A 57,671-nucleotide genomic window follows, 5' to 3' on the forward strand; every position below is an offset into this window, starting at 1 on the left:
AACTGTTCATTTATTGGTTTGGCCAACTTCATTAACTTAATCGCGGTGTTAATGCCTTTGAATAAACTTCCCATGCTTTCAACACTGCCATCTTCCATTAGCTTAAACAGATCATTACTAAGGTATTGGTAACTTAGTCCATGGGCTTCAACTATTGATTGAAATCGTTCATGAGTACAAACAACAACCTGATGACTGTGCGCCTGTAAGCTTACTCCCAGCGCAATAAAAGGCTCAATATCTCCACGAGAACCAATCGTCAGCAGCAAAATGTTCATCTCGATATCCTTAGAATTTTTTAGATTTGCACCATATAAGCGTCATCACTAGGTCTAAATAGCATAGATAACTTAAGCAAAAACAACCTCTTTCCTGTCATTTTTAAAGTGATTGTCATCACATTGGCCACATGATTGTGCTAAGCTGAACCAGACAACAACACTGTCACATTGAACGCAAACATTTAACATATCACGTTAATATCTAAGCAGATGTAAAAACCAATGCAAGGTATTGGTAAAACCTAGGGCAAGTTACTCGTCAAACCTTAAGCAAGTATCCCGTTTATGCAGGAGGCATTAAATGCAAGACTACGTAGAACAAATCGATATTAATCAATACCTACCGTTAGTAATTGATGTAGGGATCAATGTGTTATTAGCTGCGCTAATTTTAATCGTTGGTCTTTATATTGCTAATAAAGCGAGCTCTATCATCAATAAAATTGGTGAAAGTTACGATAAGCTCGACAACACCTTATTCCGCTTTTTAGGCAGTGTTGCTAAATACATTATTCTCGCATTTGTTGCGATTGCGGTGTTAAATCGGTTTGGTGTGCAAACCGCTTCAATCGTTGCATTATTAGGTGCTGCCGGCTTAGCGGTAGGTTTAGCATTACAAGGTACATTATCTAACCTTGCTGCTGGCGTTATGCTGCTATTATTCCGCCCTTATAAAGTGGGCGACTTTATTAGCGCTGCTGATCGCTTCGGTAACGTGCAAGAAATCGACCTATTCACCACCATTCTTAAAACTTTTGATAATCAGCACATTATCGTGCCGAACAGTCAAATTTGGGGTGCACAAATCGTCAACCATTCATTCCATGACATCCGTGGTGTGGATATGCATTTTGGCGTAGCTTACAAAGAAAATACCGATGAAGTACGCAAAGTCATTGATGCGGTATTGGCCGCTCACCCTCATATTTTAAAAGACCCTGCGCCATTTGTTGAAGTTGAAACCTTAAACGACAGTTCAGTGGATTTCTTAGTGCGTCCTTTCTGTCATGGCGAGCTTTACTTCGCTATTTTGTATTCAGTCCCAGAGCAAATCAAAAAAGCCCTAGATGAAGCAGGTATTGAAATTCCGTTCCCACACAGAAAATTGATTATCGAGAAAGAGTCGTAATCTTTCTCAATTCATAATCAATGCGAGCAAGCGCCTCTGGCCTTGCTCGTTTTTATTTACAAAGCCAAGCAAGTTCTCCTCAATCCCTCTTAGACATAAGCATCGAATTTATACCTCGTATTACGCTATAATCCCCGCAAAAATCTCTGTTCGCTTCGAACAGTCTGAACGAAATAAACAGCATCGTTAGTTCACCGTAAAGTAAGCCAAGTTAGATTATTAAATTTTTTAAAATAAGTAGAGCCAACCCATGACTCCAGAACGTTTAGCCCGCATCAATGAAATGCTTGATAATCGCCAAGTAGACTTAACTGTTTGCCTCGATAAAGTGCATAAAACCAATAATATTGCCGCGACAGTTCGCACCGCAGACAGTGTTGGGGTACATCAAATTCATGCGGTTATGCCTGAAGATAGTTTGTGGGTGTCAGGTAATACTTCATCGGGTAGTCATCGTTGGGTAAACACCGTTAAACATGTGACTTATCAAGAAGCGTATGAACAGTTTAGATCCCAAGGTATGCAGGTTTTAGCCACCACCTTTTCTGATACTGCGGTAGATTTCCGTGAAGTGGATTACACCAAACCAACGGTTATCGTGCTGGGTAACGAGCGAGATGGCGTTAGCCCTGAAGCGATTGAATCAGCAGATCAACACATCATTATTCCTATGGTAGGCATGGTGCAGTCACTGAATGTCTCTGTGGCTGGGGCATTAATCCTCTATGAAGCCCAAAGACAACGCCAAGAAGCTGGCATGTACAACAACAGACGACTTGATCATCAATATTGCCAAACAAAACTGTTTGAACAAGGCCACCCTATTTACGCTAAAGCCTGTAGAAGAAAAAACATTCCTTACCCTGCAATTGATGAACAAGGCCAGATTGACGCTGATGAACAGTGGTGGGATCGTATGCGAGCGCCAGATCCAGAAGCGCTTGATTCTGATGAGCAGAATTCGAATGAGCAGGATTCAAATGACCTTCGCTCTTGAATAAGTTGGCGCAGTAAACACTTGATCGTTTAGTCTCTAATAAGTGTTTAATCCAGTTAACTTACCGACTGATTTAAGCACTTATTATATGAACCATGCCGTAACACTTTATTTTTTATCACCTTATCCAGCCACTCTTTTCCTTATCAACACCACTTTCCAAGTCTGAGTTACTCTTTAGATTATAACCTTCTTACGGCCTGCTTAACTTTGCTAATTGAATATCTCTCGAGTTTAAAGCGGGTGAATTGCAACTAATCAAGCAAGCCAAATTGATCGCAAAACCTAACTTTGCGATCCCTTTAATTGTGAGGGCGATCAAAAAAGCAGCAGCACTTATTGATAGCAATACAAGTGTACTGCAAAATAACAATACAGTCGTATCGCTATTATTGAAAGAGAGAATGAATTACATGTTAATGTCACTTGGGATAATTGGTTTTATCATCGCAGTATTTGGATTTAACCCGTGGGCAACCAGAAATAAAAGTGCAAGCGTACTATCTGATACTTTCACTTCGCTAGAAACAGGTACAGAACGCAAAGCGAACGGTATTTATGAAGTTAGAGCACTGACCAGAATGCCAAATGTCACTGCTGAAATGGTCCGTTGGTGGTTTGCTGATTATCTGCAAACAACAGAGCAATATAAGAAATGGAACCCAAAAGCGCATGTGTGGATGGATTGGGAAAACAAAGTGCCAGGGGAAGTGATTGGCGCAAGTCATTTAGTCCATGAATATACTGGTACTACATTACAGAAATTACGTATTCAATTTGTCGAGCCTAAAGAAATACTCGATGATTATGAACCTAAAGACGATCGTTTTGTTATTTGTGCCCGTGCAGGATTACTTGATAAGCCCTTAAATGTGACTCACATGTGTCATATCGTGGAAAATACTGAGTATGGTGCCCAAATGCGATCAGCTTTTTGGATGGGTTATGTTGAAAAACGTGATGGCAATAAACAAGTCGCATCAATTGAAGGTCTATTAGGTAACACGGCATTGGCGCGTATGTTACTGATCAGCAAACAAGACTCAATTGATTTAATGAGTCATGCCATTGAAGAAATGAATGTTCTTGCGAGTTTTCTGCCTGAGCTATATGAGCAAGAAGTTATCGCAAAGCAAAAAACGACAGTTAAATAATATTAGTAATGTGAGTTAAGCACTAAAACAAGCATTAAACTCTAAACTGACGCTAGGGAATACAGTGTAATTCACTTATTATTGTGCCCCTAGCGTCATCGCTAATGAAATAGTAAAAGCCAATAAAAAACACGGTCAGCGAGGTCAATAAATTTGAAAGCTAACTTAGCCAACAGCGGACGTAAAAATGCCGAGGAAGCTGAAAGAACCCGCGGACAAATACTTACCAGTGCATCGACCTTATTTTCGACAAAAGGGTTTGATGCCACGTCTTTGCGTGAAATAGCCAATACGGCCCAAGTCACTCACAGCACAATAACTCATCACTTCGGTGCCAAACTCGATATTTGGTATGCCATTGCTAATCGTAATATCGACGCCTATAAAGGCCAACTCGAAACCAAATTAAGCCAAGCTATTGTTCGTGAAGTAGGCACACTTTGTATTTTTAAAACTGCCGTTGAAGTGTTAATTGATACCTTATTGCGCCATCCACAATTAGTGCGCTTAATGAGTATGGAGCATGATATAGAAAATGAACGAGCGGTATTTTTGGCGGGTAAGTTAACCGAGTCCCATCATTTGGTTTCAGGTCTATTTGAGGCAGCACGAGAGCAAGAGCCTAAACTACAGCAATATAACGCTGACACATTTTTGATTGTGTTGCTGGGGCTGATTTCAGCGCCGTCATTATTTCCGATTTTACAGAACACTTTAACGCAAACTGATATCACTGGTGATGATTTTAAATCTCACTATAAAGCACTGATATTATCTACTTTATTTCACAATGATTAACCTGTTTGATGTGCTCAGTTTGTTGCGCTTAGTCGGTTTTAAAAACTATCATATCTTTACGAATTAGCCACTGCAGTAAGAATTAGCCACCGCAGTGACTAACTCTTACAACGGCGTTTAAATACCTAACCTAACCTAACCTAACTCTTTACCTTACCTAGTACTGTACCTAACCCTAGCCTTAGCCCTGACTCTAGCACTAGCCAACACTGGAATATGAATCTTCAATAATATTTAAGGCATGGTCAATTTGCGTATTCGTCACATAAGGCGCAGCGCCTAATCGCAACTGACTACCTCGACTATCACAAAGCACATTATTGTTAGTTAACAGTTGCACCCAATTAGCTGCATGCGGTGTCGTCAATGATAAGAAACCGCCATTGGCCGATAATTCATGTTGAGGCAGAGCAAGGCCAGCTTTATCAGCCCCAATAGCCTCAATCCCTTGCCATAAGCGAGCGATTTGAGCTTGATTGATATCACGAAGCACAATATCGGTTAATTGTTGCTGCTTAAAAAAATCAAATACGGCACATGCACGATAATGACTTGTGGGATCATAAGTTGATCCCGCAAAAGCAGATTGTCCATGACCATAACCTACCTTTCCAGGCACTTGATCTAATACGTCAAATTCCGCATACCAACCCGTGATAATGGGGTTACCATGATAACCAGCTGGAATACGCATCATGCAATTCCCCTCGCCGGCCTGACAATACTTATAGCCGCCCGCAACGATAAAGGCTGATTCTAATTGCCACTCAGCCAAATTAAACGGCACCACATTTAGCGCATGATAAGCATCAACTAAACAAGGTACATTTAGTGACTTGGCCGCTTTAGCGACAAGGCCAACATCATAAAATATCTCACTGGTATTAAAGAACACCGCAGACAACATCACCGCATCTGTCTCTGCATCAATCTTATCGATAACTCTTTGGGCAAGGGTGTCACTTGGAAATACAGGCACGACTTCAATAGCGCAATTAAGCTCTTGCAGGCGTTGTAACTGCCGTCTTAAAGAATGAAACTCACCATCGGTAGTGACTATTTTTAACGGTCTTTTGGGCTGAGTTTTTAAACTATTATCTGAGCTGCTATTTGAATGAGTATCTGAGCTGCTATTTGAATGAGCAGCTGAAGCGCTTGATGAAGCTGTGGTGAAATAATCCAAGTCAGAAATAAAGCGCAAAATCAGTTCATGAGTTGAAGAGCCAAGCGCGATTTGACCATTGGCTTCTCCCATCAATTGACGATAGAAATCTCGCACTTTATCGGCTTTAGCGAGTGCAAGTCCCCATTTATCATCGATATGAAGTGCTGCATCGTTATAACAATCTAAAACACCTTGCTTAGCCACATCTGGCCAAGCTTGATGAGAGTGACCAGAAAGTAATATCCGTTCACTGACATTAAAGTCGCTATAGTATTGTTGTAATTGGCCCGCGTCATGAGTATTCATTTTTATCTCTTCAAAAGTACGTTTTTATCTCTTCAAAGTGCGCTTATTAGTTCTTTAAAAGTGCGCTTATTAGCTCTTTAAAAGTGCGCTTATTAGCTCTTTAAAAGTGCGCTTATTAGCTCTTTAAAAGTGCGCTTACTAATTCTTTAAAAATGCGCTTACTCGCTCTGGCTTTTATAGTTTGGGTTACAGGTGAGTTCTTAGCTCAAATAGCTCAGGGAAAAAGCTAATATCTAACGACTTTTTCAAAAACTCCACCCCAGATGAACCACCCGTTCCCGCTTTATTACCAATGATCCGTTGTACGGTATACATATGCTTAAAGCGCCATTGCTGAAAACTATCTTCTATATCGACTAGTTTTTCTGCCAACTCATACAGCTCAAAGTGTTGATCCGCTTGCTGGTATACATTAATCCAAGCCTTTAACACTGCCTGATGGCTTTGATAAGGTTGACTGACATCTCGACTTAATACTGACTCATCGTCCAGCAAGCCTTTGTGCTGCAAAACCTTGATGCTGACATCGTATAAACTCGGCGCATGCAGTAAATCATTTAACTCCTGATAAACCTCAGGGTTACTTTTGTGCACCTCGAGTAAGTCGGCATTTTTATTACCTAATAAAAATTCAATTTTGCGATAACCATAGGACTGAAAGCCCGATGAATGACCTAACGCATCACGAAACTTGAGGTAGTCGACAGGGGTCAGTGTGGCGAGAATATTCCATGACTGAGTCAGCTGATTCAAAATCTGTTTAACCCGAGAGATGACTTTAAAGGCATGACCAAAATCGCCAGTGTTAATATTATCAATAGCGCAACTTAACTCATGCCCCGCAAGCTTAAGCCAAAGCTCACTGGCTTGATGAATGACAATAAACAGCATTTCGTCATGTTGATCTGACAAAGGTTGCTGCGCCGATAAAATTTTCTCAAGATTGAGATAATCGCCATAGGACATATCATCTTTAAAATCAGTATGAATGCTATCTTCTAGCTCTCTAAAATTAGCTTTGGTCTCATTGTTATTATCCGCCTGACTAGCAGACTTATGACCAAGTGGGCACCCCATGTAAAACTCCTTCGGTGAGTGACTTGTGTTTAATATCAGTGAAATGCCGCAAAAGTGGCTAAACTAAGCGACAGATAAATAACCTATCACGTAGGTTAAAAACTGACTAACAAGGCCACAATGATGGCGTCAGTTTTAATTTACATTTGAGTTAGATTTTACATTACCCTCGGGTTTATTCTTAATCCGCCTCCGACGACTAATATCAAAAATGAAGCCAGAGAGTTGACTACCATAGCTAAAAACTTCTTTGAGGAAATAGAGGTCTGAAGAGTAAACCCAATTATGGAATATCGAAATGTCATTGATGCTCTCCCGCTAATATTGGCTTTAGCATAACGATGGGAGGGTTAAGATAGGGTTAAGGCTTGTAAAAGGCGCGAATACAGCTGACAAAGATTGAATATTACCCACAAACTATTTAGGATCAGTTCATAAACACCCAATTAAGAAGTAATACATGAACACCGAGCTATATTTTATCTACGACTCACATTGCCCTTGGAGCTATGCTGTCACTCCGTTAGTGAATGCACTACAAGAAGCTTATCCATCAATGAAGGTACATCTTTTGCACACAGCGCTTTACGAAGGTAAAACCAGTGCAGGCGAAGAACAAATGGAAGCGGCAGCGAGAGCAAGTGGTCTTAAATTTGGCCGTGATCATATTCGTTACGTTAACAGCCCTAAAAATTCGACCAAAACGGCAAACCTTATGGGCTGGCTTCAGAGCAAGCAAGCTGATAAGCAGTTACCTGTACTTAATGCACTGCAAAGAGCGCACTTTATCGAAGGCAACCCATTAGATACTAAGCATGATTTTATGGATATCGTCAGCGACTTTAAGCTATCACCATCGAATAAAATATTTCGAGATGAGCTCAGTATGGATGCCGAATATGTTCTTGAAGGCATTGCAGAAATTCAACAAATGATTGGTACTACAAACTTTCCTGCATTGGTGATGACGGTGGATGATAACGCTATTTTTATCGACCATTCAAAGTACATCAGCAGTCCACATGCTGTCGTCGATGCGGTTGAAAAAGAAATAGCTTCATTTAAGTAACCTATCAAACTGTATTGCTAAACCACGGTAACTCATTTTTATGTTTACCGTGGCTGTTACTCACTTAAGTTACTCACTCAAGTTCAACCGAACAATATTTCCTTCATAAACTCAATTACTGCTCATTTAGCTTAGTGTCTTTAGATTCGATAGTCGTCATGACGAGGTTAAGTATGATCCCACCAATCAGAATCGCTATTATAATTGACAATAACCGCAACAATTCAGCAGATACCGAATCAGCCCCCTGATGCTTAAGGACCTGATAAATAAGCACAATAAAGTTAGTAAATAGTAATTGATATATCGAAAAGCGACAGTGTCGTCTTATGGCGTAACAAGCCAATTGCATTGCACAAAAAATACTTACACCAATTAACACCCATGTTGTTGTTCCTACGGTATAAAGGAACAACACTGGAAGTGTAAAAAGTATCCCTGTCACTGTTGTCACTAATTTATTACGAATAAATACCTTATGCGCTGGAGAAGTAGGAATTTTAATTAGGTTACTGATGGTGATCGCTATCAAGATTGTTTGCGACGAATTAAAACCAATTAACGCCTGTAAGATCAACCACATTGCCGTTGCTTTAAAGATAACAATAGCCAGCGCCACTTCACCAGTTTGATGGACAGTATCATCTGGCAAAATATCTTTTTCATCTCCAGGGAAAATGATAAAAAATACAGAAGTCACTACAATTGCGATGAATAAACTCTCACACATTAACCAAGGAAAGCCGTCAATGGAGGTGTGAAACTGTTCTGTCATCACTGTAATAATAATCACCACCATGAGTATTAGAGTAGATAAAATATCTTTTGAATCAATGTGGCTACGAAAGTATCCCCAAAAAAGCAATGACCAACAAAATAAACCGAATCCTGTTGGGGTATCCGCTAATACACTGGCAAAAAAAACGATGACAAAGCTAATAAAAAATAAAGCAATGAGTAACTTCAGCATCAAGCTTAAAGGTGGTTTCGAAGGCATCATGGTTAAAAATATCACCACAAAAATTGGCGCTAGAAAAGGCAGGGCTGCACCACTATATTGCATATAAAACAGCAATAAAGTTGGCGCTAAAGCCAGCCTAATAATAGGGTTCATGACACTACGAAACATAAGTCCACACGCTTAAAATACGCATCCAAATACCCGCAAGCCATTCTCCAAATGCGCTTTGTTCAGTTAATACTGCCACGGTAGCTTGTGACCCATAACGAATATTTTCCGGCAAGTGCCCGCTCTCAAAAACAATATTAATAGGGTAGCGCTGAGCACTTAATGTTGAGGTATCTGCTGTTAAGAACCCCGTAGACTGATCAATATTATTACTGCCTCCAGTTCCCCAACCTAAACTGCTGACCTTAGCGTGCAATACTCTTCCAGGTAATGCATCAAGAACCACTTCAACTTTATGGCCCACTTTAATGTGCTCCAGCGAGTTCTCTCTCATTAATGCTGTAATCCATACTTCCCTAGGATCAATAAAAGTCATCATTGGAGTTCCAACGGTGGCTCTTTGACCTAAAGTGAGCTGTAGATTTGTGACAATACCATTCGATGGGGCTTTGACTTCTGTTCGCAGTAAGTCTAATTGAGCTTGGTTCAAATTAGCCATAGCAGAAAGAATTTGTGGATTATTCTCCCTTTCAGGGCCTAGATTCTGTTTGGCTTGAGACAGTGACGCTTCAGCAGCTTTAAGACTTGCTTGGGTTCTTTGTTTAGACTCAATTGCATTATCCAAATCAGACTGACTTAACACCCCTTGTTTGGCGAGTTCTGTAATTCGGCTCGCTTGAGCTTCGGCGTTATTTCGCGCCGCAATCGCATCAGTAACTTGTGCTTGTGCTACTTCAACTGCTGCCGTATTGGCCCCCAAATTTTGCCCTGCCTGCGCTAAACTTGCCTTAGCTGCATTAAGGTTAATTTCGTAACTGCGTGGGTCAATCTGAAACAGTAATTCGCCTGCTTCTACAATTTGATTATCAGTGACATTAACTTTAGTAATATTTCCAGCAACCTCAGGGGCTACCCGAACAAGATAGGAGTGAACTCTGGCATCTCCAGTCATTGGCGTAACACGATCAGCCCAGAGGCTATATAGCCAAACAAATAACACAAGCCCTATAATTATAAAGCTCAGTTTTCGGGATGATTTTTCAGCAGCAGACATCTTCGATGCTCCATATTTTAATTAGTGATATTCAGGGCTAAGATAGAGCCAGTCGATTTTAATCGCTTGAGTGTTATTTGAAAAACAAAACTTTTTAGTCACCCAATGAAGGCCTAAGCTATTTATTACAAATACTTTAACCAGCTTGTTAACTATAAAGTATATCGTAATTTTAATTTTAGCCCTTGAATAAGTTTACTTTCCTCGCAAAAATGACTCATCCGTTGCTTTCCTTACATAACAACGAATAGCATCCTACTAACAATAGCGTTAATTCCATTAAATAAAACTATCAAGATCAACTAAAACACTCATGCAATAAAACTTTTTTTAATAATCTCAATGGCCATATTATTAATGCCAATATCATAAAGTTTACAGTCATCCATCGAACCAATTTTTAAAGCAGCCTTTCAAACCCTGCGCCTCTGTTACAATAGCGCGCAAGAATAATACTAATAACATATCTGGATTTCATGAAAGACTTTATTATCATCGGCGCTGGCCTGTCTATGGCCTATAACTTGGCCCAAACTAATTCAAATTATCTCGTCCTAGATGCCAATGAACACATTGGTGCTCCATGGTTAAAACGTTGGGATTCATTAACCTTATTTACTCCTACTGAATATAATCATCTACCTGGGATGAAATTCCCTTTTCCAAAGGGTTATTATCCGAATAAATATGAAGTGGCCGATTACTTAAAAAGTTATGTCGAGCACTTCAGTATCCCAATTGAGTTCTACCAAAAAGTCACCTCTGTCACTAAAGTTGATGGTGTATTTGAAGTGATTACTGCGACAAAGCAGTTAAAAGCCAAGCAAGTCATTATTGCCACAGGGCCATTTCATACGCCATATACGCCGCCTTGCCACATCGATATTGCCGAAGATGTGACTCAATTACATAGTGAGAATTATAAGAACCCAAATCAGCTTCAAGACGGTGATTGTTTAGTGGTTGGAGCCGGTGATTCAGGAGTACAAATCCTATCGGAAATTGCTGATACTGGCCGCACGGTTCACTTTTCTGGCACTGATAACATTAAAGCCATCCCTCAGACCTTTTTAGGCAAAACATTATGGTGGTGGTTTACTAAAATCGGTTTCTTATCCGTTAATCGTTATAGCAAGATTGGTCAATGGCTCAGTAAAGGCGTACAGCCTGTTATTGGCACTGATGTAAAATCATTGCTAGCTAAAGATAACGTCATCCATATGGGTCGTACCTTATCAGCAGATGAAAATAGCATTACCTTCCAAAAAGGCAGTGTTAGTAGTATTAAAAACATCATCTGGGCGACGGGTTTTAAACCTAACTTCTTTTGGATTGACGGCATCTCATTTGATGAAATGAATTACCCGAGTAATTATCGCGGTGTGAGTAACGATGTTGAAGGCTTGTACTTCATTGGCCTGCCATGGCTTTACACCCGAGGTTCAGCAACCCTTGGCGGAGTTTGGAAAGACGCCGATTATTTAATGAATTACATTTCAAAAAACCAACAAGCCGCCTAAGTAAAAGCGCCTACGTATTGAAACAAAAAAGCGGAATGAGCATAGACTCATTCCGCTTTTTGTTTATATGGTGTTGGCTTAACTAACCTGAGCTCGGGATAATAACTTGCTTTCTAGAGGTTCTTTTTACTGATAACTGCGTTAAATTTGTTTGCAATAGGCCAGCTATTGACGCACAAATTTGCCTTGTTCTAAGCAAAAATATCTCTCTAGAATAAGGTTGAAAGCAAACATATAATAATTCAACAGGTTTAACTAACTTTTTATCCCGAGTTCAGGTTAACTAATATTTTGCACTTGGGATGCTAATAACCAAATGGCCAACGCAAAAAATATCACGCCCATAAACTTGTTTTGATAGGTGCGAAACTTATCATTTTTAAGTAATGGCTTACCTAAACTGCCCACTAATGCCACCAGCAATAAGTTGAACAGTAGTCCCATCACATTCAGTAATAGACCCAAAGCCAGCATTTGCTCACCTGAACTTGCTGTTAATTGGGTTGAGACAAACTGCGGCAAAAACAGCACAAAGAATATCAGTGCTTTTGGATTCAGTAAGTTACTGAAAACTGCGCGGCGATACAGAAGCTTTGCTAAATTATTTTGTTGTTCAATTTCAGGCGCGTCGGCTGCGCAGCTGCGCATACAATCCCAACCCATTTTCAATAAATAGGCGCCGCCTAACACTCTAAGCACTTCAAGTGCCATTGGGTTCATTGCCACTAAAGCCGACACACCCATCGCAGCCAGCAAAGTTAAAATTAATCCTGATGTGGCATTACCAAAACTGGCATATACGCCAACCTTCCGGCCATAGCTCAAACTTGAACTGGCGATCAGCAACATGTCAGGCCCTGGGATCAACAATAAGGCGACCACAGTGGTTAAATAAACAGGGAGTAAAGCCAGATCGATCATGATAAATAAGATAAGTGATTAAACAAGGCGCGGATTTTACAGCTATCCAACATGAATAAAAGTCATGTTGCGCTTAAATGAGAGCTGAAGATGGCAAAGTTTGTTTACGAAATGTATTTTCACTTTTAAAACCGCAGACAGAGAAAGCATCATCGCTAACCGAAACACGGATGCGCGCCCCATTAAAGCGCTTATCGATACCAACTTTCTGTTCTGTTTTTGATTTTTTTACGCTATAAATCCCACTTTTATGATCTGAGTTAAGCTTTTCAACGCATTATTTTCAGAAAAAATTGTTGTCCCCCTCCCTCCAAAAATGATAATAAACATCTGATATATAAACATATAAATATATAAAACAGACACCTTCACTGACAGTAGAGGGTTGAATCCTACCTAGGGTATTTATCAAAAAATGACTTATTGGCTAAATTTGCTCTCAACGAAACGTACCAGTAAATACATCGAGGGCATTATGATTACATCAACAACTAACCTAAGAGCTGAATTCAACAGCGGCAAAATGTTTGAAACCAATGAAGAGATGCTGTTTGTATTACAACTATCAGGAAGTTGGTACGAAATGGGCCAACAATACGGTAAATTCGCCCAACAGCATTTACAACCAATGTGGGACAAAACAGTACAGCCCCTCTTTGATAAAGGTTTAACGACTGCTGAAGAAGCATATGACCTCTTTGGTAAGCGTGTTTATGATGCATTATCACTTCGCCGTAAACAGTATTTCCAAGGTGTTGCTGACAGCATAGGCTGGACAGTTGAAGAAGTTATCGTACTTGACCAAAGTGGCCCACTCGCCATTTATCTCGGCAAGCTAAATTCTTTTTCAGGTTGTAGCTCATTATCGACTTGGGGTGAAAACACCATTGATGGCAGAACATTAGTTGGCCGTAACATGGACTGGAGCGAATTATTTATGGAGTTTCCAGTATATTTAACGGTATTTAACCCAACTGACGGGTCAAACAAAATAGCAAACGTTTGTTGGCCTGGATGGCACTGGCTTGCGACAGGTGTCAATGATAAAGGTGTTTATACGGATTTACACGACGGCACTTCAATGGGTGGTAACGTACTTTCAACCGAAAAACCTTCTTTCTTACATTCAGTTTTTGATTACTTAGCTGAAAGTGACAACATTGAAGCCCTAAGTGCTCGTTTTCAAGCATCACGCACAGATATTCCGACTATTTGGATGTTGGCTGATAAAAGCGGTCAGGCTAAATCTTATGAAAATACGATTCAAGAAAATCGCAAACGTGTACCAGAAGAAGGTGCGCAATCATTTATCACCGTTAATACATTCTTGAATCCAGACTGGGGCCTTGGCCGTCGCGAAACATTAAGTTTGTCTTTACGTCGTTTAGAAAACTTAACTGATCGTCACAACGAAGTGACAGCTAAAATTGATGCTGCCAAAATGCGCGATATTTTCGACATGAGACTTTATAACGAAGACGGCACATTAAAAGAAAAAGGCGGCGTCACTAAGCCTAAAAACCAAGATGTGGATTTAACAAACTACCAAACCATTACCGACCTAACTGAATTAGAAATGTGGATAAAATTACCTGTACTCGGCGATGACTGGTGCCATATTGACCTAAAAGAAATGTTCAATATTAACTAAATCAGATATTGCTATTTTACGTGCTTGGTAACCAAGCACGTAATAAAAACAAAAAAGGCTTAGCAATCATTGCTAAGCCTTTTCTTTAAAACCAACAGATTAACGGTAAAACGCTTCGACAGTTCCTTTAATCGTCATCAATAAAGGTTGGCCACGGCGGTCTAATGCCTTACCCGCAGGTACTTTTACCCAACCTTCACTGATACAGTATTCTTCAACATCAAAACGCTCTTTGCCATTAACTTTAATGCCAATGTCATGCTCAAACACAGCTTCAACATGGTGTGGACTGCGTGGGTTAACTGAAAGGCGATCGGGTAAAGCGGGTTGCGACGTAGTATCGTTCATGAGCATGCTCTGTAGTAATAGAATCTAGCGCTATTGTAGGCAATACAAGCGCTTTGCTCAAGTGCAGCCATCATATACTCGCCAATAAATGCAGTCGCAACAATGTTTGATGAGCAACAGCTACACGACTGAGTTCTTCAGTTAGCGTTTAAAACAGGGTTTTCCACAAAAGTAACCATAGAATGGTCGACAAAATACAGATAAAGTCAGCAGCTGAACTATAAAAAACCATAAAAATAACCTTCAAACAACACCATAAAATCAAATCTAAAAACCGAACTTTCAAGTCAGCCTAACCTGCAATTTAAAGCTGCTATCTAAAAGCACGTGAATGAGCACCCACAAAGGTTAACACCTAGTTAAATTCGTTAAAAAACTTTACATCATTTTAGCTAAATGTGTATTGACACAGAAGTGCTAGATGAAGGATATTCACACCTAGAATTATTGAAGGTAAATCACACTTTATAAACTAAGAATAAATAATGTTTCAGTAGCGTATTGAAACAGCACTCAACTGCTGTTATCGGACAACTATAATAATAATTATTGAAATAATGTTAATTGTCGATGACGCAAAATTTACTCATGTTTGGGGACAAGCACATGCTATTTGAAGGTAAGTTAATTTCTGACTGTCCAATTCGTCAAAAAATTCGCGATTTTTATCGTATAGATGAAAACATCGCAGTGGATCATATTCTCCCTCTAGCAGAAATTAACGTTAGCGCCCGAAGTAAGGCTTGGGAACGAGCACGCCAAATGGTCTTGAAAATTCGTCAAGATCAATCAGGTAATGGTGCAATCGATGCCTTACTTAATGAATATTCACTTTCAAGTGAAGAAGGCGTGGTATTAATGTGCTTGGCAGAAGCACTTTTACGCGTACCAGATAAACATACCCAAGATATGCTTATTCGCGACAAAATATCTCAAGGCCATTGGAGCAACCATTTAGGTAGCAGTGACTCATTATTTGTCAATGCTTCTTCGTGGGGCTTATTAATCACAGGCTCAGTAGTAGATTATGCCGATAGACGTACTAAAGATCGCTTTGGCCTATTAAAGAAAACCATTGGCCGACTAGGCGAACCCGTTATTCGAACATCGATGAACTACGCCATGAAGATCATGGGTAAGCAGTTTGTGATGGGGGAAACTATCGTCGCTGCAACTGAACGTGCTGCGACAAAAGAGCAACAAGGCTATGTATATTCCTATGACATGCTGGGTGAAGGTGCACGTACGATGGACGATGCTCGCCGCTATTTAGCATCGTACCAAGACGCTATCGAAACCATTGGTAAAGTCGCTCTAGCCTCTGGTAAAAATGATCCAAGAAAAGTCCCTGGCATTTCAGTGAAACTTTCCGCTATTCATCCTCGATATGAATTTACCCATAAATCACGCGTGATGAACGAAATAGTGCCAAAGCTTAAGGCGCTATGTTTACAGGCCAAAAAATATAACATTGGCTTGACTGTTGATGCTGAAGAATCAGAGCGATTAGATATCTCACTTGATGTTATCGAAGCCGTGTTTAGCGACGACGATTTAGCAGGTTGGAATGGCTTTGGTATTGCCTTACAGGCTTACCAAAAGCGCGCTATTTTTGTGGTTGATTGGCTACGCGAGTTAACCGTGCGTGTTGGCCGCAGAATGATGGTCCGTTTAGTAAAAGGTGCCTATTGGGATACCGAAATTAAGAATGCCCAAAAGGACGGTCATAATCACTTCCCTGTATTTACGCGTAAATCATCAACCGATGTGTCATTCCACGCCTGTGCCAATAAGTTATTAGGCTACCGAGATACAATTTATCCGCAGTTTGCGACTCATAATGCTTATACCGCAGCCACTATTGTAGAACTTGCGGGTGACGATAAAGAAGGGTTTGAATTTCAGTGTTTACATGGCATGGGCGATTCACTTTATGATCAAATCGTCAGTGGCGAACACATTCAATGCCGCATTTATGCGCCAGTGGGTTACCATGAAGATCTACTCGCATATTTGGTTCGTCGTTTATTGGAAAACGGCGCCAACTCATCATTCGTAAATGCCATTGTTGATGAATCCAAACCGGTTGAATCGCTGCTTGAGGATCCTGTAGAAAAAACCCAGCGATTAAAAGAAAAGTACAACCAACAAATCCTTAAACCTATTGCATTATATTATGGCGAAGATGGTGAAGATCGTGATAACTCCAAAGGTTTAGACTTAACCAATATCAACGAAATCACGCCGCTGAAAGAATCACTTGATAACTGGTTTACCAGCAAACAACTCAGTGCCAGTGATGTTCCAGAAGGCGCTGTGGCGGTGAAAAATCCAGCCAATCATAATGAAATCATTGGCTATCACCACTTCCATGATAAAGATGCCATGCTTGCGATGATCGACACTGCGCAAACTGCATTCACTTCATGGTCACAGGTTTCAGTCATCGAACGCGCTTCGTTATTAACCCGTATCGCAGATATCTTAGAACGTCATACCGATGAACTGATTGCCTTATGTATTAAAGAAGCCGGTAAAGTCGCCCAAGACGGCATCGATGAAGTACGAGAAGCTGTCGACTTTTGCCGTTATTACGCCAACCGAGCAATTGAATTAGCAGAAGATGACCGCTTAGAGCCGCGCGGCGTGGTGTTATGTATTAGCCCTTGGAACTTCCCGTTAGCGATTTTCCTAGGACAAGTGGCTGCCGCTATTGCAACGGGTAATACCGTATTAGCAAAATCAGCTGAACAAACAAGCTTAATTGCGCTGCGCGCCATTGAACTGATGAAGTATGTTGGATTACCAGAAGGCGTGGTCCAAGCTGTCATTGCCCCAGGTAGCCTAGTCGGTAGTGTTATTTTGCCTGACGAGCGCATTCAAACCGTGATGTTCACAGGTTCTACTGAAACTGGCACAAAGATTTCGCAAATCTTGTCTGAGCGCGGCGGCCATCAAGTGCCATTGATTGCTGAAACAGGCGGTCAAAATTGTATGATCGTTGACTCAACCGCCTTACCAGAGCAAGTTGTTGATGATGTAATATCGTCAGGTTTTCAGTCAGCAGGTCAACGTTGTTCAGCGCTTCGCGTATTGTTTTTACAAGAAGATATTGCCGATAATGTCATTACCATGCTCAAAGGCGCGTTGGCAGAATTGCATGTTGGTAATCCTGAGTTCCTCAGCACGGATATTGGTCCTGTTATCGATCAAAAAGCCTTGAGCGCATTGAATGCTCACAGTGACTACATGAAAGATTATGGTAAGTTGCTTTACCAATGTGAGGTATCAACTGAAGTTGCTGACAATGAACACTTCTTCTTTGCGCCACGCCTTTATGAAATCAATGACATTAGCGTATTAAAGCGTGAAGTATTTGGTCCATGTGTCCATATCGTTCGCTTTAAAGGCGATGAAATAGAAAATGTCATCGATAGCATTAACAGTACAGGGTTTGGCTTAACCATGGGCATACACACCCGTATTGAGCACAGAGCAATCGAGCTCGCCCGATTATCACGTGCGGGTAACGTGTACATCAACCGCAATATGATTGGTGCCATTGTCGGTGTGCAACCCTTTGGTGGACGTGGTCTTTCAGGGACTGGGCCAAAAGCCGGCGGCCCAAATTACCTATCACGTTTGGTAAAAGAAAAAGCCACACCTGATGTCAATGATGTGGATTTAATACCACCCCAAGCCATTGAAAAGGATTGTGATGCACAGTCTATATCCGAAGCAACATTGTTGCTGGATAGAGCCAATGAAGTTGAAAAGCAATGGCGTTTAACCGACTTAAATACCCGTACCTCTTGTGTACGTCAGTTACTGGCTAAAATCGCCCATGTTGATATTGTTGATGACTTGGCAGACGATTTAAACTACACCTTAAAGGTGTCTCGAGATCAGTTAATCGATATTGAAAAGCGCTTGAAAAAGCCAAAGGTGCTACCTGGACCAACAGGTGAATCCAATATCCTTTACTTAGAAAACCGCGGAAATATTATTTGTTTTGCCGATGAAAACGTTAGCTTCCACTTCTGGGTACTCTCAATCGTAACAGCATTGGCTACAGGTAATACTGTTATCACCGTGGTATCTGATTTGTACCATGATGAAGCGCTGGTATTTAGAGATAAGTTGATAGCAACCGGTGCAGACAAAGATATCTTCCAAGTGGCAAGGCATCGCCACTTACCAACACTATTGGCACATCCTAAATTATCAGGAGTGGTCATTGACAGTAACTGCGATCGTAAACATTACATCAGTGAGAAACTGGCTGAACGTCAAGGAGCTATATTGCCTGTGATCAGTTCTGAATATTTCGATAACTTGATCCAGCGTCTTCTGACTGAAAAAACCATCAGTATTGATATTACAGCATCGGGTGGTAACACCTCACTGATGACGTTAGTTGAAGATGATTAACGCTAAATGTAAATAAGCTCAACCCAGGCAAAAGCGACTTAATAGCCAAATAAAAGGCCTCAACATTGTTGAGGCCTTTTTTGTCTCTTAACTCGATATGACAGTTAACTAAATCTAAACAATTGACTCTAAATTACCTAATCTAAATTACCGATTTTAAATCAACTAACCTAAACCAATCTAATTAAGCCGTTCTGGCGACTTTTACATAGCGTTTTAAGGCATTAATAACTCGAGTGATGCCATAACAAATCAAAGCAGGAACTAAAGTTAATATCGTGATTTTTAAAAAGGATATCGCAATCACCAATAACCCTATGGCTTTAGGCTCGCCATGGGGTTCTGGAGAGTTTGCGTTTATTAATCCTGCCCACTGAGTCAATTCAACAGACCATAAAAAGATGCTAAAAAATACCGAAACCAACATAATTATCGCGCTGCGTTTGATCCAATCTTGTGTAACAAACTTCATTTCACCACCTCATTTGAGCTAATACCATCAGCAATTTGGTTGGTCTTTTTAGTCAACATTCTCTTGGTCATACTTTTAATCCATGGCCAGTGCATGGCTAAATGAATCCCTAACATTGGCATAAGTAAATTACCTAAATCATGATGTATTTTTGACCACACAGGCAGGATTTCTAACGGAATGCCTAACAGGGGAAAAATCACTTCAGAGACCAAAAAACCACTTAATATCACCATTAACATAGCCAAATAAAAAAGTGCATCCCAGATAGCGTTAAAGCGACTTTCGCCTGATAACTTACCGACAAACTTTTTTGGCAGTGCTTTTAACCAATCCCAATGCAACAATAAATGGATCACTAGCGGAACAATAAACACCACACTTAACCATTCATGGAGTGCAATTCCTGTAGCCCTTGGCGCGCATACCAATACAAACCCCACCAGCAACCAAAGGTTCATTACAAAACGAGTTTTACTTAAATCATCTTTCCAGCTTTTATTTTGCAACGAGCGCTGAGTTTGATTGTTCTCTCGGTCATTCTTTGTTTGTTCCATATTGCTCTCAGTGATGTATTGGGCTAAATAATTGTCGTTTTAACAAAGGGAAACTTTGTTTATTAACAGGCATGAATTATTACAAGCTAATTGACTTTATCAACTAAATTTACAGAACATTACATTAGAGAATATGACAGCAGTAAAACTAAAAAAGCTCATTAAATGAAAGAATAACGGGGGATTCATGCCAATCAAAAAAGATAATGGGCATACAAAGCAATATTTGAAAAACAATATAAAAAAATAATAAAACAACGCTAGAAACGCTGTAGACAACCATTAAAAATCAACAACTTAAAAGAGAACGCTAGAAATGAGGGTAGTTGTTAATTTACTAACCTACAACCACATACGGTATTACTGGGCTGAAATAACACCACAGCAAAGTCTTTTGCTTCATCTTGTTCAATGATTTGCACGCTAAGGTTATGCATGCCATCACGAGTCAAATTAAGATTACTCACATAGGATAAATACTGATAATGCTCGGGTACCTGCTGATTTTCAGTCAATGGGCTTTCTTGCTTAGTGTTCACTGAAATATCATAAATCCTGTTTTCAGTATCGACACTGTTTACCTTACCTTGCATCGATACCGTTCCCGCCGAACTGCCATCGATATTAAAGTATCGATAATGCACCTGAGCTTGACCATCTTTAGATAACATATCCACCAAGAGGTAATGGTTACTGTCTTGTTGGCCATTATTGCGATTAAACAACTCAGAGCTGCAGCTGAGCATAAAACTCGGTGAACTTGAGGTTAAGCTGGCTATGACCCCAATGCTGCAGAGCAATAAGGTTAATATGGTGATATTAATCACCCAACGCCAAGTCCTAGTCATTGCTAACCTCCCTACAACATCCAATTTGTTGAATTAACCACATATCTCAACTCCTTCTAACCACTGCTGACTAATAAACTTTTTAGGCTGCCTGAGGTCGCTGATTTTTAAATTACGGATGACCGATTGACCAAAGTGGTCACCACGTAAGGTTATGTTGAGTACCTGTTCATCGTGCGACAAAGATAAGTAGATACTTTTCCAAGGCGTTATCGCACACTGAGAAAACTTTTGCTGTATTTGCATGCCCTGTTCTTTTAGCAATGCATTATTGGTTTTCGAGCGAGAATACAAGATAACATCGACAGATTGACCTGAAGCCAACTTAACGCTAGAGACGCTGTTTGGCATAACAGGTAAGGTTTTTGGCGGAGTAAAATCAATCAACACCATAGCGCTAATTAAACCAGAAACAATCAAGGTGATAGCAGTAATCATTGCAACACGAGGTAAATTACGCCATGAAAATACCGCTTTTTTACGACTACGATGATGCTTTAATAAGTAGCCATGACCTTTAACTGTCTCGATTAAAGACTCGTATTGCTGCCCTAAAAAAGCACGCAAAGTAAAAATAGCATGGGCGACAGATGCATCGCTTAAAGGCTGCTCTTGGCCATTACCAGCTTTTAACAAAGGCTTGGCCACGACCTTACCTTGGTAATCAATTAATAAGTTCAGTACTTGTAACTCCGCGCGTGGAAGACGCCAAGTTTCGCCACTGTCGGTATTAGTCAATTCACCCTTTGCTTCGTCAAATCTGCAATGGCCTAATTGCATTGTTACATCCCAAAAGCTACTTAATATTATCAGTCTAAAACAAACCTCAAAATATTCTGTGATCCTGCGTAATTTATCTCTGTTCTATTGCAAACTTTGGGTTAAAACTTGAGTGAATAATAATGAAATGCGACACGAATCACACAAATTAACAATATAAATGCAACCCAAAAATCCATTGATAGTCACTTTAATGTTCATTAATCTTATAAATAGAGTGACCCACTTCACGATTATGTTGAACCACACCGAATATTCACTTTATTTTACTCACTAAAAAGTCTCAATCATCTGCTCTTTCAATGCCTAATTAACCAACAGATTTATTTGCTTTACATCACAAAATTAATTCCTTCATCACTTACATTTAACTCATCGAGCAGCATTGAATGATTCAGATAAGAAGCAGACTCGAAGAGATGAATACAAGCATTCAAGCTTGCTATCAATAGATAGCAATAACAGAAGATATAGGGTGATTATTATGAGCATAAACAGACGTCAGGCATTAACCCAAATTATTGGCATTAGCACCGTTGCAGCAGGCGCAACCTTAGTGGGCACTTCGGCATTTGCAGCTACTGATGCTGATGGCAATTTCCGTTTAGAACTTGGTGATAAATTAAAATATGTGCCATTAGATGCGATGGCAACAGCAAAATTAGCCTACGAAACAGGTGGGGGTTGTATGCATCAGGTTTTCCATTCTATCGTGACTAAACTGGCCGAATCCTCAAGTGCTGATGCCGAAAACTTTGCCTCTATTCCTACAGCACTCGCTGGCTATGGTTGGGCAGGTATTGTGGGACAAGGTACTATTTGCGGTAACTTAAACGCAGCAGGCATGTTGATTAATATTCTTGATGATATTAACGGCCAAAATTCAGCGATTATTGCTGCGTCATTCCGTTACTACGAACGAACAGACTTACCACTATCTTCTGATGAGTTTGTCGCAGGTATTGGCTCTACAGCAGAAAAAAGCGAACTTGTAGGTAAAACTTCAGTGGCTAATAGTCCATTATGTCATTCATCAATCAGTAATTGGTCAGGAGTTAATGGTGGTAAACCATTTGTTGAAAAAGGAGAACGCTGCAAACGCCTCTCGGCCAGTATGGCTTACTATATTGTAGACCTACTTAACCGCGCCTATGCCGCTGAAGATATCTCAATTTTACCTGAAGCAATGGCATCAGAAGAAACTCAGGCTTGCCAAACCTGTCACGGCACCACTGAAACTATGGGCTCAGCTGCCAGTGTGAAAGGCGATTTAGAGTGTCAAACATGTCATACCGGCCACTTCAATTAAGGAGCTTATTATGAAACGTAAATTATTGAGCACCTTATTGGTAAGCTCGTTCCTACTCATTGGTTGTGGCAGTGATGATGATTCAAGTGTTGTTGACCCTGTTGAGCCACCTGTAGTTGAACCGCCAGTGGTTGTACCTCCGGTCACTGAAACCATAACTATTGATGACACTGAAGCTGTCATCCTCACTGTTGATGAATATAATGCTGAGACTGGCGATTTAACCTTCACACTAGATAATGGAGATAGCTTAGCGATTACTGATGCTAGCGATTACAGCATCATGTATTTTGGCTATCCCGATCCTGCTTCGTCATCATCAAATGCTAAAGCGTGGAAGCGTTGGCATGTTAGTCAAACATTTAATTGCGACACCAGCACTGAAGATGCTTGTGCAGGTATACTCACAGAAACCGAAACACAAGGACAATATAGCTTTAATGCTGTTGACCTTGACCTTGAAAGCAAAGCTGCTGCAGGTGCTGTAGAAGTGTTTAAAGTGGCTATTCAAATTCATGGGGCTAAGGCCACAAACGAATTCGAGCTAATTCCCGCAGGAGAATAGCCATCACCCGACCTAGTCCCTTCCCCATAACAGGCATTAGGTTTTCACAGCCGTAGCGATTTGTTACGGCTTTTTTTGTTTTTATATGTCTGTTTATACCAATCAGCATAAGAATATGCTCACTCTTACTGGTTAAAGTCGTTTATGACTTCGTTAGAAATTTTGTAGGTAGAGCAACTAGCTAGCTTCAACTCCTGCCTTGTTCTAAGTGGTTTTCCCCACGCAATATTTGATCAGTTATTTATCCCGATTGGTATTAGATAGCAGGTAGCAGGTAGCAGGTAGCAGGTAGGCTATGTTTAGCGTGTTTAACTCAATTAAGCGACAGTTAACTTTGTTTGAGTCAGGCTAGCTTTTTTCAACTTGAGTTTTTCTTTTTGGTTGCTTTTAACTTGATCACTCTTGAGCTGATACATATTTTGATCTGCGATTTCAAACAGTTTGCTAACAGAATGATTCTTACCTTCGCCAAAAACATGACCCCAAGCAAAAGTAAGTTGAAAGCTGATGCCTTTATATTCAATCGTGCAGCAATTTTGTTCAATACGCTCAATAAAACGCTCGACTTCATTACATTGATTAGAAGTAGAAAAGACCAATACAAACTCATCCCCGCCGACACGTGAGATAATATCTGCGCTGCGAAACTCTTTGGCAAGCTTCAGCGAGAACTGAGCCAAAATATAGTCACCCGCTAGGTGGCCATGATTATCATTTATCTGCTTAAAATTATTTAAATCAAGATAAACAAAACAAAATTTGGAGTCACTTTCGCCTTTATTGCGTCGTAAATTACCTAACTTTTTTTCTAAGCCATAGCGATTAGATAATTTAGTTAAATGATCTTGCTGAGATTTATCGAGAAAATGCATTCTCGACACAGTAAGTGCAGTTTGCTCAGTGATAATGTCGAAGTAATTCAGCTCAAGGGGCGATAGTGAGACGATTTGCTCACCAAAGCTACCAAATGCCATAACCCCTAACGCCTTAGTATCACCAAATAGCGGGTAATTCACCACGGACCGTAAATTAATTTGAGGGGTAACCTCATGATTTGCATTTGGTTCTATCATAAGATCTTCAGTATAAAAAATCTTACGTTGACCCATCATCATCTTAAATATTGGGTCGCTATTACAATCAATACGCGGAACGATATTAGACATCGTATCGGCATTGGGGCCTACACCAGCCACATGGTTAATCCAACCTGGATTCTTAGCATCTACAATGTATATCCATACATCAGTCAACCGAAACAACTTATTGGTTTCAGTTTGCAAGAAAGTAACCATTTCTTGAAAGGAACTCACTTTGTGTAATCCTTTACTCACCCGAACTAAAGAGTTAAAAAGCTCTGCATATCGTTCGTTTGAAGTGGGGCTTATTTCTGGTTTCATAGGTTTAGGGGGCTTAATACCACTTTAGAAAATACATCAACCATTGTACGGGCGTTTCTTTCAGTGCTCGCATTCACGTCATCAGCATTTGTCGCAGGTTAAATTAAAAGTTTTCTTGGCTGATTGAGTCTAGCTAATCATTAATTTTATCCTACAAAAAATACCAGATTACAGCTACAAATTTATGAAAGTTATAGGAAAAGCGAGAGTTCAATCAAATTTTCAGCAAACTCCTTTTTTAACCACTATATAGTTTTTAGTTTGCAACCCGTTAAAGCAGTAAAGCTTAAGCCATTTGAGTACTAACCAAGAGATTTCCTCTCATAATGAAATCATTAATTTGTTAAAATGGAATAATGTGTAATTAAAAGATCATTAAAAACTTAAGTAATCAAGCTATGACCGAAAAAGAATCGCTATTAAAAAGCTTATTAGACATCTTGATATCGCAACGTCAAACCGCCCTCGCCGCCGCTGAGGATGCTCATAACGACGCCACTAATGAACAAAGTGTCGCTGAAACCCAATATGACACTATTGGTTTAGAGGCTGCATATTTAGCCCACGGTCAGTCGCAACGTGTAGCAGATATTGATGTGATGCTTAAACAATTGAAAGCCTTACCTTTACGTGATTTTAGCGCTGAAGATGAAATAACCTTAGGTGCAATCATCACTTTACAAGGTGGTTTGACTTTTTGGTTAATGCCAGTCTGCGGAGGCATAAAACTCGATGACGGTAAGATTGTCGTTATCACTCCGCAATCCCCTCTGGGACAAAAGCTGGACAATGCAGAAGCGGGTGAAAAACTTGATGATGGCAGGTTAATTGCCGCTGTGCGATAAGCCTTATAATGTATTGCGATAAAAGAGTTAATTTAAACTCTGAAGTTTAAATTAACTCAAATTTTATCGACTCTTGAACTAACCTTTATTGAAAGCTGTAAGCTGCTCGTTTATCGAATGAGAAACCTCATTGATGGCTGCACTACTATCAATAATTTCAATCACACTTTGCATATTATCAGTAGAGTTATCCTTAATATCCGACATGCTGTCATTGATTGTACTTATCATAGCTGACTGCTCCTCTGCAGCCGTTGCTACCAAGTGACTAATCATCACGATTCGTTCATATAATGCTGTATTGTTTTCTTGTGTGGATTGAATGGCAGCCATGGACTCTGAAGCAGCTTTAGCTTGTCCAACAATATCACTCATCTCAGTAAGCGCTATAGTCGATGATTGCTGAAGGTTATTCATAATATTATGAATATCTGTCGTCGATTGCGCTGTTTTTTGAGCAAGACCTCTCACTTCATCAGCGACAACAGCAAAACCTCGACCATGCTCTCCTGCTCTTGCAGCCTCAATTGCAGCATTTAAAGCAAGTAAGTTGGTTTGCTCTGAAATAGAATTGATGACATTCAGTGCTTGTACAATCGTTTCAATATTACCACTAAGGGATCTAACAACCTCAGAGACCTCACCAATACGATTCTCTAAACCTGTAATATCGTCTTGAGCGGAGCCAATTGAAACCTTAACGTTAGTTGCATTCTCTTGTATGCTCGCCGCCGCATCAGATGCTTCTGCTGCATTACCAGCAACTTCTTGTACTGTGGTACTGACCTCAGTTAATGCTCCTGCGATATGCAAGGTATTTTCAAGGTTCTTCTCAATACCTTCGGTAGTGCTTTCAACTTTGACTTTTAATTGTTCAGCAACCTGATTTAACTTGGTGCTATCTTGTAAAATATGCTGAAAAACCGCTTCAAGTTTTTTCACAAACGCATTGTATCCGACAGCAACCTGTACCAATTCTTTTTTACCATTCTCAGGTAATCTTGTTGATAAGTTAGCCTTACCAGCTCCCATTTTTTCAAACAATAACGCTAACTGATTAATCGGTTGGCTAATACTATTTGTCATTAATAAGGTCACGATAATAGAGAATATGATCACACCTATTGTCAAAAGCATAATGACACGTTGAGAAGCTTTTAATCCTGCAAACACTTCATCATAGGGCACTTGCATAATGACGTACCAGCCCATGCTTTCAATGTAACTAGAAGCAACTATATGTTTTTCATTGTCAATTTCAACAATGGTATGATTAAATTCAGTATTGTTTAGTAATGTATTCGCTGTTGTAGGGTTATAAATATCTGCAAGTGGCATAACTTGAGATTCTTTATAGTCTTTATGAAATTTCGCGTTTCCACTGTCATCAATTAAATAAACAAAACCCGACTCTTCGATCCTAAATTCGCTCAACAAGTTCACTAAACGATCGAATGATTTACCTGCACCAGCAAAGCCTCTGCCGTTCAACTGCTGTGTATTGACATATAACGTGGTGTCATTGGTTCTCGAAGAAGTATAAATACTGACAGACTCGACATTGCCACCATCTTTATAATCGAAGTACCATCCGTCATTCTCAGGAGACATAACACGAAGAAAACCATCAAGGTTGTTCCAAAAGCGAAAGGTTTCTCTGTCAGAATAAGACAGCCTAGTAATGTTATGTTCAAGTGCAATTTTTTGCAGGTGCTTAATTAGTAACTCTTCTCCATTACTAGGCACATCCGTTTTTAACCAATTATCGATAAAAATATCATTGGTAAGATCAAGCGCTACGGCCCGCATTAATTCAATTTCTTTATTGATTTCAGTATTAATACTTTTAATTAAATAAGGTAACTCAGTATTAATGGCACGTTCTTCAATGATATTTTGAGATGAAACTTGAGTTAACACACTAATGGTAAGCGATGTTAGTAAAATAAAACTCAGAACTGTGACCGTAATTTGCTGTTTAATTGACAAGCGGTTCATTCGCTACTTCTCTGTAAGCTAATTATATTGGCAACAGAATAACACTTTCTTTATAACAAAACAGTATGTAAAAACACCTAAAATGCAACCTACCACCTTCAAGTAGCAGTTAACGCTAACCTTTCGGAATCATTGTATTTTTTAATTTAAAAAACAGATAAAAACACTAATTTAGATTGATATTCAGACAAAAAATCTGAGGGTTAAAACAACATTTTTCATTTCACTTTAAACCAAAAACTAGAACGATAAACTAATAACAGCTACTGTTTTTCGGAAAAATAGCCCTTAAACGAGTTTCTTTATGTTAAATCCGTTTAGGTTTGAATCGTCAACCTCAGCTTTTATTACCATCGAAATACAAGTTATAAGCTAATTCATAAAATATACACAATGACAAAACAACGATTGATGCGCATAAATATCCCTCACTAATCCGCCATTGTATGATCTCAGGCAAATTACTGATTGCTAATACTTGTTAGGATCGCCGCAAATTTTAGTGAGTAATAAACATGCAATTAGATTTAAATGGTATGACGCCAAAACAGTTTCTTGAACAATACTGGCAAAAGAAACCACTGGTTATTCGTCAGGGTTTTAAGCACTTTGAAGACCTTCTATCCCCTGAAGAAATGGCAGGACTGGCTTGTGAAGATGTGGTTGAATCTCGCCGAGTCTTTAAACAAGATGGAGATTGGCAAGCTGAGTTTGGCCCGTTTGAATCTTATGAAGAACTGGGTGAAACTGACTGGACCTTAATTGTTCAAGCGCTGAATAACTGGGTTCCTGAAGCAGAAGACTTGATTAAGTGCTTTGATTTTATCCCACGCTGGCGTTTAGATGACGTCATGGTGAGTTATGCCACACCAGGTGGCGGAGTCGGTCCACATATTGATTTATATGATGTATTCATCTGCCAAGGTTCTGGTCGTCGACGCTGGCGCGTAGGCGATTTAGGGCCACATAAAGAATTTGCCGCCCATCCAGCACTGCTACATACCGAAGCATTCGACCCTATTATTGACGTTGAACTGCTTCCTGGCGATATTTTGTATTTACCGCCAGGTTATCCTCATGACGGCGTGACACTTGAGCCATCAATGAGTTTTTCAGTGGGTTACCGTACAGCATCAGCCAAAGATATGGTCAGTGCTATGGCTGACCACATCATCGATAAAGATTTGTGCAATGAACAAATTGCCGACCCCGATCGTGCATTGAGCAATAACTCAGGCATCATTAATAACAGCGATTTAGCACGCATCAAGCAGCAACTATTTGACACTTTAGATGATAAGCTTGTTAGCGAATTTAGCGGCCGCTATTTGACTCAATCTAAGTGCGAGCTTGACTTACCTGAAGAGAGTTTAGGCTTTCAAAGTACTGATATTGCAGCGCAAATCAAGCAACAACCGCTAATAAAATTGGGTGGCCTGCGTACTTTGTATTTCGAAACAAGTGCAACTGATGGCGTGGTTTATATCAATGGTGAGCAGTTTACTCTATCGGCAGATGCTAAAACCAACCGTGAAGCCTTCATTGCTTTACTGTGTGATACCCAAGAACTCACCGCTGAAGCTCTTAGCCCTTACTTAAATGATCAGCATCTCATTGAACAGCTCACTCAGTGGGTTAATGCGGGTTACTGGTATTATGAAGATATTGAATAACTTAGGCTCAATATTAAGTTAGCCATATACTTTAAGATCAATAGTAGGAATTCAACAAAGGTTCATCGGCATTAGTCTATGAACCTTTTAAATATCAACTATAGCGAATAAAATTAGTTACTTATATTATCACCACCACTTATATAATTGTGAAACAACTCCGCCTCATTACATATTTATATGGGGATAATCGCCAAGGTTACACTCTGTTAATACCTCAGTTTTTGCTATCAATACTTCTGTATGAATAAATTTCTGTTTTACAGTCTTAACAGCAGCCAAAAATTAGGTCACAATGAACCTAATATCCATCTAGACGGCTAAAACATGAGAAAATCATTAAAACAGCGTTCATCTGATCATCACCGTGGGATTTATTTTATTGGTACGACACCACCAAAAATCGATACCGACTTTGAATCAGTGAGCACGATCGCTGATAAGTTATTAGCCCGCCTTGATGAGATTAGTTTTGATGGCTTGATCATCTACGATATTCAAGACGAAACCAGCCGCACTGACACGCCTAGGCCTTTTCCGTTTAAAGCGACCCACGATTCAGGTACTTACGCACAACTGATTAATCAAAAATCAGGTAAACCAGTTATCGCTTATAAAAGTGTCGCAGGGCTTAATGAGCAGCAGTTTACCGAGTGGTTATCACGGGCTTGGTATCAAAATAATGTCAAAGATATTGTCTTAGTGGGCTCACCCTCTGCACAAGCGACAAGCTCGTTACCTTTAAGGGATGCTTACAGCACACTAGCTGCTCATTCTAAAGACTTTTATCTTGGCGGTGTGGCCATTGCCGAACGTCATTTAAGTAAAAAGAATGAACATATTCGCCTGTTAGACAAATCAAATCAGGGTTGTGAATATTACATCACCCAAGCGGTTTATAACGCTGAAGCAACGATTGATATGCTAATCAGCTACGCAAAAGAATGTGAGCAAAATAATGTTAAACCAAACCGAGTGATTCTGACATTCTCACCGTGCGGCAGCGCTAAAACCTTAGAGTTTATCAACTGGTTGGGCGTATCTGTACCCGAGGCCACCAGCGAGCGAATTTTATCTGCGGCAGACCCTTTGTATGAGTCAATTAAGATTAACCATAGTAACCTGCTTAAAATCTTAGAGGCGGTGCTTCCTCTCAATATTCCACTAGGATTAAATATTGAAAGTTTAACCAACCGTAAAACTGAAATTGATGCCTCAATTTTGATGTACAAACTGCTTAAAGGCACTATGGATCAAGCCTTAGCACAAAATCAAATTAATCAATTTGTTCAGAGTAACAAATAGCTTCCTTTGTAATAAACAGCTTCCTTTGTAATAAACCTGTGGTGGCAATTCACCACGGGGAAATCAAACTCGGCATTACCCCCCCACAAAATGACGCTCTAATTGCAAATCACTCTTGATTAATAAACCTCTTCCCTACGCTTTTGCTACTCCTACAATGACTGTTTTCATCTAAATCACTTGACGCTTTTCACAGATAAAAATACCCCTTTAAGAAACTGACAGCGGCGAATAAGGCTTATCCTCCCTTAATCTATTTGTTTAAAAAACACTCACAAACTATTGATTTCATTTATGTTAAATATTTGTGTTATACGACTAATGTCTGAGACCTAATTGTTAGCTCTGTTAACTCGCTTCAGATAAGCTAGCCCTAATTTAGTCGACTAAGCGCTTTTTAGTGAGTGAACAATAGGAATAATATGAGCAGTAATTCTGATACCGTGCATGAACAAAATAGTGCCTGTTTAGACAACCAGTCCCCAGAACTAAACAAAGAGCTGGATCAAGAAACCAGCTACCAGCAGCAACATAGACATAGTTCAACATTTGATAGTCGCGAAGCCTATTTAGAACACGAACTACAAATAATGGCACCTAAACGCTGGCGGCCTAATTTACCTGTCAAAGATTATCGATTCGAGCCAGAAGACTCCATTGCAGCTATGGCAGCAACGATTGGTAAAGTGGTGATGGTGGGCGCAATTGCGACCACTTTTGCCACTTCTCTTGGTCTTAATGAAAGCTTTATCTTAGAAAATGTGCGTTATGAGCTGATCATTGCCGCCTTCTTTATCGTCATTTTTTCAGGTTTTTTACTCCCAACGGCAAACCTCGCTGGCACCCACGGACCACTTATCCCGATGATCCCCATTGTGGTCGCTGCAGGTGGTCACCCAATGGCATTTGGTCTGCTTATCGGCGCTCTTGGCTTGATACTCGCGATCAGTAAAGGTGGCAGTATGCTAGCAAACCTCACCAGCAAAGGGGTTTGTGGCGGATTACTTTTGTATTTAGGCTTTGTCGGCACCGCATCCCAAGTCAATAAATTGATCGCTTGGGCCAATGATATTGGTATGTCCCATATCGCCTTTATCGTGATTTTTTGTACCATCATTTTATATGCCTTACTGGAGCATTGGCGCAAGCGTTGGTTAGCGGTGCCGTTAAGCTGTTTACTTGGCGGCACATTAGCCTTTGCTATGGGCGCGCCATTTGAATTTCAAACTGACCCTGGCTTACCCAATATGAACCCTATGTATTGGTGGGGCGAAGATACTGGCTGGATGCTGGGTTTACCGACACTAGAAAGCTTTATGGTCGTGCTGCCATTTGCCATTTTAGCCGTCGCCATGTGGTCACCTGACTTCTTAGGTCATCAAGTTTTTCAAAAAATTAATTACCCAGAACGTACTGAAAAAGTGCACATGAACATTGACGACACCATGACCACGGCATCAATTCGTCAAACTATCGGTTCAATCATGGGCGGGGCAAATTTCACCTCATCATGGGGCACATATATTGTGCCTGCCGCCATTGCAAAGCGCCCAATTCCAGCTGGTGCATTACTCACCGCACTGTTTTGTGTTATCGCCGCACTTTGGGGATATCCGATGGATTTAGCCATTTGGGAGCCAGTACTGTGTGTGGCATTAGTCGTCGGCGTATTCATTCCATTACTTGAAGCTGGCATGGAAATGACTCGCGAAGGAAAAACCACGCAATCAGCTGCGATTGTGGTGTTTTCATCGGTATTAGTGAACCCTGCATTTGGCTGGTCATTGACTATGTTACTAGATAATTTAGGCTTAATCGGCTGTAAAGAGCGCAGCTCAAAACTCACGAAAATGAACCGCTGGATAGTGCCAAGTATTATGTTTGTGGTGTTAACAGGGGTCATGGCAGCAGTGGGGATTTTACCGGGTATACCGCCACTAATTTCGGGATTGAAATGATCACTAATTAGCTATGGATTGTGCACTTTAAGTTTTATCTGCACATACAAAAATGATTCAACGATATTATTCGTTGAATCATTTTTTAATCGCTAGTGTAAAATCTCAAAGGTTTCACTTCTAAAGAAAGTGACTATAAGCATAGTGATTATAAGCATAGTGATTATAAACCCTGTGACTTTAACCAAAGCCTATTAACTGCAGACTGCGACTTAAAAGGAATACTAGGTTTAATTATGCTTTAGCAGCAATCGCTGACAAAGTTTGACAAAATCTGATGAGGTGACAATCCCTAGTACTTTGTTTTGCTCATCAACCACAGGTAAGCAACCTAGCTTATTCTCAATAAAGTACTGCACGACAATCGTTAATGGCTCATCTAAGCCTAACTTTTGTACTTGGGTTTCCATAACCTCTGCAATAGGTGTGTAGCGCTCTTTTCTATCTAACGCCCCTTGTCCATACTTATTGAGCATGGATAGCACACTGGCGATCATCTTTTTATGGGTCAACATTCCAATCAGTTGACCGTCTGTTTCAGAAATAACCGGAAGGTGACGGACATTTCGGCTTTGCATTAATTGATGAGCATCTTTTAAGCTCGCTTCATCGCTAATACAAACGGGGTTTTGAGTCATAATATCGAGCACTTTCATCTTAATATTCCTTTATTAATTACTCCTAATAATTCCCCCACATTAGCCAAACTCTAGATTAATGGCTAGCAATTTAGCGAGCGGTTCATTAAAAGCTTGCTAACAAAAAAGCCCTAACCATATTGGTTAGAGCTTAAGTTTTGTGCAATGTAAACAGTAATATGATGCTTAAATTAACTTGGCTTATATTAACTAGGCTTATATCAATTAGCTTATATTAACTAAGCGTGTATTAACTCGCTTTGGCTTGGATTCTATAAGCATGCAATAAAGGCTCAGTATAACCAGAGGGCTGAGCTTTACCTTTAAAAATTAAATCACACGCGGCTTTAAAGGCTATGCCGTCAAAGCTAGGAGCCATATTAATGTATTCAGCATCGCCAGCATTTTGAGTATCAACCACTGCAGCCATCTTTTTCAGTGCAGCTAATACCTCTTCTTCGCTGCATAAACCATGTTCAAGCCAGTTAGTTAAATATTGCGACGAAATTCTTAAGGTCGCCCGGTCTTCCATTAATCCAACATTATTGATGTCTGGCACCTTTGAACAGCCAACGCCTTGGTTAATCCAGCGCACAACGTAACCTAAAATACCTTGGGCGTTATTCTCTAATTCAAAGGTAATTTGCTCATGTGTAAGATTTGTTCCTTCTTCAAGTAACGGAATCGTCAGCAAGTCGTCGATGCTAGCACGCTTACGTTGCTTAATCTGTTGCTGAACATCGCGCACATTGATTTGATGATAATGGGTTGAGTGAAGTACCGCGCCATTTGGTGATGGTACCCATGCAGTATTAGCACCTGCTTTAGGGTGAGTGATTTTTTGCTCAAGCATCGCCGCCATCTCATCAGGCATAGGCCACATACCTTTACCGATTTGCGCTCGTCCTTGTAAGCCACATTCAAGCCCAATATCGACATTCCAATCTTCGTAAGCGCCAATCCATTTCTGCTGTTTCATTACCGACTTTGGCACAAACGCACCTGCTAACATTGAGGTATGCAGTTCATCTCCCGTGCGGTCAAGAAAACCAGTATTAATAAATACCACACGCTCTTGGGCGACTCTTATACACTCTTTCAAGTTTAATGTGGTTCTGCGTTCTTCATCCATAATACCCACTTTAATGGTATTTCTAGGGAGCTTCAGTGCATCTTCTATTGCTGTAAATAAGTCACAGGTAAACTGGACTTCTTCTGGCCCATGCATCTTAGGTTTTACAATATTTACTGAGCCTGTTCGGCTATTGCTGCGGCCATTATTGTTGCCTTTTAAATCATGCATCGCCGCAAGCACAGTGATCATGCCATCGAGTATTCCTTCTGGCACTTCACTGCCGTCTTTATCTAATACAGCGTTAATCGTCATCAAGTGACCGACATTACGGACAAACAGTAAACTTCGACCGGGTAAAGTCACCGGTTTATCAGCACTATTCGGTGCACTATAAACACGATCGTCATTCAATTCTCTAACGATTTGTTTGCCACCTTTACTGAGTGAAGCCGATAAGTTGCCTTGCATTAAGCCTAACCAATTTCGATAAACTTCCACTTTATCTTCAGCATCTACCGCAGCCACAGAATCTTCACAGTCCATAATGGTAGTAACAGCAGCTTCAACTAATAGGTCTTTGACTCCTGCGCTGTCACTGGCACCGACGACACTGTTTGGATCAATTTGAATTTCGATATGCAGGCCATTATTAACCAGTAAAATCGCACTTGGCTTATCAGTTTGGCCTTGGTAACCAACAAACTTTTCAGTTTCGGCTAAGGTGGTAATCTCACCACTGGCTAACTGCACTTGTAATAAGCCTGCTTCTATGGAGTAACTATCAGCATCAGCATGACTCCCTGTCACTAATGGCGCTGCGTTATCTAAGTGTTGTTTGGCAAACGCGATGACTTTAGCGCCGCGAACTGGGTTGTACTGTTTTGTGAGCTCAGCGCCGCCCTCTTCTGATATAGCATCGGTGCCATAGAGCGCATCATATAAGCTGCCCCAACGGGCATTGGCGGCGTTTAGTGCAAAGCGGGCATTTTTAACTGGCACCACAAGTTGCGGTCCAGCTTGCGCGGCAATTTCATGGTCAACATTTTCAGTGCTAACTTCAAAAGGGTCGCCCTCGGGAACGAGGTAACCTATTTCAGTGAGAAAGGCTTTGTATTGTGCAGGGTTTGGAGCTTTAGCAGGATGGTCAATATGCCATTGGTCAATTTGCTGTTGAAGCAGCTCTCTTTTTTCTAACAGCTTTACATTTACAGGGGAAAACTGGTTAACGATATCTTCAAATTTAGCCCAAAAATCCGCAGAATTAATTCCTGTTTCAGGGCAAATCTCACTATCCACCAATTGCCACAATTCTTCAGCTATTTGTAAGCCACCCACTTTAATACGTGCTGTCATTTACTATCCCTACCCTTAATTCCAGTGCGTTAACCGTAGTACCAAGACCCAATTGCAGGCCTAAACCCTTTCACTGTCTACATCTAACTAATAACAGTTAACTCGCAGCAAGACTTTACTCTATATCAAACCAAGTTCATTTAGCCAATTTATAGTTATTATCACCAGTATTCACCAAAGATATGGAGAATTGACGTTTTTTGGTTAATTTACTACATATTGGTAATTAAAAATCACAGTAATACCAAGGTTAACTGCTTCCTCTATTTATCTCATCAGCGGTTTTGGTGATCAATTGACGCATCCATTTATGGGCAGGGTTATGCTGCAGCAAAGGACTCCAAGCCATAGTCAGTGCAATAGGTTGAATGATAAATGGCGGCGGAACGATACTGACACGATCATTATTTTCATGCTGACGGGCCATCTTACTTGGTATGGTTGCGATCAAATCTTGTTGCTCAGCCAACAAACAGGCCGCCTGATAGTGACGGGTAAAAACAGTGATTTGGCGTTTTACGCCTATTCGAGTTAAGGCTTCATCCACCCAACCTAAACGCTGCACATCATCAGGGTCCATCCCCACGCCAACGCCCATACCTGTTTTACTCACCCATACATGTTTGGCTTTCAAGTAACTGTCCAAGGAGAACTTATCCAGAACAGGATTAGTCTTACTAATCAAACAACTAAAATCATCACTCCACAAAACCTTTTGATGAAATGATTGCGGAATACTGTCAAAACGGTTGATGACCATATCGACTCTTCCTTGTTCTACATCAGGGAAACTCACGTCACTTGGGGTCATGATATCTAAAATGATGTTGGGCGCTTCAGTACGAAGTTTTGCAATTAGCGGTGGAATTAACGTCGCTTCAGCATAATCACTTGCCATCACACGGAAGACTTTTTCACTTTCTAGTGCATTAAATTTGGCGCGTGGCTGTACGGCTTTTTCCAATCCGATAATCAATTCACTAATTGTGGGTTGTAATTCTTGCGCGCGTTCTGTCGGCGTCATTCCCTGGCTGGTTCTGATCAGCAATGGATCATCAAACAAAGTTCTTAAGCGCTTTAGGCCATTACTCATTGCAGGTTGGCTGATCCCGAGTTGATCAGCAGCCTTAGTAACATTTCTTTCACGCAGTAAAACATCTAAATAAACAAGTAGGTTCAAGTCGATACGAGATACATTCATATGATGAATACCGAAAATAGTAACTATAAATTAGACTTATTTAACCAAATCTAACTATTATTTTCAACGTAATCAATCGCCGCTAATCTATTTGTTAAAGGGATATACACATGACTAACTACAGAAGTAATATCGATGAAGCTGCTACCTTGATTAACTCAGAAGGTAGTGCATGGAATGCCATCAACCCAGAATCAGTCGCTCGTATGCGTCTACAGAATCGCTTTCAAACTGGGTTAGACATCGCAAAGTACACTGCTAAGATTATGCGTGAAGACATGGATAACTACGATAAAGACTCGTCGCAGTACACTCAGTCTTTAGGTTGCTGGCATGGTTTTATCGGCCAACAAAAAATGATTTCTATTAAGAAGCATCTATTAACCACTAAGCGTCGCTACCTTTACCTTTCAGGTTGGATGGTGGCAGCACTGCGTAGTGAGTTTGGTCCATTACCTGACCAATCAATGCATGAAAAGACCTCTGTAGCTTCACTGATTAAAGAGCTATACACCTTTTTACGTCAAGCTGATGCCCGTGAACTTGGTGGCTTATTCCGCGAATTAGATACTGCTGCTGAAGCTGACAAAGCTGCGATTCAAGATAAGATTGATAACTTCGAAACCCACGTTGTACCGATTATTGCCGATATCGATGCAGGTTTTGGTAACGAAGAAGCCACTTACTTGATGGCAAAACAAATGATTGAAGCAGGTGCTTGTTGTATCCAATTAGAAAACCAAGTATCTGACGTTAAACAATGTGGACACCAAGACGGTAAAGTGACCGTGCCACATGTTGAGTTCTTAGCAAAAATCAACGCTGTTCGTTATGCCTTCCTAGAACTTGGAATTGATGACGGTGTTATCGTTGCACGTACCGATTCATTAGGTGCAGGTCTTACTCAAAAGATTGCAGTGACCAATGAAGCTGGCGATTTAGGTGATCAATACAACTCATTCCTAGAAGTTGAAGCGGTTGATGCTGCAAAACTTCAAAACGGTGATGTGGTATTCCAGCAAGATGGACAACTTGTAAAACCTGCTCGTCTACCTAATGGTTTATTTAAGTTCCGCGCAGGTACTGGTGAAGAACGTTGTGTGCTTGACTGTATTACTTCACTGCAAAATGGCGCTGATTTATTGTGGATTGAAACTGAAAAACCACATGTATCTCAAATCGGCGGCATGGTGAACGAAATCCGTAAAGTCATACCGAATGCCAAGCTTGTTTACAACAACTCGCCATCGTTTAACTGGACGCTTAACTTCCGTCAGCAAGTATTTGATGCAATGCAAGAAGCAGGACAAGACGTGTCAGCTTATAACCGTGACCAACTAATGAGTGTTGATTACGATACGACAGAATTAGCTGTTCAAGCTGATGAAAAAATCCGTACCTTCCAAGCAGATGCTGCTCGTGAAGCGGGTATCTTCCATCACCTTATTACACTACCGACTTACCATACTGCCGCGCTATCAACTGATAACTTGGCTAAAGAGTACTTCGGTGACCAAGGTATGCTGGGTTATGTTGCTAATGTTCAACGTAAGGAAATCCGTCAAGGTATCGCCTGTGTTAAACATCAAAACATGGCAGGTTCTGATATGGGTGATGCGCATAAAGAATACTTCTCAGGCGACCAAGCTCTGAAAGCATCAGGTAAAGACAACACGATGAACCAGTTTTAATTTGTCAAAATCGTTTAGTCACAGCACTGACAATGACTAACAAATACAATTAAAACTGATAGCTAAACTAAAGCTAGCAATCAAAGCTAAAAGCCTACGAGTTCGTAGGCTTTTTTTGATTTTTTGATATACCAAGCCAAAAGTCTATGTTCAAAATTTTCCGACTTTCACAAATACAGCAGTACCACTTATTTACCCTTCTATCACTCAGAGCATATATAAGCCTATAAAATCAGCCCTGTGGGGCTGACATCTAAGTCATCACCTATTGCAATTGAAATAAGTTAGTCATTGATCATTTTGCCTCATATATCACAGGGGGCCTCAACTTTTCTACTTCCCAACTCCTGAGCTAATTGGCAAAAAACACGCTAAACCTATTTTATTTAATAAGGGAGATGGTGTACTATCCGGTTGTTATCACATATAAAAAACAATTATAAAACAATTCAAAGTAAAGGGATTTACAAATTATGAGTAACATGAAACGATTTTTTTTTGCGGCATCAATTATCACTGCCGCATTTAGCACAACTGCCTCAGCAGAAAGACTTGAAACCGACATTCTATTCGTGGCATCGCAAGCTGTTATTGATACATATGGTCGTGAAGAAGTAACTAAGCAGGCATTCGAAACAACTGCCGTGCTTAACGAAGCATTCAGTCGTGCCGATGCGCATTATGGTGAACACGATCTTGATATTACATTTCGTTTGCGAGGTGTTGAGACACTGTACGCACCTCATTATGAAGACATGGCAAAGGAGTTTCTATTCGACCTCAATTTCGAGTTGAATACACCACTTGTATTGAGCGAGCTAGGCTGGGATTTATCAGAAATGTCTGATGAACAAATGGAGTTTTTAGCACTACGTGACAAATATAATGCTGACATTATCGTGTATTACGTAAACCTCCATTCTGACGATGAACTCCATGCAGGTTGGGGGGCTGGCGAAAGAGTGACAGTTGTCTCTTACCCTCAAGATCGTTTCCGTAAAGGGACACTCACAACCCACGAAGTAGGTCATTTAGCAGGATTGTCGCACCCCGATGACGATGAGATCGGTGAGTTATGTGGTGTTATGTGCCCTGCCGTTGTGCCTGAGCAAATCTTTGATCATTACTTTTACGCTCACGATGCAGCAACCCTTGCTAAAAATCGTATCTATAAAGGTGATGTAACTAACAATGGCCCTCGACGTTATCTTGGAAATATTCGACCTACCTCACCTGTACTAGCCAATGCGACATTGACCAGTGAAACGTCATTTTTTGAGACAGACGGTGTTGCTGAATTCACTGTGACATTAACCGATGAAAACGGTACTCCTGCTTTCCTTACAGAGCGCACAAGTATCGAGGTTTACACTAAAGACATTACAGCAACAAGCGATAACTACGAGCCTGTTCTTACCCGTATCGACTTCGATGCAGGTGTCAGCGAACTCGCTGTTGACGTTGACTTATTTGAGCGTGGTATCGATACAAGTAAGACATTCGAGTTTGGTATTAGATTCGGTGATCTCGTTACTGCAAACAGTGATTCAACGATTGAAATTAAGCCTAGTGAAGAAACTGACGATACCGACGAAGGTAGCGAAGGTGGTGACGGCGATAATGGTGACAATAACGAAGATAACAACAAAGGCAGCAGCGATTCAGGCGGTTCTCTAGGTTGGTTATCATTACTCGCTCTTGGCTTCATTAGAGTGTTCAGAAAGTAGCACTTAACTACATAAAAAAGGCGTTATATAGTCGTATCTTGATCATAAGTTAGACTCAAGAACTATATTAACTCGTCACCTTCAAGGGTGGTTTGCAACGTAAGCCACCCTTGCCATATAAGCTTCAGTGAAGCTTTTCCTAAACGCTTTGTATCTAAACAACCACCAAACCTCACTAATTTTTGCTCAAAGCTCAGCAATTAACTAAACACCTACCAATACATCGCTGGTGATTATTCAATTAGCCCAAGTAGCGTTACTACCGATAGTACGACAAAAAAGCCGCTGCTTTTTGCCACGGAGTTGACTGGTATCAAACTCATTGTTTCGAACCATGCAAAAAGTAGCGGCTGATGAAGTATTACTGAGGCTAAATTGCAGCTAAACCATAATTACGCCGCTGGAGACTATCCAATTAGCCCGAGTAGTGTTACTGCCGATAGTAAGACAAAAAAGCCGCTACTTTTGCCCACTGAGTTGACTGATGCCAAACTCCTTGTTTCGAGCTATGCAAAAAGTAGCGGCTGATGGTGTATTACTGAGGGAGAGGTAAGTTGCAGTTAAATCATAATTGCGCCGCTGGCGATTTCCAACTAGCCCAAGTAGCGTTACTGCTGTATTACTTAGATTAATAAATCACTGCAATTGCGTCACAGGCGATGATAAGACAATGAAGCTTAAGGTTTTCACCGCGGAGTTGAGTTGCAGTTAAATCATAATTGCGTTGCTGGCGATTTCCAACTAGCCCAAGTAGCGTTACTGCCGATAGTAAGACAAAAAAGCCGCTGCTTTTGCCACGGAGTTGACTGGTGTCAATGAGTAGCAAAAAGTAGCGGCTGATGCAGTCTTACTGAGGTTAAGTAGCTACTTAACCTATAAGTTAGAACTGATACTTAACACTCGCAGTAAAATTCAGCGGCTCACCTGGCATCGTCCATAACTTATGGTATGAGCTTTCAAAGTATTGCTCATCAAATAAGTTATTCACATCTACCATCACACTAAACCTGCTAGTTAGATTTACCGCAGCAGACAAGTTCACTAAGGTATAAGCTGGCAAAATATAATCAGGATCGGTTGTCTCACCGAGACGATCTCCCACGTAATTAACTGTAGCACCGAAGTAAGCTTCTTTACCCATGATGTCAGTGTAGTGTCTTAATGAAATATGACCTACATGCTCAGCAACATTTATCAAGCTTGAACCTTTTGGAATTGGCACGTCCCAATCATTATCAACTGAGTCTTTTGCCGTTTTAGCATCAGTATAGGCATACGCTATATCAAGGCTAGTATCATCGGTCAGTAAAGTGGTCATCTGAAACTCAATCCCCTGACTTTCAACTTCACCTAAGGTCGCTGACAATCCTGTATCTGGTTCTGCAGTTAACATATTGGTTTTACTGGCATCAAAAAGCGCTAGACTTCCCGAGAACCGATCAGCAACATTTTGCCATTTAAGACCAACCTCGAATGATTTAGTGGTCTCTGGGTCGAATGCATTTCTGTCTGAATCAAGTCCAGGATTAGGCCTGAAACCTTCAGCATAACTGGTGTACAAATTGATATTATCATTCAGCTCATAGACAAAACCAAAACGAGAAGATACCTCGGTATGCTCTTGCTCTTGTAACTCATTATCAAGTTTATTGAATATTTTTTGATTGAATTGATCAACCCTAAAACCAACTAAAAGCTTGGCTCTAGCTGTCAGTTCAATCAAGTCTTGAGCATATAACCCTAGCCCTTCTTGCTCTTCAGATGTAAGTGTAGTTGGCAATGCCTCTGGCTGATCCATGGTGTAGTCAGGGTTATTTGGATCTATAGCATAGGTTGGATCGGTAGGACCGTTTGGATTCCAAGCTGTTCTCCATACGCGGTAATCTGTATCTAATTGGTAGTTATAGTAATCTACACCGACCAATAGGTTATTTTTAACGCCGCCTAGTGTTACGTCACCACTGATTTCAAAACGGGCAGAAAAATCTTCGGCTTGATAATCACGCTCTCTTCGTTGTCTTGATAATAGATCTGGGTTTTCATAAATAAACTGGCGACTTTTAGAAAGTTCAGCATCTGAAGATTGCCCTTTAAATGATGAGTCGCGGTAAGCTAAGCCAGTTAAAAAGTGCCAGTTATCATTGAGCTGATGGTTTAATAATAATTGATGACCTAGCGCCTCAACAGTATGCGCGCCGTCTCGAGTATCACCATAAAAAGCTGATGTATCTACAGAATCAAAATCATTATCTAAAATATACACACCACGATCTAACGGTTTCTTCTGATTAAGAATTTCCATTTCATAGCTTATGCTGGTGCGATCAGAAATGTTCCATAATAACGATGGACTTAGATTAAGGCTTTCAACATCGACATGATCACGAAATGTATCAGAATCTTCATAAAAGCCATTGATGCGATAAGCAACGTTGTCGCTGATCCCCTTAGTGTGGTCAAACTCAACTTGTTTGGTATCAAAGTTGCCTAAGGTTCCCTGAATATAACCTTGCTCTTCAAATTGAGGTTTTTTGGTGATGATATTAACCGTACCACCTGGTTCGCCTTGTCCATACAGCGCAGAACCTGGCCCTTTCATCACTTCAATTGTTTCTATATTGGCAGTATTGCGATTACCGTTGTACCCACGAGAGTTAAAGCCGTTAACTAAGTAACCTGTTGGGTTATTTTCGTCCCCTGAAAAGCCGCGAATAGCAAAACTATCAAACATGCCACCAGAATTGTTTTGCCTTACGATACTGGGTGAAAAATCCAAGGCGTCCATAAAGCGCGTAATCCCCTCGTTTTTGATAGTATCCCCATTAATTCTATCAACTGCTTGCGGGGTATCTATCAATGGCACGTTACCACGATAAGGCTGCCATAATCGGTTGACTTCAATGCGCTCAATATCTTCATGTGCTTCTGATATTTGATTGTTATCCTTTGCCATCGCACCATTTGAGATAACAATTGCTGAACATAGAAAGTACTTCTTCACGTGCTTATTCTCTAAGAATGAATTTTAAACTTGGCGCTATGTTACAACGTATCATTTACTACAGTCAAAATAACTATTAAAAAATAACATGAACGATATTAGGGCCTGTTGATCTTTCAAGGTTGTTTTGGCTGCGAGTTTTGCTTAGGTGACTAGGCGGTCATCTACTCGTTTCGATTAAAACGCTTTTAACTAGAATACAAATAAAGCTTTGCTGACCATCTAACTCTGAGCCATCAATCATTAAACTTCGCTTCCTAAATATTAGCTTTTATGCACATAACTTGAATATTCAATCTAAGAACAAAATTTTTTCAGTTTACTCTTAGTTAATGTTTTAATTTAAACCATTTGTGTTATAAATGAATCATCAGGTTAACAAGGGTGGCTTATTGTTAATTAAATTCATCACTTACACGTTTCTGGCGTTTATTGATCTGGATCAATTTTTGGCTTGGCACAGTATGAATTTGAACCTAAGCGCTCATTACGAACTGCTTATTGCAAACACTAAATGCAAACAGCTTAGTGCTTAGTGATTAGTGCGGACAGATATTAACGACTTGCAGATAAACATGATGAGTAAAAAGGCATTACGCCGATAGATTTGAGCCAGTGAATTGGCATTAAATAGAATAATAAAATAAAGGGGTTTGTATGAGGTACATCCAATTATTAGCGCTATTGATATTCACTCTCACTTTTTCACTTACAGCTGCCTCTCAAACGACTAATACCGATGAGCAACTCGTTTTGTCATCTTGCATGACCCAGCACAAAAAAACGACAACCACTTCGACAGAGCCCTGCGCTTACTATATACAGGGTTTTCTAGCTGCAACATTAAACACCACACAAGATTATGAACTGATAAACGATTCTGAAGGGTTCACAGACCGTGCCTATCGCACTCGAGTAGGTAAAAGTACCTCAAAAATTAAACCTACAGCAATATGCCTCGCAGCCAATGAAACTCCGCAGCAGCTTGTTGAACGAGTAGTGAACCGAACGATTCATCACTTGTCACCATCGACTGATTCTTTACAAGGATTACACAGGCAAATCTACCAATCATTAGTCAAAGAATCGTCATGCCAACAGAGTGATTAGAAAATAATTAAATTTAAAACCAGCTTTAAGACTTAATCGGTTTCAAGCAGCACTTAACTAATACAAAGCATTTTACTAATACAAGCAATTAACTAATACAAGCAATTAACTAATACAAGCAATTAACTAATACAAAGCATTTATCAATATGAAACAAGAAAATAAAAGCAGTATTGTTCCAAGTCACAGGCTTATCCTGATATTAACACTCGCCTTATTTTGGTGGATTAACTCCAATTACCACAACCCACTTTTATTATCGCTGGGCGCAGGTTCAATCATGTTGGTGCTCTACCTCACCCAAAAAATGGAAGTGATTGACCAAGAAAGCCATCCTATTCGCTTCAACGCCAATATTGTCAGTTACATGTTATGGCTAATAAAACAGGTGATTTTATCCAACATCAGTGTGGTTAAACATATCTGGCTGGGTAACAAGAGCATTTCGCCAGTGCTAACCACCATCGACACTCGCCAGTGCTCGGATATTAATAAAGTCATCTACGCCAACTCCATCACCCTGACTCCTGGCACGGTAGCGATAGATTTAATTGATGATCAAATCACTGTTCATGCTTTACATAAAGCTGATATCGACACACTAAAAGCCGGAGAGATGGACCGCCGGGTAAGGGAGCTTGAAAACTAATGTTAGCTGCTGCCACAATCGCCATTCTTGTCGTTATGTTACTCGCGCTCATTCGCTGTATCGTCGGCCCAACTCTGTACGATCGCATATTAGCCTTTAACTTTTTTGGCACTAAAGCCATTTTGCTGATTTCAGTTTTAGGCTTTTTAATGGGACGCCCTGAGTTTCTCGACATTGCCCTTGTTTATGCCTTGATTAACTTTATCAGTGTCATCGGGGTGTTACGTTATTCAGACTCGGCTGAGTTTAAAGATGCTCCTTATGAACCCCATTCAACCAAGGAGAGTGAAAAATGAACCTCTTTCTCGAAATAAGTAGTGGTTTATGCCTACTCATCGGCAGCTTTCTTTGCTTTTCTGGTGGAATAGGGATTATCCGCTTTCCTGACTTTTACACCCGAATGCATGCCGTCAGTGTAACGGACACCCTAGGAGCTGGCTTGATACTACTGGGGTTAATGTTGCAAAGCCCCAATGGTTTAGTGCTGATTAAACTCATGTTGATCTTAGTCTGTACCCTGTTTATTAACCCATCTGCCAGTCATGCATTAGCAAAATCTGCGCTAAAAAATGGCTTGATACCGCGACAACAGACACCTGATGATCAGGGAGGGAACAAGCCATCGAAGCCTTAGTAGATATAATACTGTTAGTATTTTTAGTGGTCATCGCCATCGCGATTGTGCGCATGACCGACCTTTTAGCTGTGGTGATGTTAACCGGAATTTATGGCTTAGTCTCTGCCAGTTTCTTTGTGGTGCTCGATGCCGTAGATGTGGCCTTTACCGAGGCTTCTGTAGGGGCAGGTATTTCAGGCTTGCTAATGTTGGCGGCCATTACCATCACAGGTCGAAAAGAAGCGCCGAAGCGCCATAAACCGCTTATTTCACTATTTGTGGTGTTCGTCACGGGTGGCATGTTGATATATGGCACCATGGATATGCCTTACTTTGGCGCTGTAGATGCGCCAGTGCATCAACATGTTGCGCCTCGCTACATTGAACAATCAATGGAAGAAGTGGGTATTCCTAACATTGTGACTTCAGTATTAGGCAGTTACCGTGCATTTGATACTTTAGGTGAAGTCGCAGTTATTTTTACCGCCGGTATTGGGGTGATGTCTTTACTATCACTGCCTCGACGTCGTAAAAAGCCGCAAACTGATGACGCAACTGAAGAGCAAATGCATGAACGCCACATGGTGGTGCGTATTGTCAGTAAAGCACTTATTCCTTTCATATTACTGTTTGCACTCTATGTGCAATTCCACGGTGACTTTGGGCCTGGGGGCGGTTTCCAAGCAGGGGTTATTTTCGCAGCTGCAATCATCCTCTACACCATGCTATTTGGTTTAGATACCGCTCAAAAAGTGTTTAACCCATCAGTGATTCAACTGCTGGCAGCAGTGGGACTTTTACTCTATGCCTCAGTTGGGGTGGTGTCGATGCTCAATGGCGCAAACTTCCTAGACTATAACGTGTTAGCCGATGATGCCCTTACAGGTCAGCATATCGGGATACTCGTGATTGAATTAGGCGTTGGTATCACCGTCGCCTCAGTCATGTTGAGCATCTTTTTCAACTTTGATGCCCGCAGACAAGCCCTGCAAAACAATAATAAACAAAAAGGGGAGCAAGATGTTTCTCGGACTTTATAACTATTGGATCGTAGTCCTGTTGATGATGATCGGTTTTTACATCGTTATCGCCCATGGCAACTTAATTAAAAAGTTGGTTGGACTAACGATTTTCCAAACCTCGGTGTTTATCTTTTATATCAGCGTCGGCATGGTTGAGCGTGGCAGCGCTCCCATCTTAGCTGAAGGGATCAGCGACTACTCTAATCCTCTCCCCCATGTGTTAATTCTTACCGCGATTGTGGTAGGTATTGCGACCACAGCACTGGGGCTCGCACTTGTCATCAGAATCAAAGAATCATATGGCTGCGTCGAAGAAGATGAGATCCAAAAACTAGATCAGCTAAACGAGGAAAAATCATAGTGTTAGCTCACCTGCCTATTTTACAAGTCGTGATACCGCTAATGGCAGCGCCATTATGCTGGTTCTTAAATCGTTCAAAACTGGTGTGGATTTTTGCTTTATTGGTCTGCTCTGCAACCTTTATCAACAGCGTATTATTACTGATAGAAGTCATGAATTCAGGCACCATCATCTATGAACTAGGTGGATGGGAAGCGCCTTGGGGGATTGAATATCGCATAGATAAACTGAACGCCTTTTTACTGCTGATTATCTCTAGTATCGGAACCGTGGTGATGTTTGCTGCTAACACCAGCATCCAAAAAGAATTAAGCGAAGACCGCCATACCCTATTTTATAGCCTTTATTTATTATCCCTTACAGGCATGTACGGTATCGTAGCAACTGGTGATGCCTTTAATGTGTTCGTGTTTTTGGAAATTTCCTCACTGTCAGCTTACGCCTTAATCGCCTTAGGTAAAGATAGACGCGCACTTTGGGCGGCATTCCAATACCTGATTATGGGTACCATTGGTGCAACCTTTATCTTGATTGGTATCGGCATGCTTTACCAAATGACAGGCACACTCAACATGAGTGACCTTGCGATTCGATTAGTTGACGTAGGCCACACCCGTACGGTTTTTGCTGCATTCGCCTTCTTGATTGTCGGTATCTGCTTGAAGCTAGCGCTATTCCCGCTTCACTTATGGTTACCTAATGCTTATGCCTACGCTCCTTCAATCGTCACGGCATTTTTAGCAGCTACCTCTACCAAGGTTGCTGTTTATCTGCTTATTCGCTTTACCTTTACTGTATTTGGCATCTCTTTCTCGTTCACTAGCCTGCCGTTACAAGACATTCTGATGGTGCTGGGTTTAGTGGGTGTTTTTGTGGCGTCTATCACCGCGATTTATCAGCAAAACGTTAAGCATATTTTGGCCTACTCAAGTATCGCGCAAGTGGGCTATATGATTATCGGTTATTCGATTAATACCAGCACCGGCGTAATGGCAACATTACTGCATCTGTTTAACCACGCCTTAATGAAAAGCGCGCTATTTTTAGCACTTGGCGCAGTAATGTACCGCATTGGTAGCGTACAGCTGAGTCAATTCCAAGGTCTTGGTCGACAAATGCCGTTGACCATGTCGGCCATTGTCATTGGTGGATTAAGTCTGATTGGCGTGCCGTTAACCGTTGGTTTTGTCAGTAAATGGTATCTGCTAATCGCCAGTGTTGAAGCCGGAATGTGGCCTGTTGCCGTACTTATCTTGTTGGGTTCATTACTCGCCATTGTGTATATCTGGCGAATTGTGGAAATGGCCTACTTTAAGCCACCACTGCCAGGGCGCGATACGGTTAAAGAGGCACCTTGGACCTTCCTTGGTCCTATTTGGGCGCTTGTCATCGCTAATATCTATTTCGGTATCGACACTCGCTTGAGTGTGCAAATTGCTCAAGCTGCTTCTCAAAGCTTGTTTGGAATAAACCCATGAATCCATCTTTAGCGCTGATGTTACAGCTAACTATCCTATTGCCATTGCTGGCAACCTTTGCAATTGCGATTACAGGAAAGAAACCTAATCTTCGTGAAGCGGTAACCATAAGTATCAGTCTTGCGGTGCTTTACTGCGTGGTTAACCTCTATCAAGCCCTTAAAGCTGGAACCAGTATTGAGGTCTCGTGGTGGGAGCTTATGCCAGGCTTAGAGATAAGCTTTGTCGTAGAGCCGCTAGGCATGTTATTCGCACTGGTTGCGAGTTTCCTTTGGTTAATAACTACTATTTATGCCATCGGTTATATGCGTGGTCACAATGAAGACAACCAAACACGTTTTTACATCTGTTTCGCTCTAGCAATTAGTGCGGTCATGGGACTCGCCTTTTCAGCTAACCTATTTACCCTGTTTGTCTTTTATGAAGTGCTTACGCTGTCAACTTATCCGCTGGTTACCCATGCAGGAACAGACAAAGCCAAGCAAGGTGGACGAGTTTATTTAGGGATCTTACTCAGCACCTCAATCGCCTTTTTCCTGTTAGCCATCATTTTGACTTGGTTAATGACAGGCACACTTGAATTCACTCAGGGCGGCGTGTTTGACGCTAATGTTGATACCACTATCGCAGGCGCTATTTTAGTGTTATTTATCTTCGGTATTGGTAAGGCAGCCATGATGCCATTTCATCGCTGGTTGCCTGCAGCGATGGTTGCGCCTACTCCCGTCAGTGCACTATTGCATGCAGTAGCGGTGGTAAAAGCAGGGGTATTTACGGTACTCAAGATATGTATCTTTATATTCGGACTCGATCTATTACCTAAACTACCCACCACTGAGTTTTTACTGCATCTTGCGGCGATTTCAGTATTACTGGCTTCAATTATTGCCATGCGCCAAGACAACCTAAAAGCGCGATTAGCCTACTCAACGGTCAGTCAACTGGGTTATATCACCATAGGTGCGCTACTTGCGACTCAATCTGGTGTTATCGGCAGCTCGATGCATATTGCTTCCCACGCCTTTGGCAAAATCACCTTGTTCTTTTGTGCAGGCGCAATATTAGTGGCCGCCCATAAATCTAAGATAAGCGAGATGCGCGGTTTAGGTTACACCATGCCAATTACCATGGGCGCGTTTTTCATTGCCAGCCTTAGCATTATTGGCGTGCCACCAGCAGGCGGTACATGGAGTAAATGGTTCCTACTTATGGGCACCATTGAAACGGGCTATTGGTTCGTGATGGCGACTTTAATGCTGAGTTCTTTACTCAATATCGCCTACCTACTGCCAATTCCTTATCACGCATTTTTCCCAGGAAAGGGAGAAAAGCCAACCGATACCAGCATCAAAGAAGCGCCATTACCTTCTTTGATTGCGTTAATTATCACAACATTAGGCTGCTTGATCATGTTCATCCATCCTCAGCCATTTTATGAATTAGCCAAAGCTATCTTGACTGTATCTGGAGTGAATCATGGATAACGAGAAGCAGTACCTCTTTGATAACCCCAAGAACATCCAGCGGGTGCTATATCTGCTATATATCTGCTGCGGAATACTTGTGGCGCTTGATTTTGTCATCCATCGTCATGTTTACCATAGCTGGGAAAACTTACCTATTTTCTACCCAATCTATGGCTTTGTGGGCTGTGTGATTTTGGTATTAATCGCTAGCTGGATGCGGACCTTTTTGATGCGCCCAGAAGATTATTATGGGCCTGTTGAAGAGCTTGATGACAGCAAAATTGAAATAGTCGACGTCAGCCATAGCCACGCCAAAGAAGCTAACAATAACAATAACAATAACAATAAAGGTGATAACAATGTGGATGCTTGAGTTACCGCCGTTTGTGCTGTTTTTAATAGGCGGATTGATTGCTGCTACCACTCGCGGAAAACTCCGCGGTGCATTGATGATAGCCATTCCGATTTTAGGTGGACTGCATTTGTGGACTGTGCCAGAAGGCGTCCATCTGCAATTGATGTTTTTAGATTATGAGTTAGTCCCTTATCGCGCCGATAAATTAAGCCTGATGTTTGGCTATATATTCCATATTGCCGCATTTATTGGCATCCTCTATTCATTACACGTTAAAGACACTGTGCAACAAGTCGCAGCCATGCTGTACGCAGGTAGCGCCATTGGCGCCGTGTTTGCGGGTGACTTACTTACCTTGTTTGTTTTTTGGGAGCTACTCGCCTTTACCTCAGTATTTCTGGTTTGGGCTCGCCGCACTCCAGCTGCTTATAGCGCTGGGATGCGCTACCTCATCATGCAGGTACTCTCTGGCGTCATTCTGCTTATCGGTGCGCTGTTTTATATCAAAGAGACTGGCAGCATTGCCTTTGACTTTATCGGCTTAGACAGTATTGCAGGCTGGCTTATCTTTATCGCCTTTGGCATTAAGTGTGCGTTCCCTTTTGCGCACACTTGGCTTACCGATGCCTACCCAGAAGCAACGCCAACGGGCACAGTGTTACTCAGCGCATTTACCACTAAGGTTGCGGTATATGCACTGGCACGTGCCTATCCTGGTACTGAGCTGCTAGTGTATATTGGTGCTGCAATGACTTGCTTCCCAATCTTCTTTGCGGTAATTGAAAATGATTTACGTCGGGTACTGGCTTACAGCTTGATTAACCAAGTAGGTTTTATGGTGGTCGGTATCGGTATTGGTACGTCGCTTGCCTTAAACGGCGCCGTATCTCATGCCTTTAACGACGTTATCTTTAAAGGCCTATTGTTTATGAGCATGGGCGCAGTACTGCATATGACAGGGCGGATAAACGGCTCCGATCTCGGCGGTCTTTATAAAACCATGCCTAAAACCACCATACTCTGTATTGTGGGCGCGGCGTCTATCTCAGCATTCCCACTGTTTAGCGGCTTTGTCAGTAAATCAATGGTGATGACTGCAGCAATGGAAACGGGCCATGACTGGGTTTGGTTAATGCTACTGTTTGCTTCAGCGGGTGTATTCCACCATGCAGGTATTAAAATCCCTTACTTTGCCTTCTTCGCCCATGACTCGGGCATAAGAGCAAACGATCCGCCAATCAATATGCTAATGGCAATGTTCATTGCGGCTTGTTTATGTATCGGTATTGGTATCTACCCTGCTGCGCTTTACTCACTGCTACCGTACGATACTGGTTATAACCCATATGATGCGACCCACGTACTCGCTCAGACACAGCTGCTATTGTTCTCAGCGCTGGCCTTTGTATGGCTTAACCTTAAAGGTAAGTATCCGCCAGAGCTGCGCTCAACTCACCTTGACGTAGACTGGGTTTACAGACGCTTAGTGCCAAATATCTTGCAGCGTATGTTTGCGGTTATTTGGAAAGTAGATGGCGATATTCGTCAATCAGTACGTGGCAAGTTAAGCCAATGTCAGGCGTTTTTAGCCCGCCAATACAAAGAAGGTGGTAGCTTTATTTCTAGCGACTATCCATCAGGTAACATGGTGCTTTGGGTCGCAGTGATCTTAGCCACTTACTTGTTTATTGGCTTTGTAAGCTAGAAGGTTCAGTTAAAAAGCTCGGTTAGAAAGCTCGATTTGAAAGGAAGCATCTAGATATAAGCTAGCCCGTTTGCTAATGACTTTAGCAGATAGGCTAGCTTTTTAGTTTGTGGTTCTTCTAAATAGAAGTTATTCGCCAAGCAATCAAGGCATGTTGAATGGGAATGACTCATTTAAAAGTGAGATAGAAAAACTCACCAGAAACAAAATTATCCCCTAAAAAATTAGGGCGGCCTTACAAAGAAAAATATGATTGTTCTGACCCACTTATTCAAACAAGTACAGGCCACAATATTACATATTGGCGCACGGTGAACTGCACAACCCAAGGCTAGCATTGATACTTTGATCGCCCAAAGCACGATCGAGTAGCAAGTTTATTTCTCCTTGAATGTTAGGTTGTGGTAGACGCTGCGGTACCTGTAACTGCCACTCATCAACTTCATTTTGACTACCAAACTGAAATTTAAATGCCAGGTTGCCAAACATACCTAAGCGTAAGTCAGTCACAATTAGCTGTTTATTTCGCTGCTCATAACGGACAAAACCTCCGGTAAAATCCTGCAGTGCCAGCAACTGTTCCGGCTTAGTGACTAACGGCCACTCACCACGTGATTGTGAGATAAACTCGATTTCAGGATTGCTATCGAGTACCGATGCTAAACCTTCCCAATAACGCTCGTCATCCAAGACCACAATACGCCAAAGTAAGGTATTAAAGGGAGTTGGGGCAATAAACACCTTTTCTGTACTTAAGCCGTGCTGTTCAAGGCTTGCATATGCCCTTTGCTCAACGAATTGCTTAGCAATTAAACTCCAGCCTAAATAGGTACTGGAAACAACAAGTGCGACTAAACAATAACGGCTAAGTGACGCTTTTCGAGTTAATCCGACTGCTATCGCAATCAGCAAAGGCAAAGTATACAGCGGGTCAATAATGAATATGCTCGACCAAGAGTAGTAACCATGTAGCGGCCATAACAACTGTGTTCCGTAACTGGTAAAAGTATCCAACAGCGGATGTGTTACTAAACAAAGCAGGACTAGCAACCAAAGTCGGCGAAAGGACCAATCAACCTGAGGTCTAAAACGTTGAAATAAACCTGCAAGCAATAATGAAAAAGGCAGCAATATCAGAAGTGAATGGCTAAAACCACGGTGCTTTACTGTATTACTGATATCATCACCATAATCAATAAATACATCTAAGTCAGGCAAGGTTCCTAATAAAGCGCCTGCTAGTAATACCTTGGCATTACAACGTTTCCCAGCTATTGCACCAGCAACAGTCGCGCCTAAGGCAGCTTGAGTAATCGAGTCCACAAAGTCTCTCTTCAGTTAGTCCGGTCAGCAGTCAAACCACCAACAAATAGTTCGCTATAGACTAACCTTATAATAGTTTGATTAACAACCGACAATACAGTGAAAACAGCCAAAAAAGGCTTGGCGATTAGGAATAATAAATTTAAAAATGAGATAGAAAAACTAACAGGAAACAGCATGAAACCAAAGAAAATGGGACGCCCTTACAAAGTAAAAAATTAAGTTTGCTTTGACCCACTTATTAATCATAATTGGTTTTCTAGTCTTTTTGGACATCAGTTCTAATAATTCTTCTAAAAGCAGCTAATTTTTGTACTTTATCTTCTGCATTCTTACCTCCTTCTTTATCAGCGGCAATATACGCACTATCCGCAACGGTTTCAAAAACTGATTGTAAGTTACGTAATGATGCACAAGTGTCGATAAATAGCTCTTTTCTTGCAGGAATACTCACTAGGAATTTATAGTGAGATAGAAACGCAGCTAACTTGGCACTAGAAACGACAATTTCATTAGTACTTATACTACTAAATTGTTTACTAATGTTTGCTTGATTTGCGCCAAATGAAAGCAACATACCGCCTCCCATAGTTGCAACATACCCACCGGCCATACCAAAACCAGTTGTAGCCAATGAACCTCCACCAAGAAATGCTAAACCTGCGCTAGTTGCTGCTGCACCAGATAAGCCCATAAGACCACCAATACCAGCAGCTAAATAAGGAGCCATTAACAGTGATACCGCTGCTGCTGCACTTAATATTAGCAATGTATTATTACTAGTAGTTTCTTTATAAATTGCTTTGATAGTTTTGGTATATGTCTTGTTAATTCCAGCTATATCAGCACTTTTACATGATAAGTTTTCAGCAAGAGCTATTTGTAGTTTTTCTTCATTATATTTTATAGATGAGTACGACTTATCCTTACTTTTATTTCCTAGCGATACGTAAGGAGTAAAGGTTGCAACTTCAACCAAAAAGGCAGACACTTTTGCATCACTCCACAAACCAAAGCATTTTTGAATGTCATCTTTCAAAAATGAATCACGAAGCTGAATATTCAATAAGGAACAAGTAGCGTTAGCCCATTCCTCAAGCCATAGCTTTTTATTGATAATATTTTCTTTTTCAAATGACTCTGTCGAATCTTTAGTTCGGAAAATGTTTCTTAAAGCACTACTAGACTGACCTGCATTTATTTCTGTTTCTAAGGCGAAGTACTGAACTCGAAAAAGTAGTTCTAACTCTGAAATAGTAAAACTGAAGTGCTCACTTGAAATCATTAAAATTTATAACCCTGTTCGCAGATATTGCTGAAAGCATTTTATAAAGCTGCGAATTCTAACACGATGAACTAAGCCTCATACCTAGCACCAATCACAAATTAGGAAGATAAAAGTCATCTAAAAAACTGATTAAATATCTCACATATTCAACGCTCACCTACAAACCTATAGTAGCTCAAACCTGTCAATCTAAAGCGAAAACACCGCAACAGTTACAAGTTAAGTTGTGTAATCAACTCATCCTCGCATCCATGCAAGACAACAGCGAAGACTTACAGAAACAAAAAGAAGCCACATGTAGGAATATAAATTAGCAAAACAGAAACTAACACATTATTTTTAAATGATTTTTATGTAATTTTATGCGCAAAAGCATTGCACTTAACAAAACTAATAGCGTAATGTACCACCAATAAAAACAAACGCAGGCCAAACTCTTAATCCAATAAGAGAACGCCTTTCAGGGAAGAAGAAGCCAATCATTCGCTTGTAAAACCCAGTTCATTTGAACCACACAAGCACAAAGTGAAAAGTTTACTCTGACACCATTTATGCCTAGATGTGTAATGTATGGAAAATAAAAAATTAGCAGTACTTATAGATTCTGATAATACGCAATACTCTAAACTGAGTTTAATTATCCAAGAGCTTTCAGGATATGGTCAAATTGTTGTTAAGCGAGCTTACGGCGACTTCTCTAGTGAGCATCTAAAGAACTGGAAAACTCCATTAAATGAAATGGCTATCCAACCTAGACAACAGTTTGCTTATACCGTTGGTAAAAATTCTACAGATTCAACAATGATAATTGATGCGATGGATTTATTGTATACCGATAGATTTGATGCATTCGCTTTAGTTACTAGTGACAGTGACTTCACAAGTTTAGCAACCCGTTTGCGTGAATCTGAAATAGAAGTTATTGGAGTAGGAAAAACCACAACACCAGTTTCATTCAAAAATGCTTGTGATGACTTTATCGCCATTGAGAACCTAGAAGATCCATCAGAAAATATCGAAGAAAAGCTAACTCTTTCTCAAGACCTTGAGCGTGAGTTATGGCGTTTAATGCACCAAGCTTGGCAAAACTATCGTGATGATTCTGGTTGGGCAAAACTAGGAGAGATTGGCTCTTACTTAAAGCGAATAAAATCGGACTTCGATACTCGCAATTATGGACTCAAAAAGCTCTCTGATTTTTTTGATTTACACTCAAGCAGGTATAGGACTAGAACATCTAAAAATAATGGTTTAGAAGTCAAACTAATAACTAAAGCAAGTACTGATAAAAGCTGACTTAAAAGTAGTTAGTTGTGACCTGTATTTAATTTCAATTCAAGGATGAATAATGGATTTCACCTACCTTATTTTAGCATTGGTGTTTATTGTGCTTATTAGGCTATTTACCGCCCTTATTAGCCGCCCTCAGCAATTAAATTATCGCCGTAAAACCAAGTTATTCAGTCATGCAGAACGCTCATTCTTGGGTGTGCTTGATACAGCCTGTTCGAATCAATATCGTGTATTTGCAAAAGTACGTGTTGCCGATGTGCTTACCCCTGAAAAGGGCTTAAACCGTAGCAACTGGCAAACCGCATTTAATCGGATTTCTGCCAAGCACTTCGACTATATATTATGCAAACCCGACACCATGGAGTTTGTTGCAGCCATAGAGCTAGATGATAAAAGCCATAACAGCAAACAAGCTCAAAAACGTGATGCACTCATTAATGAAGCTTGTGAAAGCGCCCAACTGCCACTCATACGATTTCCAGCCAAGGCGAGATATTCAGTGCAAGAAGTAAAACAAATCATAGAGCAGTCTTTAACGCCTGAAATCAAAGGTAACCTTTAGCAATCGGTACCACCAAAACACAATTAACGATACACATTGTAACGTCCTGCTTTTTAAATGATTTAATTTAAAACTTTCGGGCAAAACAGTGCGCTAACCCATTGCAATTGGATAAAAAATTGGCGTATTGTAGAGGCAACACAAACAAACGCAGGCCAAGCTCTTAATCCAATAAGAGAACGCCTTTCAGGGAAGAAGAAGCCAATCATTCGCTTGTAAAAGCCAGTTCATTTGAACCACACAAGCACAAAGTGAAAAGTTTACTCTGACCCTGAGGGATCCCCATTTATTGCAAGGATAGGCATTTAAAGTTGCTGAAATCACATTGGCAGATAGCTATCAAGACACTACAAGGATTAATTCGGGAACCAGAAGCATGCTATTAAATTCGTGGGGTTCCCTCAGATTCTGACCCCACTTATTCATACACACTTATTGTTAAGTATTGCGTTTAGTTGTTGGATAAAAATCATGGTTATTATCTAGAAAAACAACATAAAATGTATTTGTACAATATTTTTGTTCATATACTGCACTTGTTGTTTCCGATACTCTAAAACCTACTAACCTTGCTTTATTTTCCAATCGAAATACTCCCCACTCAACATCAGTGGGAATTGATTTAGGCTGAGAAAAATTAGAGTGTAAGGGGAACCTGTCATAAAATTTTAATACATGACCTCCAGTACAAGGTTTATTTACCCAGTGCTCCAGTGAAGATTTAGTGTAATCCTTTATTTTATTAATAAGCTTAACAATACTAGAGTTACCTGCAGCTAAATTCCATTCAATGAAGTCTTGTCCCCACTCTCCAGAATGGTGCAAATAAGAAAAATTAAATTTACATCTTTTTTCTATATCTGTATCACTCAGAAGCTTTGTGGGCATATTGGTCAAATATGCCAGCCCCCGTTTATTTTTATTTCTTTTTACACTCATATTCTAGGAACTCCACCAACTTTACCTGATAAATATAATGGTGAAATTTTTCTATCATTTCTAACCAAAGAACCACTA

The 57,671-nt window shown here is 40.7% G+C and carries 49 protein-coding genes (2 of these 49 running past the window's edge); 28 read left to right on the forward strand and 21 right to left on the reverse strand.

The features are described from left to right. Window positions 1–278, reverse strand: partial view of a glycosyltransferase gene (locus tag L2735_RS03180; protein WP_248983320.1) — the 5' end (the start) only. The gene continues 985 nt to the left of window position 1, outside the view; 278 of the gene's 1,263 nt are visible here — the first part of the coding sequence; the start codon lies at window positions 276–278; its stop codon lies beyond the left edge, outside the window. Window positions 279–582: 304 nt separating this feature from the next. Here L2735_RS03180 and L2735_RS03185 point away from each other — a divergent pair, with 304 nt between their 5' ends. The 4 genes from L2735_RS03185 to L2735_RS03200 all read left to right on the forward strand — a co-directional run bounded on the left by L2735_RS03185 (window position 583) and on the right by L2735_RS03200 (window position 4,359). Further along, on the forward strand, window positions 583–1,410 hold the full coding sequence (locus L2735_RS03185; RefSeq protein WP_248983321.1) for a mechanosensitive ion channel family protein: 828 nt from the start codon (window positions 583–585) through the stop codon (window positions 1,408–1,410). A gap of 250 nt (window positions 1,411–1,660) precedes the next feature. Beyond that, complete coding sequence (gene trmH, locus L2735_RS03190; protein ID WP_248983322.1) at window positions 1,661–2,407, forward strand: tRNA (guanosine(18)-2'-O)-methyltransferase TrmH; 747 nt, start codon at window positions 1,661–1,663, stop codon at window positions 2,405–2,407. A 248-nt stretch (window positions 2,408–2,655) separates the two neighbouring features. After that, window positions 2,656–3,561 (forward strand): DAPG hydrolase family protein, encoded by a 906-nt coding sequence (locus L2735_RS03195; RefSeq protein WP_248983323.1) that lies wholly within the window; start codon window positions 2,656–2,658, stop codon window positions 3,559–3,561. 153 nt (window positions 3,562–3,714) lie between these two features. Next, window positions 3,715–4,359, forward strand: coding sequence for a TetR/AcrR family transcriptional regulator (locus tag L2735_RS03200; RefSeq protein WP_248983324.1), 645 nt, complete (start codon window positions 3,715–3,717; stop codon window positions 4,357–4,359). Between the two features lie 199 nt (window positions 4,360–4,558). On the opposite strand, the gene L2735_RS03205 is transcribed toward L2735_RS03200, so the two are convergent. Next, the gene (locus L2735_RS03205; RefSeq protein WP_248983325.1) at window positions 4,559–5,830 is read right to left on the reverse strand and encodes an aminotransferase class V-fold PLP-dependent enzyme; all 1,272 of its coding nucleotides are present in this window, start codon (window positions 5,828–5,830) and stop codon (window positions 4,559–4,561) included. A 186-nt stretch (window positions 5,831–6,016) separates the two neighbouring features. Continuing rightward, a complete protein-coding gene (kynA, locus tag L2735_RS03210) occupies window positions 6,017–6,907 on the reverse strand; it encodes a tryptophan 2,3-dioxygenase (RefSeq protein WP_248983326.1) in 891 nt (296 codons plus the stop codon). Window positions 6,908–7,367: 460 nt separating this feature from the next. Between kynA and L2735_RS03215 the strand changes: the two genes are divergently transcribed. Then, window positions 7,368–7,976: a DsbA family protein gene (locus L2735_RS03215; protein ID WP_248983327.1), complete on the forward strand. Its 609-nt coding sequence runs from the start codon at window positions 7,368–7,370 to the stop codon at window positions 7,974–7,976. A gap of 115 nt (window positions 7,977–8,091) precedes the next feature. Here L2735_RS03215 and L2735_RS03220 read toward each other — a convergent pair whose 3' ends face one another. Then, window positions 8,092–9,105 (reverse strand): DUF2955 domain-containing protein, encoded by a 1,014-nt coding sequence (locus L2735_RS03220; protein WP_248983328.1) that lies wholly within the window; start codon window positions 9,103–9,105, stop codon window positions 8,092–8,094. Beyond that, a complete protein-coding gene (locus tag L2735_RS03225) occupies window positions 9,095–10,159 on the reverse strand; it encodes an HlyD family secretion protein (protein ID WP_248983329.1) in 1,065 nt (354 codons plus the stop codon). Before L2735_RS03225 ends, L2735_RS03220 begins: the two co-directional genes overlap by 11 nt. A gap of 476 nt (window positions 10,160–10,635) precedes the next feature. On the opposite strand from L2735_RS03225, the gene L2735_RS03230 reads away from it, so the two are divergent. Next, window positions 10,636–11,679 carry a flavin-containing monooxygenase gene (locus L2735_RS03230; protein ID WP_248983330.1) on the forward strand — a complete coding sequence of 348 codons (1,044 nt, stop codon included), beginning with the start codon at window positions 10,636–10,638 and terminating at the stop codon, window positions 11,677–11,679. A gap of 279 nt (window positions 11,680–11,958) precedes the next feature. Here the strand turns inward: L2735_RS03230 and L2735_RS03235 are convergent, their stop codons facing one another. Beyond that, window positions 11,959–12,600 carry a LysE family translocator gene (locus tag L2735_RS03235; RefSeq protein ID WP_248983331.1) on the reverse strand — a complete coding sequence of 214 codons (642 nt, stop codon included), beginning with the start codon at window positions 12,598–12,600 and terminating at the stop codon, window positions 11,959–11,961. 475 nt (window positions 12,601–13,075) lie between these two features. Between L2735_RS03235 and L2735_RS03240 the strand changes: the two genes are divergently transcribed. Further along, window positions 13,076–14,251, forward strand: a complete 1,176-nt coding sequence (locus L2735_RS03240) for a C45 family autoproteolytic acyltransferase/hydrolase (RefSeq protein WP_248983332.1) — start codon at window positions 13,076–13,078, stop codon at window positions 14,249–14,251. A gap of 99 nt (window positions 14,252–14,350) precedes the next feature. Here the strand turns inward: L2735_RS03240 and L2735_RS03245 are convergent, their stop codons facing one another. Next, a complete protein-coding gene (locus L2735_RS03245) occupies window positions 14,351–14,599 on the reverse strand; it encodes a DUF3297 family protein (RefSeq protein ID WP_248983333.1) in 249 nt (82 codons plus the stop codon). Window positions 14,600–15,205: 606 nt separating this feature from the next. Between L2735_RS03245 and putA the strand changes: the two genes are divergently transcribed. After that, window positions 15,206–19,030 carry a bifunctional proline dehydrogenase/L-glutamate gamma-semialdehyde dehydrogenase PutA gene (gene putA / locus L2735_RS03250; RefSeq protein WP_248983435.1) on the forward strand — a complete coding sequence of 1,275 codons (3,825 nt, stop codon included), beginning with the start codon at window positions 15,206–15,208 and terminating at the stop codon, window positions 19,028–19,030. Between the two features lie 184 nt (window positions 19,031–19,214). Here putA and L2735_RS03255 read toward each other — a convergent pair whose 3' ends face one another. From L2735_RS03255 to L2735_RS03270, 4 genes are all read right to left on the reverse strand, one after another. Next, window positions 19,215–19,502, reverse strand: a complete 288-nt coding sequence (locus L2735_RS03255) for a hypothetical protein (RefSeq protein WP_248983334.1) — start codon at window positions 19,500–19,502, stop codon at window positions 19,215–19,217. Beyond that, window positions 19,499–20,059 carry a cytochrome b/b6 domain-containing protein gene (locus tag L2735_RS03260; protein ID WP_248983335.1) on the reverse strand — a complete coding sequence of 187 codons (561 nt, stop codon included), beginning with the start codon at window positions 20,057–20,059 and terminating at the stop codon, window positions 19,499–19,501. Before L2735_RS03260 ends, L2735_RS03255 begins: the two co-directional genes overlap by 4 nt. A 329-nt stretch (window positions 20,060–20,388) precedes the next feature. Further along, the gene (locus tag L2735_RS03265) at window positions 20,389–20,907 is read right to left on the reverse strand and encodes a hypothetical protein (RefSeq protein ID WP_248983336.1); all 519 of its coding nucleotides are present in this window, start codon (window positions 20,905–20,907) and stop codon (window positions 20,389–20,391) included. 33 nt (window positions 20,908–20,940) lie between these two features. Then, window positions 20,941–21,687 carry a winged helix-turn-helix domain-containing protein gene (locus L2735_RS03270; protein WP_248983337.1) on the reverse strand — a complete coding sequence of 249 codons (747 nt, stop codon included), beginning with the start codon at window positions 21,685–21,687 and terminating at the stop codon, window positions 20,941–20,943. A gap of 484 nt (window positions 21,688–22,171) precedes the next feature. Between L2735_RS03270 and L2735_RS03275 the strand changes: the two genes are divergently transcribed. Beyond that, entirely contained in the window at window positions 22,172–22,996 is an 825-nt protein-coding gene (locus tag L2735_RS03275; protein WP_248983338.1) for a cytochrome c3 family protein, read from the forward strand. A gap of 10 nt (window positions 22,997–23,006) precedes the next feature. Next, window positions 23,007–23,561, forward strand: coding sequence for a hypothetical protein (locus tag L2735_RS03280; protein WP_248983339.1), 555 nt, complete (start codon window positions 23,007–23,009; stop codon window positions 23,559–23,561). 317 nt (window positions 23,562–23,878) lie between these two features. Here the strand turns inward: L2735_RS03280 and L2735_RS20080 are convergent, their stop codons facing one another. Next, the gene (locus L2735_RS20080; protein WP_248983340.1) at window positions 23,879–24,874 is read right to left on the reverse strand and encodes a sensor domain-containing diguanylate cyclase; all 996 of its coding nucleotides are present in this window, start codon (window positions 24,872–24,874) and stop codon (window positions 23,879–23,881) included. A gap of 485 nt (window positions 24,875–25,359) precedes the next feature. Here L2735_RS20080 and L2735_RS03290 point away from each other — a divergent pair, with 485 nt between their 5' ends. Next, window positions 25,360–25,806 carry a hypothetical protein gene (locus tag L2735_RS03290; RefSeq protein ID WP_248983341.1) on the forward strand — a complete coding sequence of 149 codons (447 nt, stop codon included), beginning with the start codon at window positions 25,360–25,362 and terminating at the stop codon, window positions 25,804–25,806. Between the two features lie 78 nt (window positions 25,807–25,884). Here the strand turns inward: L2735_RS03290 and L2735_RS03295 are convergent, their stop codons facing one another. Continuing rightward, window positions 25,885–27,804 carry a methyl-accepting chemotaxis protein gene (locus tag L2735_RS03295; protein WP_248983342.1) on the reverse strand — a complete coding sequence of 640 codons (1,920 nt, stop codon included), beginning with the start codon at window positions 27,802–27,804 and terminating at the stop codon, window positions 25,885–25,887. A gap of 515 nt (window positions 27,805–28,319) precedes the next feature. On the opposite strand from L2735_RS03295, the gene L2735_RS03300 reads away from it, so the two are divergent. The 3 genes from L2735_RS03300 to L2735_RS03310 all read left to right on the forward strand — a co-directional run bounded on the left by L2735_RS03300 (window position 28,320) and on the right by L2735_RS03310 (window position 32,740). Then, window positions 28,320–29,477: a cupin domain-containing protein gene (locus L2735_RS03300; protein WP_248983343.1), complete on the forward strand. Its 1,158-nt coding sequence runs from the start codon at window positions 28,320–28,322 to the stop codon at window positions 29,475–29,477. Window positions 29,478–29,804: 327 nt separating this feature from the next. Continuing rightward, window positions 29,805–30,782 carry a methylenetetrahydrofolate reductase gene (locus L2735_RS03305; RefSeq protein WP_248983344.1) on the forward strand — a complete coding sequence of 326 codons (978 nt, stop codon included), beginning with the start codon at window positions 29,805–29,807 and terminating at the stop codon, window positions 30,780–30,782. Between the two features lie 422 nt (window positions 30,783–31,204). Continuing rightward, window positions 31,205–32,740, forward strand: a complete 1,536-nt coding sequence (locus L2735_RS03310; RefSeq protein ID WP_248983345.1) for a DUF3360 family protein — start codon at window positions 31,205–31,207, stop codon at window positions 32,738–32,740. 230 nt (window positions 32,741–32,970) lie between these two features. Here the strand turns inward: L2735_RS03310 and L2735_RS03315 are convergent, their stop codons facing one another. The 3 genes from L2735_RS03315 to L2735_RS03325 form a co-directional block, all read right to left on the reverse strand. Next, window positions 32,971–33,396, reverse strand: a complete 426-nt coding sequence (locus L2735_RS03315; RefSeq protein WP_248983346.1) for a CBS domain-containing protein — start codon at window positions 33,394–33,396, stop codon at window positions 32,971–32,973. A gap of 232 nt (window positions 33,397–33,628) precedes the next feature. Further along, on the reverse strand, window positions 33,629–35,806 hold the full coding sequence (locus L2735_RS03320) for a malate synthase G (RefSeq protein ID WP_248983347.1): 2,178 nt from the start codon (window positions 35,804–35,806) through the stop codon (window positions 33,629–33,631). Window positions 35,807–36,056: 250 nt separating this feature from the next. Next, window positions 36,057–37,007 (reverse strand): LysR family transcriptional regulator, encoded by a 951-nt coding sequence (locus tag L2735_RS03325; RefSeq protein WP_248983348.1) that lies wholly within the window; start codon window positions 37,005–37,007, stop codon window positions 36,057–36,059. Window positions 37,008–37,117: 110 nt separating this feature from the next. On the opposite strand from L2735_RS03325, the gene L2735_RS03330 reads away from it, so the two are divergent. Continuing rightward, on the forward strand, window positions 37,118–38,698 hold the full coding sequence (locus tag L2735_RS03330) for an isocitrate lyase (protein WP_248983349.1): 1,581 nt from the start codon (window positions 37,118–37,120) through the stop codon (window positions 38,696–38,698). A gap of 473 nt (window positions 38,699–39,171) precedes the next feature. After that, window positions 39,172–40,425, forward strand: a complete 1,254-nt coding sequence (locus tag L2735_RS03335) for a GlyGly-CTERM sorting domain-containing protein (RefSeq protein ID WP_248983350.1) — start codon at window positions 39,172–39,174, stop codon at window positions 40,423–40,425. An 880-nt stretch (window positions 40,426–41,305) separates the two neighbouring features. On the opposite strand, the gene L2735_RS03340 is transcribed toward L2735_RS03335, so the two are convergent. Continuing rightward, complete coding sequence (locus L2735_RS03340; protein ID WP_248983351.1) at window positions 41,306–43,426, reverse strand: TonB-dependent siderophore receptor; 2,121 nt, start codon at window positions 43,424–43,426, stop codon at window positions 41,306–41,308. Between the two features lie 657 nt (window positions 43,427–44,083). On the opposite strand from L2735_RS03340, the gene L2735_RS03345 reads away from it, so the two are divergent. The 10 genes from L2735_RS03345 (at window position 44,084) to L2735_RS03390 (ending at window position 52,188) form a co-directional block, all read left to right on the forward strand. Then, entirely contained in the window at window positions 44,084–44,536 is a 453-nt protein-coding gene (locus L2735_RS03345; RefSeq protein ID WP_248983352.1) for a Rap1a/Tai family immunity protein, read from the forward strand. Between the two features lie 148 nt (window positions 44,537–44,684). Continuing rightward, the gene (locus tag L2735_RS03350) at window positions 44,685–45,185 is read left to right on the forward strand and encodes a Na+/H+ antiporter subunit E (protein ID WP_248983353.1); all 501 of its coding nucleotides are present in this window, start codon (window positions 44,685–44,687) and stop codon (window positions 45,183–45,185) included. Further along, a complete protein-coding gene (locus tag L2735_RS03355; protein WP_248983354.1) occupies window positions 45,185–45,481 on the forward strand; it encodes an MrpF/PhaF family protein in 297 nt (98 codons plus the stop codon). Before L2735_RS03350 ends, L2735_RS03355 begins: the two co-directional genes overlap by 1 nt. After that, window positions 45,478–45,819 carry a monovalent cation/H(+) antiporter subunit G gene (gene mnhG / locus L2735_RS03360; protein ID WP_248983355.1) on the forward strand — a complete coding sequence of 114 codons (342 nt, stop codon included), beginning with the start codon at window positions 45,478–45,480 and terminating at the stop codon, window positions 45,817–45,819. Before L2735_RS03355 ends, mnhG begins: the two co-directional genes overlap by 4 nt. Window positions 45,820–45,845: 26 nt before the next feature. Next, complete coding sequence (locus tag L2735_RS03365) at window positions 45,846–46,841, forward strand: Na(+)/H(+) antiporter subunit B (RefSeq protein ID WP_248983356.1); 996 nt, start codon at window positions 45,846–45,848, stop codon at window positions 46,839–46,841. Continuing rightward, window positions 46,822–47,184 (forward strand): cation:proton antiporter subunit C, encoded by a 363-nt coding sequence (locus L2735_RS03370; RefSeq protein ID WP_248983357.1) that lies wholly within the window; start codon window positions 46,822–46,824, stop codon window positions 47,182–47,184. Before L2735_RS03365 ends, L2735_RS03370 begins: the two co-directional genes overlap by 20 nt. Continuing rightward, a complete protein-coding gene (locus tag L2735_RS03375; RefSeq protein ID WP_248983358.1) occupies window positions 47,184–48,662 on the forward strand; it encodes a monovalent cation/H+ antiporter subunit D family protein in 1,479 nt (492 codons plus the stop codon). The genes L2735_RS03370 and L2735_RS03375 overlap by 1 nt, the downstream gene beginning before the upstream one ends. After that, window positions 48,659–50,146, forward strand: coding sequence for a monovalent cation/H+ antiporter subunit D family protein (locus L2735_RS03380; RefSeq protein WP_248983359.1), 1,488 nt, complete (start codon window positions 48,659–48,661; stop codon window positions 50,144–50,146). Before L2735_RS03375 ends, L2735_RS03380 begins: the two co-directional genes overlap by 4 nt. After that, window positions 50,139–50,501, forward strand: a complete 363-nt coding sequence (locus tag L2735_RS03385; protein WP_248983360.1) for a hypothetical protein — start codon at window positions 50,139–50,141, stop codon at window positions 50,499–50,501. Before L2735_RS03380 ends, L2735_RS03385 begins: the two co-directional genes overlap by 8 nt. Then, window positions 50,488–52,188 (forward strand): Na(+)/H(+) antiporter subunit D, encoded by a 1,701-nt coding sequence (locus L2735_RS03390; RefSeq protein ID WP_248983361.1) that lies wholly within the window; start codon window positions 50,488–50,490, stop codon window positions 52,186–52,188. The genes L2735_RS03385 and L2735_RS03390 overlap by 14 nt, the downstream gene beginning before the upstream one ends. A gap of 294 nt (window positions 52,189–52,482) precedes the next feature. Here the strand turns inward: L2735_RS03390 and L2735_RS03395 are convergent, their stop codons facing one another. Further along, the gene (locus L2735_RS03395; RefSeq protein ID WP_248983362.1) at window positions 52,483–53,511 is read right to left on the reverse strand and encodes a metal-dependent hydrolase; all 1,029 of its coding nucleotides are present in this window, start codon (window positions 53,509–53,511) and stop codon (window positions 52,483–52,485) included. A 259-nt stretch (window positions 53,512–53,770) separates the two neighbouring features. Continuing rightward, window positions 53,771–54,796 (reverse strand): complement resistance protein TraT, encoded by a 1,026-nt coding sequence (locus tag L2735_RS03400; protein WP_248983363.1) that lies wholly within the window; start codon window positions 54,794–54,796, stop codon window positions 53,771–53,773. 573 nt (window positions 54,797–55,369) lie between these two features. Between L2735_RS03400 and L2735_RS03405 the strand changes: the two genes are divergently transcribed. Continuing rightward, on the forward strand, window positions 55,370–56,095 hold the full coding sequence (locus L2735_RS03405; RefSeq protein ID WP_248983364.1) for an NYN domain-containing protein: 726 nt from the start codon (window positions 55,370–55,372) through the stop codon (window positions 56,093–56,095). 52 nt (window positions 56,096–56,147) lie between these two features. Next, entirely contained in the window at window positions 56,148–56,654 is a 507-nt protein-coding gene (locus tag L2735_RS03410) for a DUF2726 domain-containing protein (protein ID WP_248983365.1), read from the forward strand. A gap of 438 nt (window positions 56,655–57,092) precedes the next feature. Here L2735_RS03410 and L2735_RS03415 read toward each other — a convergent pair whose 3' ends face one another. Continuing rightward, a complete protein-coding gene (locus L2735_RS03415) occupies window positions 57,093–57,593 on the reverse strand; it encodes a hypothetical protein (RefSeq protein ID WP_248983366.1) in 501 nt (166 codons plus the stop codon). After that, a protein-coding gene (locus L2735_RS03420; RefSeq protein ID WP_248983367.1) for an AAA family ATPase crosses the window boundary here: on the reverse strand, window positions 57,590–57,671 show its 3' portion. Its footprint extends 1,085 nt past the window's final position; only the last 82 of its 1,167 coding nucleotides appear in the window; the start codon falls outside the window, past its right edge; the stop codon is at window positions 57,590–57,592. The genes L2735_RS03415 and L2735_RS03420 overlap by 4 nt, the downstream gene beginning before the upstream one ends.

It is taken from the genome of Shewanella olleyana (assembly GCF_023283825.1).
In the GTDB taxonomy this organism is placed as follows: Bacteria; Pseudomonadota; Gammaproteobacteria; order Enterobacterales; family Shewanellaceae; genus Shewanella; species Shewanella olleyana.

Excerpts from the sequence above, each read along its gene's own strand:
- L2735_RS03185 (WP_248983321.1), top strand. The coding sequence starts at position 583 with ATGCAAGACTACGTAGAACAAATCGATATTAATCAATACCTACCGTTA.
- trmH (WP_248983322.1), top strand. The coding sequence starts at position 1,661 with ATGACTCCAGAACGTTTAGCCCGCATCAATGAAATGCTTGATAATCGC.
- L2735_RS03205 (WP_248983325.1), bottom strand. The coding sequence starts at position 5,830 with ATGAATACTCATGACGCGGGCCAATTACAACAATACTATAGCGACTTT.
- kynA (WP_248983326.1), bottom strand. The coding sequence starts at position 6,907 with ATGGGGTGCCCACTTGGTCATAAGTCTGCTAGTCAGGCGGATAATAAC.
- L2735_RS03215 (WP_248983327.1), top strand. The coding sequence starts at position 7,368 with ATGAACACCGAGCTATATTTTATCTACGACTCACATTGCCCTTGGAGC.
- L2735_RS03220 (WP_248983328.1), bottom strand. The coding sequence starts at position 9,105 with ATGTTTCGTAGTGTCATGAACCCTATTATTAGGCTGGCTTTAGCGCCA.
- L2735_RS03225 (WP_248983329.1), bottom strand. The coding sequence starts at position 10,159 with ATGTCTGCTGCTGAAAAATCATCCCGAAAACTGAGCTTTATAATTATA.
- L2735_RS03230 (WP_248983330.1), top strand. The coding sequence starts at position 10,636 with ATGAAAGACTTTATTATCATCGGCGCTGGCCTGTCTATGGCCTATAAC.
- L2735_RS03235 (WP_248983331.1), bottom strand. The coding sequence starts at position 12,600 with ATGATCGATCTGGCTTTACTCCCTGTTTATTTAACCACTGTGGTCGCC.
- L2735_RS03240 (WP_248983332.1), top strand. The coding sequence starts at position 13,076 with ATGATTACATCAACAACTAACCTAAGAGCTGAATTCAACAGCGGCAAA.
- L2735_RS03245 (WP_248983333.1), bottom strand. The coding sequence starts at position 14,599 with ATGAACGATACTACGTCGCAACCCGCTTTACCCGATCGCCTTTCAGTT.
- putA (WP_248983435.1), top strand. The coding sequence starts at position 15,206 with ATGCTATTTGAAGGTAAGTTAATTTCTGACTGTCCAATTCGTCAAAAA.
- L2735_RS03255 (WP_248983334.1), bottom strand. The coding sequence starts at position 19,502 with ATGAAGTTTGTTACACAAGATTGGATCAAACGCAGCGCGATAATTATG.
- L2735_RS03260 (WP_248983335.1), bottom strand. The coding sequence starts at position 20,059 with ATGGAACAAACAAAGAATGACCGAGAGAACAATCAAACTCAGCGCTCG.
- L2735_RS03265 (WP_248983336.1), bottom strand. The coding sequence starts at position 20,907 with ATGACTAGGACTTGGCGTTGGGTGATTAATATCACCATATTAACCTTA.
- L2735_RS03270 (WP_248983337.1), bottom strand. The coding sequence starts at position 21,687 with ATGCAATTAGGCCATTGCAGATTTGACGAAGCAAAGGGTGAATTGACT.
- L2735_RS03275 (WP_248983338.1), top strand. The coding sequence starts at position 22,172 with ATGAGCATAAACAGACGTCAGGCATTAACCCAAATTATTGGCATTAGC.
- L2735_RS03280 (WP_248983339.1), top strand. The coding sequence starts at position 23,007 with ATGAAACGTAAATTATTGAGCACCTTATTGGTAAGCTCGTTCCTACTC.
- L2735_RS03290 (WP_248983341.1), top strand. The coding sequence starts at position 25,360 with ATGACCGAAAAAGAATCGCTATTAAAAAGCTTATTAGACATCTTGATA.
- L2735_RS03295 (WP_248983342.1), bottom strand. The coding sequence starts at position 27,804 with ATGAACCGCTTGTCAATTAAACAGCAAATTACGGTCACAGTTCTGAGT.
- L2735_RS03300 (WP_248983343.1), top strand. The coding sequence starts at position 28,320 with ATGCAATTAGATTTAAATGGTATGACGCCAAAACAGTTTCTTGAACAA.
- L2735_RS03305 (WP_248983344.1), top strand. The coding sequence starts at position 29,805 with ATGAGAAAATCATTAAAACAGCGTTCATCTGATCATCACCGTGGGATT.
- L2735_RS03310 (WP_248983345.1), top strand. The coding sequence starts at position 31,205 with ATGAGCAGTAATTCTGATACCGTGCATGAACAAAATAGTGCCTGTTTA.
- L2735_RS03315 (WP_248983346.1), bottom strand. The coding sequence starts at position 33,396 with ATGAAAGTGCTCGATATTATGACTCAAAACCCCGTTTGTATTAGCGAT.
- L2735_RS03320 (WP_248983347.1), bottom strand. The coding sequence starts at position 35,806 with ATGACAGCACGTATTAAAGTGGGTGGCTTACAAATAGCTGAAGAATTG.
- L2735_RS03325 (WP_248983348.1), bottom strand. The coding sequence starts at position 37,007 with ATGAATGTATCTCGTATCGACTTGAACCTACTTGTTTATTTAGATGTT.
- L2735_RS03330 (WP_248983349.1), top strand. The coding sequence starts at position 37,118 with ATGACTAACTACAGAAGTAATATCGATGAAGCTGCTACCTTGATTAAC.
- L2735_RS03335 (WP_248983350.1), top strand. The coding sequence starts at position 39,172 with ATGAGTAACATGAAACGATTTTTTTTTGCGGCATCAATTATCACTGCC.
- L2735_RS03345 (WP_248983352.1), top strand. The coding sequence starts at position 44,084 with ATGAGGTACATCCAATTATTAGCGCTATTGATATTCACTCTCACTTTT.
- L2735_RS03350 (WP_248983353.1), top strand. The coding sequence starts at position 44,685 with ATGAAACAAGAAAATAAAAGCAGTATTGTTCCAAGTCACAGGCTTATC.
- L2735_RS03355 (WP_248983354.1), top strand. The coding sequence starts at position 45,185 with ATGTTAGCTGCTGCCACAATCGCCATTCTTGTCGTTATGTTACTCGCG.
- mnhG (WP_248983355.1), top strand. The coding sequence starts at position 45,478 with ATGAACCTCTTTCTCGAAATAAGTAGTGGTTTATGCCTACTCATCGGC.
- L2735_RS03370 (WP_248983357.1), top strand. The coding sequence starts at position 46,822 with ATGTTTCTCGGACTTTATAACTATTGGATCGTAGTCCTGTTGATGATG.
- L2735_RS03380 (WP_248983359.1), top strand. The coding sequence starts at position 48,659 with ATGAATCCATCTTTAGCGCTGATGTTACAGCTAACTATCCTATTGCCA.
- L2735_RS03385 (WP_248983360.1), top strand. The coding sequence starts at position 50,139 with ATGGATAACGAGAAGCAGTACCTCTTTGATAACCCCAAGAACATCCAG.
- L2735_RS03390 (WP_248983361.1), top strand. The coding sequence starts at position 50,488 with ATGTGGATGCTTGAGTTACCGCCGTTTGTGCTGTTTTTAATAGGCGGA.
- L2735_RS03400 (WP_248983363.1), bottom strand. The coding sequence starts at position 54,796 with ATGATTTCAAGTGAGCACTTCAGTTTTACTATTTCAGAGTTAGAACTA.
- L2735_RS03405 (WP_248983364.1), top strand. The coding sequence starts at position 55,370 with ATGGAAAATAAAAAATTAGCAGTACTTATAGATTCTGATAATACGCAA.
- L2735_RS03410 (WP_248983365.1), top strand. The coding sequence starts at position 56,148 with ATGGATTTCACCTACCTTATTTTAGCATTGGTGTTTATTGTGCTTATT.
- L2735_RS03415 (WP_248983366.1), bottom strand. The coding sequence starts at position 57,593 with ATGAGTGTAAAAAGAAATAAAAATAAACGGGGGCTGGCATATTTGACC.